49 protein-coding genes, 1 tRNA gene and 1 pseudogene (2 of these 51 only partly in view) are annotated in these 57,394 nt (G+C 70.4%); 28 read left to right on the top strand and 23 right to left on the bottom strand.

The genetic code is table 11. The features are described from left to right. From topA to V1460_RS34485, 5 genes are all read left to right on the top strand, one after another. A protein-coding gene (gene topA, locus V1460_RS34505) for a type I DNA topoisomerase (RefSeq protein WP_338677517.1) crosses the window boundary here: on the top strand, positions 1 to 96 show its 3' portion. Its footprint begins 2,769 nt before the window's first position; 96 of the gene's 2,865 nt are visible here — the last part of the coding sequence; its start codon lies beyond the left edge, outside the window; the stop codon is at positions 94 to 96. A 211-nt stretch (positions 97 to 307) separates the two neighbouring features. Next, entirely contained in the window at positions 308 to 3,481 is a 3,174-nt protein-coding gene (gene tmk, locus V1460_RS34500) for a dTMP kinase (protein ID WP_338677516.1), read from the top strand. 117 nt (positions 3,482 to 3,598) lie between these two features. Further along, positions 3,599 to 4,804, top strand: a complete 1,206-nt coding sequence (locus V1460_RS34495) for a DNA polymerase III subunit delta' (protein WP_338677515.1) — start codon at positions 3,599 to 3,601, stop codon at positions 4,802 to 4,804. Positions 4,805 to 4,870: 66 nt separating this feature from the next. Next, positions 4,871 to 6,430, top strand: coding sequence for an alpha/beta hydrolase (locus V1460_RS34490; protein WP_338677513.1), 1,560 nt, complete (start codon positions 4,871 to 4,873; stop codon positions 6,428 to 6,430). Positions 6,431 to 6,528: 98 nt separating this feature from the next. Then, positions 6,529 to 6,605: transfer RNA gene (locus tag V1460_RS34485), tRNA-Thr, on the top strand. Between the two features lie 44 nt (positions 6,606 to 6,649). Here the strand turns inward: V1460_RS34485 and V1460_RS34480 are convergent. From V1460_RS34480 to V1460_RS34415, 14 genes are all read right to left on the bottom strand, one after another. Then, positions 6,650 to 8,059: a tyrosine-type recombinase/integrase gene (locus V1460_RS34480; protein ID WP_338678342.1), complete on the bottom strand. Its 1,410-nt coding sequence runs from the start codon at positions 8,057 to 8,059 to the stop codon at positions 6,650 to 6,652. A gap of 63 nt (positions 8,060 to 8,122) precedes the next feature. Next, positions 8,123 to 8,326: a helix-turn-helix domain-containing protein gene (locus tag V1460_RS34475; protein WP_338677512.1), complete on the bottom strand. Its 204-nt coding sequence runs from the start codon at positions 8,324 to 8,326 to the stop codon at positions 8,123 to 8,125. A gap of 461 nt (positions 8,327 to 8,787) precedes the next feature. After that, positions 8,788 to 10,263: an ATP-binding protein gene (locus V1460_RS34470; RefSeq protein WP_338677511.1), complete on the bottom strand. Its 1,476-nt coding sequence runs from the start codon at positions 10,261 to 10,263 to the stop codon at positions 8,788 to 8,790. 2 nt (positions 10,264 to 10,265) lie between these two features. Then, the gene (locus tag V1460_RS34465; protein WP_338677510.1) at positions 10,266 to 11,126 is read right to left on the bottom strand and encodes a bifunctional DNA primase/polymerase; all 861 of its coding nucleotides are present in this window, start codon (positions 11,124 to 11,126) and stop codon (positions 10,266 to 10,268) included. Between the two features lie 85 nt (positions 11,127 to 11,211). Next, a complete protein-coding gene (locus V1460_RS34460; protein ID WP_338677509.1) occupies positions 11,212 to 11,727 on the bottom strand; it encodes a hypothetical protein in 516 nt (171 codons plus the stop codon). A 12-nt stretch (positions 11,728 to 11,739) separates the two neighbouring features. Continuing rightward, entirely contained in the window at positions 11,740 to 12,243 is a 504-nt protein-coding gene (locus V1460_RS34455) for a hypothetical protein (protein ID WP_338677508.1), read from the bottom strand. A gap of 20 nt (positions 12,244 to 12,263) precedes the next feature. Then, complete coding sequence (locus tag V1460_RS34450) at positions 12,264 to 12,455, bottom strand: hypothetical protein (protein WP_338677507.1); 192 nt, start codon at positions 12,453 to 12,455, stop codon at positions 12,264 to 12,266. 212 nt (positions 12,456 to 12,667) lie between these two features. Beyond that, positions 12,668 to 14,782 (bottom strand): FtsK/SpoIIIE domain-containing protein, encoded by a 2,115-nt coding sequence (locus V1460_RS34445; RefSeq protein WP_338677506.1) that lies wholly within the window; start codon positions 14,780 to 14,782, stop codon positions 12,668 to 12,670. Position 14,783: 1 nt separating this feature from the next. Next, positions 14,784 to 16,382 (bottom strand): hypothetical protein, encoded by a 1,599-nt coding sequence (locus V1460_RS34440; protein WP_338677505.1) that lies wholly within the window; start codon positions 16,380 to 16,382, stop codon positions 14,784 to 14,786. A gap of 78 nt (positions 16,383 to 16,460) precedes the next feature. Beyond that, entirely contained in the window at positions 16,461 to 16,799 is a 339-nt protein-coding gene (locus tag V1460_RS34435; protein ID WP_338677504.1) for an RRQRL motif-containing zinc-binding protein, read from the bottom strand. Next, complete coding sequence (locus V1460_RS34430; protein ID WP_338677503.1) at positions 16,799 to 17,035, bottom strand: hypothetical protein; 237 nt, start codon at positions 17,033 to 17,035, stop codon at positions 16,799 to 16,801. Before V1460_RS34430 ends, V1460_RS34435 begins: the two co-directional genes overlap by 1 nt. After that, on the bottom strand, positions 17,032 to 18,048 hold the full coding sequence (locus tag V1460_RS34425) for a DUF2637 domain-containing protein (protein WP_338677502.1): 1,017 nt from the start codon (positions 18,046 to 18,048) through the stop codon (positions 17,032 to 17,034). Before V1460_RS34425 ends, V1460_RS34430 begins: the two co-directional genes overlap by 4 nt. Next, the gene (locus V1460_RS34420; RefSeq protein WP_338677501.1) at positions 18,048 to 18,383 is read right to left on the bottom strand and encodes a hypothetical protein; all 336 of its coding nucleotides are present in this window, start codon (positions 18,381 to 18,383) and stop codon (positions 18,048 to 18,050) included. The genes V1460_RS34425 and V1460_RS34420 overlap by 1 nt, the downstream gene beginning before the upstream one ends. Continuing rightward, positions 18,380 to 18,637 (bottom strand): DUF6284 family protein, encoded by a 258-nt coding sequence (locus tag V1460_RS34415; protein WP_338677500.1) that lies wholly within the window; start codon positions 18,635 to 18,637, stop codon positions 18,380 to 18,382. The genes V1460_RS34420 and V1460_RS34415 overlap by 4 nt, the downstream gene beginning before the upstream one ends. Positions 18,638 to 19,170: 533 nt before the next feature. Between V1460_RS34415 and V1460_RS34410 the strand changes: the two genes are divergently transcribed. The 9 genes and pseudogenes from V1460_RS34410 to V1460_RS34370 all read left to right on the top strand — a co-directional run bounded on the left by V1460_RS34410 (position 19,171) and on the right by V1460_RS34370 (position 32,124). Then, positions 19,171 to 19,554 carry a GntR family transcriptional regulator gene (locus V1460_RS34410; RefSeq protein WP_338677499.1) on the top strand — a complete coding sequence of 128 codons (384 nt, stop codon included), beginning with the start codon at positions 19,171 to 19,173 and terminating at the stop codon, positions 19,552 to 19,554. 152 nt (positions 19,555 to 19,706) lie between these two features. Further along, the gene (locus tag V1460_RS34405; RefSeq protein ID WP_338677498.1) at positions 19,707 to 20,492 is read left to right on the top strand and encodes an aminotransferase class IV family protein; all 786 of its coding nucleotides are present in this window, start codon (positions 19,707 to 19,709) and stop codon (positions 20,490 to 20,492) included. Between the two features lie 50 nt (positions 20,493 to 20,542). Further along, the gene (locus tag V1460_RS34400) at positions 20,543 to 21,481 is read left to right on the top strand and encodes an SUMF1/EgtB/PvdO family nonheme iron enzyme (RefSeq protein WP_338677497.1); all 939 of its coding nucleotides are present in this window, start codon (positions 20,543 to 20,545) and stop codon (positions 21,479 to 21,481) included. Between the two features lie 460 nt (positions 21,482 to 21,941). Continuing rightward, complete coding sequence (locus V1460_RS34395; protein ID WP_338677496.1) at positions 21,942 to 23,498, top strand: TIGR02677 family protein; 1,557 nt, start codon at positions 21,942 to 21,944, stop codon at positions 23,496 to 23,498. Then, positions 23,495 to 24,940, top strand: a complete 1,446-nt coding sequence (locus tag V1460_RS34390) for a TIGR02678 family protein (RefSeq protein ID WP_338677495.1) — start codon at positions 23,495 to 23,497, stop codon at positions 24,938 to 24,940. Before V1460_RS34395 ends, V1460_RS34390 begins: the two co-directional genes overlap by 4 nt. Next, positions 24,937 to 29,046, top strand: coding sequence for a TIGR02680 family protein (locus tag V1460_RS34385; RefSeq protein WP_338677494.1), 4,110 nt, complete (start codon positions 24,937 to 24,939; stop codon positions 29,044 to 29,046). Before V1460_RS34390 ends, V1460_RS34385 begins: the two co-directional genes overlap by 4 nt. Beyond that, positions 29,036 to 30,310 carry a TIGR02679 family protein gene (locus V1460_RS34380; RefSeq protein WP_338677493.1) on the top strand — a complete coding sequence of 425 codons (1,275 nt, stop codon included), beginning with the start codon at positions 29,036 to 29,038 and terminating at the stop codon, positions 30,308 to 30,310. Before V1460_RS34385 ends, V1460_RS34380 begins: the two co-directional genes overlap by 11 nt. A 97-nt stretch (positions 30,311 to 30,407) precedes the next feature. After that, a pseudogene (locus tag V1460_RS34375) lies at positions 30,408 to 31,001 on the top strand (Uma2 family endonuclease). Between the two features lie 412 nt (positions 31,002 to 31,413). Beyond that, a complete protein-coding gene (locus V1460_RS34370) occupies positions 31,414 to 32,124 on the top strand; it encodes a hypothetical protein (protein ID WP_338677492.1) in 711 nt (236 codons plus the stop codon). Positions 32,125 to 32,686: 562 nt separating this feature from the next. Here the strand turns inward: V1460_RS34370 and V1460_RS34365 are convergent. Then, positions 32,687 to 34,387 (bottom strand): bifunctional 3'-5' exonuclease/DNA polymerase, encoded by a 1,701-nt coding sequence (locus V1460_RS34365; protein WP_338677491.1) that lies wholly within the window; start codon positions 34,385 to 34,387, stop codon positions 32,687 to 32,689. A gap of 144 nt (positions 34,388 to 34,531) precedes the next feature. After that, a complete protein-coding gene (locus V1460_RS34360) occupies positions 34,532 to 35,092 on the bottom strand; it encodes a sugar O-acetyltransferase (protein ID WP_338677490.1) in 561 nt (186 codons plus the stop codon). A 566-nt stretch (positions 35,093 to 35,658) separates the two neighbouring features. Between V1460_RS34360 and V1460_RS34355 the strand changes: the two genes are divergently transcribed. After that, a complete protein-coding gene (locus V1460_RS34355) occupies positions 35,659 to 36,873 on the top strand; it encodes a DUF2786 domain-containing protein (RefSeq protein ID WP_338678341.1) in 1,215 nt (404 codons plus the stop codon). Between the two features lie 18 nt (positions 36,874 to 36,891). Here the strand turns inward: V1460_RS34355 and V1460_RS34350 are convergent, their stop codons facing one another. Then, complete coding sequence (locus tag V1460_RS34350; protein WP_338677489.1) at positions 36,892 to 37,413, bottom strand: hypothetical protein; 522 nt, start codon at positions 37,411 to 37,413, stop codon at positions 36,892 to 36,894. A gap of 672 nt (positions 37,414 to 38,085) precedes the next feature. On the opposite strand from V1460_RS34350, the gene V1460_RS34345 reads away from it, so the two are divergent. Then, positions 38,086 to 38,394, top strand: coding sequence for a DUF397 domain-containing protein (locus tag V1460_RS34345; RefSeq protein ID WP_338677488.1), 309 nt, complete (start codon positions 38,086 to 38,088; stop codon positions 38,392 to 38,394). 51 nt (positions 38,395 to 38,445) lie between these two features. On the opposite strand, the gene V1460_RS34340 is transcribed toward V1460_RS34345, so the two are convergent. Continuing rightward, on the bottom strand, positions 38,446 to 38,991 hold the full coding sequence (locus tag V1460_RS34340; protein WP_338677487.1) for an ATP-binding protein: 546 nt from the start codon (positions 38,989 to 38,991) through the stop codon (positions 38,446 to 38,448). Between the two features lie 382 nt (positions 38,992 to 39,373). Here V1460_RS34340 and V1460_RS34335 point away from each other — a divergent pair, with 382 nt between their 5' ends. From V1460_RS34335 to V1460_RS34315, 5 genes are all read left to right on the top strand, one after another. Further along, on the top strand, positions 39,374 to 40,207 hold the full coding sequence (locus tag V1460_RS34335; protein ID WP_338677486.1) for a helix-turn-helix transcriptional regulator: 834 nt from the start codon (positions 39,374 to 39,376) through the stop codon (positions 40,205 to 40,207). A gap of 81 nt (positions 40,208 to 40,288) precedes the next feature. Further along, positions 40,289 to 41,746, top strand: a complete 1,458-nt coding sequence (locus tag V1460_RS34330) for an aldehyde dehydrogenase family protein (RefSeq protein WP_338677485.1) — start codon at positions 40,289 to 40,291, stop codon at positions 41,744 to 41,746. Between the two features lie 112 nt (positions 41,747 to 41,858). Beyond that, positions 41,859 to 42,407 (top strand): DinB family protein, encoded by a 549-nt coding sequence (locus tag V1460_RS34325; RefSeq protein WP_338677484.1) that lies wholly within the window; start codon positions 41,859 to 41,861, stop codon positions 42,405 to 42,407. A gap of 49 nt (positions 42,408 to 42,456) precedes the next feature. Next, positions 42,457 to 42,690, top strand: coding sequence for a hypothetical protein (locus V1460_RS34320; RefSeq protein WP_338677483.1), 234 nt, complete (start codon positions 42,457 to 42,459; stop codon positions 42,688 to 42,690). 97 nt (positions 42,691 to 42,787) lie between these two features. Then, positions 42,788 to 43,429 (top strand): PadR family transcriptional regulator, encoded by a 642-nt coding sequence (locus tag V1460_RS34315; protein WP_338678340.1) that lies wholly within the window; start codon positions 42,788 to 42,790, stop codon positions 43,427 to 43,429. 60 nt (positions 43,430 to 43,489) lie between these two features. On the opposite strand, the gene V1460_RS34310 is transcribed toward V1460_RS34315, so the two are convergent. Together V1460_RS34310 and V1460_RS34305 are read right to left on the bottom strand one after the other, a co-directional pair. Next, positions 43,490 to 44,917: a glutamate decarboxylase gene (locus V1460_RS34310; protein WP_338677482.1), complete on the bottom strand. Its 1,428-nt coding sequence runs from the start codon at positions 44,915 to 44,917 to the stop codon at positions 43,490 to 43,492. Positions 44,918 to 44,950: 33 nt separating this feature from the next. Further along, a complete protein-coding gene (locus V1460_RS34305) occupies positions 44,951 to 46,180 on the bottom strand; it encodes an ion channel protein (protein ID WP_407077652.1) in 1,230 nt (409 codons plus the stop codon). 169 nt (positions 46,181 to 46,349) lie between these two features. On the opposite strand from V1460_RS34305, the gene V1460_RS34300 reads away from it, so the two are divergent. Then, positions 46,350 to 47,111, top strand: a complete 762-nt coding sequence (locus V1460_RS34300) for a MerR family transcriptional regulator (RefSeq protein WP_338678339.1) — start codon at positions 46,350 to 46,352, stop codon at positions 47,109 to 47,111. 95 nt (positions 47,112 to 47,206) lie between these two features. On the opposite strand, the gene V1460_RS34295 is transcribed toward V1460_RS34300, so the two are convergent. After that, positions 47,207 to 47,575, bottom strand: a complete 369-nt coding sequence (locus V1460_RS34295; protein WP_338677480.1) for a YbjQ family protein — start codon at positions 47,573 to 47,575, stop codon at positions 47,207 to 47,209. 164 nt (positions 47,576 to 47,739) lie between these two features. Between V1460_RS34295 and V1460_RS34290 the strand changes: the two genes are divergently transcribed. Then, positions 47,740 to 48,450: a VTT domain-containing protein gene (locus tag V1460_RS34290; RefSeq protein ID WP_338677479.1), complete on the top strand. Its 711-nt coding sequence runs from the start codon at positions 47,740 to 47,742 to the stop codon at positions 48,448 to 48,450. Between the two features lie 97 nt (positions 48,451 to 48,547). On the opposite strand, the gene V1460_RS34285 is transcribed toward V1460_RS34290, so the two are convergent. After that, positions 48,548 to 50,200, bottom strand: a complete 1,653-nt coding sequence (locus V1460_RS34285; protein ID WP_338677478.1) for a threonine/serine exporter family protein — start codon at positions 50,198 to 50,200, stop codon at positions 48,548 to 48,550. 121 nt (positions 50,201 to 50,321) lie between these two features. Continuing rightward, entirely contained in the window at positions 50,322 to 50,816 is a 495-nt protein-coding gene (locus V1460_RS34280; protein ID WP_017949744.1) for an inorganic diphosphatase, read from the bottom strand. A gap of 242 nt (positions 50,817 to 51,058) precedes the next feature. Here V1460_RS34280 and dacB point away from each other — a divergent pair, with 242 nt between their 5' ends. From dacB to ftsH, 5 genes are all read left to right on the top strand, one after another. Next, positions 51,059 to 52,474, top strand: a complete 1,416-nt coding sequence (gene dacB, locus V1460_RS34275) for a D-alanyl-D-alanine carboxypeptidase/D-alanyl-D-alanine-endopeptidase (protein WP_407077651.1) — start codon at positions 51,059 to 51,061, stop codon at positions 52,472 to 52,474. A gap of 216 nt (positions 52,475 to 52,690) precedes the next feature. Further along, a complete protein-coding gene (locus V1460_RS34270; protein ID WP_338677477.1) occupies positions 52,691 to 53,824 on the top strand; it encodes a zinc-dependent metalloprotease in 1,134 nt (377 codons plus the stop codon). Positions 53,825 to 53,980: 156 nt separating this feature from the next. After that, entirely contained in the window at positions 53,981 to 55,081 is a 1,101-nt protein-coding gene (tilS, locus tag V1460_RS34265) for a tRNA lysidine(34) synthetase TilS (protein ID WP_338677476.1), read from the top strand. 76 nt (positions 55,082 to 55,157) lie between these two features. Next, positions 55,158 to 55,697 carry a hypoxanthine phosphoribosyltransferase gene (hpt, locus tag V1460_RS34260; protein ID WP_338678337.1) on the top strand — a complete coding sequence of 180 codons (540 nt, stop codon included), beginning with the start codon at positions 55,158 to 55,160 and terminating at the stop codon, positions 55,695 to 55,697. 204 nt (positions 55,698 to 55,901) lie between these two features. Further along, a protein-coding gene (ftsH, locus tag V1460_RS34255) for an ATP-dependent zinc metalloprotease FtsH (protein ID WP_338677475.1) crosses the window boundary here: on the top strand, positions 55,902 to 57,394 show its 5' portion. Its footprint extends 541 nt past the window's final position; the window shows 1,493 of its 2,034 coding nt (coding positions 1–1,493); its start codon is at positions 55,902 to 55,904; its stop codon lies beyond the right edge, outside the window.

Here is a 57,394-nt window from a genome sequence, read left to right as displayed (position 1 = left end):
ACGACGGCTGCGGCGGCCAAGAAGACCACGGCGAAGAAGGCCACAGTCAAGAAGACTGCGGCGAAGTCGGCGACGGCGCCCGCCGCGGACGAGTAGCACCGGGCGCACACGCGACCGGACGCGCCACAGCCGGACCGGACTCGCCGCGGGGTCACCTCATCGACCAGCGATTGAGGTGGCCCCTCGGCGTGCGTCGCGCATACCCGCCTCCGTCCGCGCGCCCACCGTCCACGCTCTCCATTCGCCCTCCGCGCGTTTGTTCGGACGTGGCCATCGGTGAGTCGGCCGCTCCGGATAGGCTGGGCGGATGACGCGAGCCGAGCAGCAGGCGGCCCAGAACGCCGCCACCGACCCAGGAGCAGCAACGGCAGACGACCAGCGGGCACCCGGTATGGATGCCCTTGCCGCGGATTCACGAGAACGCGCCGTCCGATCACTGCTGCGGGTCCCCGCCATGCGGCGGCTGTGGGGCGCGCAGCTCATCGGCGGCATCGGCGACGCGCTCGCGCTGCTGGTGCTGATCCTGCTGGCGCTTCAGGCCGCGGTCACTGCGGGGGCCTTCGGCGGTGGCTACCGCGGCGCGGCATTCGCGGTCGCGGCCGTGTTCGGTGCCCGTGTGCTGGCCACGCTCCTGTTCGGTGCCGTGCTGCTGGGGCCGCTCACCGCGCTCACCGCACCCAGCGGCCCCTTGGACCGCCGCTGGACGATGATCGGTGCCGACGGGGTGCGTACCGCCCTGCTGGTGATCGCCCCGCTGTGGATCGACTGGACCGCGGACTCCGCCCTCGCCTACGTACTCGCCACGGTCTTCGTCATCGGCGTCGCCGAGCGCTTCTGGACCGTCGCGCGGGAGAGCGCGGCACCCGCCCTGCTGCCCGCGCCGCCCCTGGAAGGCGCGGCCGTACGTCCCCTTCCGGACCATCAGGAAGCACTGCGCCGGCTCTCTCTGCGCACCTCCTTCGTGGTGATCCCCGCTGGTGCCGCGGTACTGCTGGTCGCCACCCTGGTCGGCAATCTGCTGGGCTCCGGGATCGCGTGGTTCTCGCTGCACCAGGCCGCACTGGGCTCGTATGTCGCCGCTGGCCTGTTCGCCGCCTGCATGTCCGTGCTGTACGCCGTCGAGCTGCCCGACACATCGACCCCGCGCCCCCGTTCCCCGCTGGAGGGACTGCGCCGCCCGTCCACCGGCGGCGCGCGCGACAAGGGCCGTACGGGTGCCGTGCCGCTGCTCGTCCTGGCCTGCGCCGCGGTCGCCGGTGCCATCGCGTCCGCCGCGGCGGTCGCCGCACTGCACGCCCGTGACCTCGGCGGCGGTCCCGTCGCCTTCGCCCTGCTCGTCCTCGCCCTGACCGGGGGCACCGGGCTGGGGATCAGGCGAGCCCAGAGCGTGCTCCCCGCACTGTCGCGCCGTCGGCTCCTCGCGCTGGCGATCGCCGTCACCGGTCTCGCCCTGCTGGCGCTCGGCCTCGTGCCGGACACCGCGACCTCGCTGCTCATCGCCGTAGTGGCGGGCTTCGCGGCCGGAGTCGCCGCGCACATCGGGCACGCCCTGATCGACCTGGAGACCGAACAGCACCGCCAGGCCCGGATCACCGAGCACCTCCAGGCAGTCGTCCGCGTCGCGATCGGCCTGGCCGCGGTCGCCGCCCCGCTGCTCGCGGCGGCGATCGGCCCGCACCGCCTCGCCAACGGCGACTTCGTCTTCGCCCACGGCGGCGCCGCCTTCACGCTGATGCTGGTGGGCGCGTTGCTGCTGCCGGTGGCGGCGATCGTGCTCGCCAAGACGGATGACCGATCCGGTGTACCGCTGCGGCGCGATCTGGCGGACGCCGTACGCCGTGGCGCCGACCCGGCACAGGCACCCGCCGAGACGGGCTTCTTCATCGCCATGGAAGGCGGTGACGGTGCGGGCAAGTCCACTCAGGTGGATGCCCTCGCCGACTGGATCCGGGCCAAGGGCCATGAGGTCGTCGTCACCCGCGAACCGGGTGCCACACCCATCGGCAAGCGCCTGCGTTCGATCCTGCTCGATGTGTCGTCGGCCGGTCTCTCGCACCGAGCGGAAGCCCTGCTGTACGCGGCGGACCGCGCCGAACACGTCGACACGGTGGTCCGCCCGGCGCTGGAACGTGGTGCGATCGTCATCTCGGACCGCTACATCGACTCGTCCGTCGCCTACCAGGGCGCGGGCCGTGACCTCTCGCCGACGGAGATCGCCCGTATCTCCCGCTGGGCAACAGACGGCCTCGTCCCTCATCTGACCGTGCTGCTCGACGTGTCCCCGGAGACCGCACGCGAGCGCTTCACCGAGGCGCCGGACCGGCTGGAGTCGGAGCCGGCCGAGTTCCACCAGCGGGTTCGCGCCGGGTTCCTCACCCTGGCCGCCGCCGACCCGGGCCGCTATCTGGTCGTGGACGCCGGTCAGGAGCCGGAGGCCGTGACCACGGTGGTACGGCACCGGCTCGACCGGATGCTGCCGCTCTCCGAGGCCGAGGTGCGGGCCAAGGAGGAGGCGCGCAAGGCCGCCGAGGAGGAGGCCCGCCGCAAGGCCGAGGAGGAAGCGGCTCGCAAGGCCGAGGAGGAGCGCCTCGCGCGTGAGCGGGAGGAGCAGCTGGCCAGGCTGCGGGCGGAGGAAGAGGAGCGCAAGCGCCGCGAACTGGAGGAAGCTCGCCAGCGCGAAGCCGAGCGTCAGGCGGAGGAAGCGCGTCAGCGCGCCGAGGAGGCTCGTCTTCTGGCCGAGGAGGAGCGCCGCCGGCGGGAGGCCGAGGAGAAGGCCCAGCGCGAGGAAGAAGAGCGCAGGCGCCGGCAGGCCGAGGAAGAGGCCCGACTGCGTGCGGAGGCGGACGAGCGCCGCCGGGAGCGGCAACGCAAGGCGGAGGAGGCTCTGCTGCGAGCCGAGGACGCTCGCAGGGCGGCTGAGGCGGCATCCGCCGCCGCGGCGGCAGCGGCGGTCCAGGCAGCTCAGCAGCAGCCCGCGGCCGGCGACATGGCGCAGACGGTGGAGACGTCCCGCCCGCGCATCGACATGACGAAGCCCGACACGGCGGAGACGGACCGTGCGACGGAGCCGGACCGTGCGACGGAGACGGACCGCGCGACGGAGGCGGACGCGAAGACCACCGTCCTGCCCCGAGTCCCTGACGCCGCGCAGTCGGATGCCGAGACCACTGTCCTGCCCCAGGTCCCTGACGCCGCACCGGACCGGGCGGCCGACGAGACGGCAGTGCTGCCTCCGGTACGGGACAGGGATTTGGCGGACCGGGTGCCGCGTGGCATCTTCCGGGACGAGCCGCCGGCCGGTGGCGAGGACCGGACGCGCGAGCTGCCGCAGGTCGACGAGCAGGGGCGGCCACGGCCACGCTCGGACTGGGCGGAGGAGACTCCGCTCGATGACCTGCCGACGCTGGCGGACGAGCTGCTGGGCCCGCGTGGCGACGACGGCGACACCGAGGGCGGTGGCCGCTCCCGCCGCAGGCGGTAGCGGCTGCTCCCGCCTGCTGCGGGAGTTGTCCACAGGCCTGCGTGGCTGTCCGACCCACGCCCCACAATGGGAACCCAAGCAAGCACGGGAAGCGCCCGGAAAGGCGGTGACGGCCGCATGACCGTATGGGACGACCTGGTCGGCCAGGAGCGCGTCCAGGAGCAGTTGGCGGCGGCGGCCAGGGATGCCGACGTCGCCGTCACGGCGCACGCGGCGGGTGAAGACCCGCCCGAGGCATCCAAGATGACCCATGCCTGGCTGTTCACGGGCCCGCCGGGCTCGGGCCGTGACACCGCCGCACGTGCCTTCGCCGCGGCGCTCCAGTGCACCAGTCCGGACCGTGCGCTTGGCGGGGCGCCCGGCTGCGGGTTCTGCGACGGCTGCCACACCAGCCTGGTCGGCACGCATGCGGACGTGGAGGTGGTCCGCACCGATCTGCTCTCCATCGGTGTGAAGGAGACCAGGGATCTGGTGCGCCGCGCCCAGCTGTCGCCCGCGGTCGGCCGCTGGCAGGTCATCGTGCTGGAGGACGCCGACCGTCTCACCGAAGGCGCGGGCAACGTGCTGCTGAAGGCCGTCGAGGAGCCGGCTCCCCGCACGGTGTGGCTGCTGTGCGCACCGTCTGTGGAGGACGTGCTGCCCACGATCCGCTCCCGCTGCCGCCATCTCACGCTGCGCACCCCGTCCGTCGCGGCCGTGGCGGACGTCCTGATGCGACGGGACGGCATCGAGCCCGAGGCGGCCGCCGCCGCCGCCCGAGCCACCCAGGGGCACATCGACCGGGCGCGCCGACTCGCCACGGACGAGCGTGCCCGTGCACGCCGGGCCGGTGTCCTCAAGGTGCCGCTGCGCGTCGAGGACATCGGTGGCTGTCTCAAGGCCGCCCAGGAACTGGTGGACTCGGCGGCCGAGGACGCCAAGCAGCTCGCCGAGGAGGTCGACACCAAGGAGGCCGAAGACCTCAAGGTGGCACTGGGCGCCGCTGCGGGCGGACGTATGCCGCGCGGCACGGCAGGTGCGATGAAGGAGCTCGAGGACCGGCAGAAGCGCCGCAGGACGCGTACCCAGCGCGACAGCCTCGATCTCGCGCTCACCGATCTGACCGGCTTCTACCGCGATGTGCTCGCAATCCAACTCGGCTCCGGGCTCGCGCTCGCGAACGACGACGTGCGGGACTCGCTTGACCTGGTCGCACAGAGCTCAAGTCCGGAGCGGACCCTGCGCCGTATAGAGGCGGTCCTCGCCTGCCGTGAGGCACTCGACGCGAATGTGGCGCCGCTCCTGGCCCTCGAGGCGATGACGGTGGCCCTCCGCGCTGGTTGAGGCGCCACAATCACCCAAACGGGCGTGAACAGGTACTAACCCTCGATCGGCGGCTAGGCTCCCAGGATGGACATCAGGCAGCGCGCCCGCTTCCGCACCCCCCGCATCCCCTTCCTCGCTTGCGCCGCGGCGGTAGGGATGCTGCTCTCGGGCTGCAGTGGCAGCGTCCTCCCCGCAGGGACATCCGAGACGTCCGGGAGTCCGGCGGCGGCCCCGGCAGCCGATCTTGAGCCGTACTACGGGCAGCGGCTCGGCTGGCGGGAGTGCGGTGTCCCGCGTTTTGAGTGCGCCACGCTGAAGGCCCCACTGGACTACGCCGACCCGGACGGGCAGTCCGTCAAGCTCGCCGTGGCCCGGGTGAAGGCCACAGGGCCGGGTAAGCGGATCGGATCGCTGCTGGTCAACCCGGGTGGGCCAGGCGGATCGGCTGTCGACTACCTCCAGGGGTACGCCGGCATCGGCTACCCGGCACCGGTGCGCGCCCGCTACGACATCGTGGCCATCGACCCGCGCGGTGTCGGCCGCAGCGCACCTGTCGAGTGCCTCGACGACAAGCAGATGGACGCCTACACACAGACCGACCAGACCCCTGACGACCAGACCGAGATCACCACCCTGCGCACTCAGTACGAGAGCTTCGCGGCCGGCTGCCAGAAGAAGAGCGCGGCAGTCCTGCCGCATGTCTCCACCGTCGAGACGGCACGTGACATGGACATGCTGCGCGCCGTGCTCGGCGACGAGCAGCTGTCCTATGTCGGCGCCTCATACGGCACGTTTCTCGGTGCCACCTACGCCGAGCTCTTCCCGAAGCGGGTCGGCCGGCTCGTCCTGGACGGAGCGATGGATCCCTCGCTCTCCGCCCGCGAGCTGAACCGCGACCAGACCGCGGGCTTCGAGACCGCCTTCCAGTCCTTTGCCGCGGACTGCGTGCAGCACTCCGACTGTCCCCTCGGCACCACATCCGCCAAGGGCGCCGCAGCCAACCTCAAGGCCTTCTTCACCAAGGTCGACGCCAAGCCGCTGCCGACCGGCGACAGCCGCCAACTCACGGAGTCCCTGGCCACCACCGGCGTGATCGCCGCCATGTACGACGAAGCCGCCTGGCCCCAGCTCCGCGCCGCCCTCCGTCAGGCGACCAACGGCGACGGGGCGGGCCTGCTGGCCCTGGCCGACTCCTACTACGAACGCGATCCCGACGGCAGCTACGCCAACCTGATGTATGCCAACGCCGCCGTGAACTGCCTCGACTCGCCACCCGCGTTCGCTTCACCGTCCGACGTCTCGGCAGCGGTCGCCGACTTCGAGACCGCCTCCCCGGTCTTCGGCGAGGGCTTCGCCTGGGCATCCCTGAACTGCGCCTACTGGCCCATCCAGGCCAGCGGCAGCCCCCACCCCATCGACGCCGAGGGTGCCGCCCCCATCCTGGTCGTCGGCACCACCCGGGACCCCGCCACCCCCTACAAATGGGCCAAGGCCCTCGCGAGCCAGCTCTCCTCCGGAAAGCTCCTCACCTATGACGGCGACGGCCACACCGCCTACGGCCGTGGCAGCGACTGCGTCGACACCGCCGTCAACACCTACCTCCTGGAGGGAACCCCGCCTCCTGCGAACAAGCGCTGCCGGTGACCACGGGCTCTGGTCAGGGGCACTCTGATTAACCCTGTAGACTTAGCGCCGCTGCTGATGCCAGTCTGCTCCACACGGGACAGGCCTGTCGGCAGCTTGCCGCCTTAGCTCAGATGGCCAGAGCAACGCACTCGTAATGCGTAGGTCTCGGGTTCGAATCCCGAAGGCGGCTCCACCAAACCCCAGGTCAGAACGTGCTCTGACCTGGGGTTTTCTCGTTCAGCGGATGCGGCGACGGCGTTGGGAGCGAGCCGCGCGGGTGCTGGGGGTCTCAGTTCTGGTCTCAGTGGGGCCGGAAACCGGATCCGGGGCGGGGCCCGGGGGAGTGGGGGCGAAGAACTCGCCCATCCGCCGCATCGCGTCCTTCGACAGGTGTGATCGCCCTTTCACGTAGCGGCGGGTCTGGCTGATCTGGGTGTGCCGCAGAATCTCCATGATGGTGGTCATGTCGACCCCCAGTTCGTTCAGGATCGTCCCCGCTGTGTGGCGGCTTCCGTCGTACAGGCGGCGGTCGTCAATACCGGCTTCGGCGAGCAGCTCCTTGAACTCCTCGTAGTCCTGCCGGGGGTCGATCGGGCGCCCGTCCGGCCGCGAGAACACGACCTGGTGTTCCTCCCACAGCACTCCGGCCGCGGTCCGCATCGCCTCCTGCCGGGCCTTGTGGTCGGCCAGAAGCGGGATGAAGACGGGCGGGATCGGGACAGCGTTCCGGCTCTTCTTGGTCTTGGGGCGGGTGAAAGCGAGACCGCCGCCTTTGCGCTCCGGGCAGGCGCTCGCATGCCGTGTGCAGTTCTTGGCGCAAGGCTTCGGGCAGCCACGCTTATAGCCCTTGTGCGCGGTGCAGTTTGGCGGGCACGGATCGAAGCGGTGGAGACGTGCCCCGCACGCGTGCGGAGCGTTGCAGCCGTGCCGCCACGTGAGGCGCTGTAGTTGCCACTCGGGGCGGAACAGCTCCGCTTTCAGGTCGACGTACGGCCAGCGCAGACCGAGCGTCTCGCCCTGTCGGAAACCCATGCCGACACCGACGATCCAGCGCATGAAGGTGGGGCGCTTCGCGGCGGCTTCGAGGAAGGCTTTGGCCTCTTCCTGGGTGAACGGGTTCGCCTCGGTCTCGTCGACGCTCGGCGGGTCTACGAGCGTGGCGACGTTCTCACTGACCATACGGCGGCGGTGCGCAATCTTCAGCGCGCGGGACAGGATGCGGTGCACCTTCACGACGTGCGAGGGGGCGTGGCCGGCGTCCAGCATGGCGCGGTACATCCGCTCCAAATGCTCCGGCTGCAACTTGTCGATCCGGTGTTGTCCGATGCCTGGGATGATGTCGTTGCGCGTCTTCGACCAGTAGTCATCGAGCGAGCGCGGCTTGAGCTTCAGGCTCGCGACGTCGGTGAGGTAGGTCTCCATCCACTTCGCGACGGTCGGCGCGCGGCCCGCCTTGGTCGCGCGACCTTCATCACGCTGCCGTTCCAACTCCTTGACCTTGCACTTGATTTCGGGCTCGGACTTGGCACGACGGTGGCGTCGGTCGGGACTGCCATCGTTCTTCACGCCCATCGTGACGCGGCCGTGCCACCAGCCGTCGGCGCCGAAGTAGATGGATGACTCGTTGTTGGGCTTGCGGGGACTCATGTGCTCCTCCATGCGAAAGGCGCCCCGAGCGGGATGCTCGGGGCGCCTCAGGGCCTGCTCGGGTCAGTTGGGCAGAGGGTTGAGGTTCGCTACGTAGGCTTCGAGGTCAGCACGTCGAATTCGGCGTGTGCGACCCAACTTGATGTACTGCAGGGCACCTTCGGCCATCAGCTCGTAGACGGTGGAGCGGCCGATGGCGAGAGCTTCGGCAGCCTCTTCCGGCTTGTACAGCAGTCGGTCGACGGGGGCAGCAATGGCGGTGCTCATCAAGTCCTCCTGTGTGAGGGCTTCCTAGGGCCTACCGGAGTCCGCGTGTGTCCGAGGTTCGGATTTCTGCGTCACGGCGTCACGTGCGTCATTTGGGCCTTTGACCTGTGTGTTTGCGTGACGTGGGGTGGGTGGGGTGCGTCACCGGTGCGTCACGGCTTCGTCGTCTGTGACACGAGGGCGTGACGCAGGTGACGCACGATGACGCAGACATCCGGGTTCTGCGTCACGCCTGTTCTGGCAGTTCAGGGGCCGTTTTCCGTCGGCTGTGACGCAGGTGACGCAGCTTTCCTCTACTTAGGAAAAGAGAGGGGGTGGTGTCTGTTGTTGTGCGCGGCTCAGGCGTGAAGAAGGAGCCGCTACGCGGCACGTTCTTCGGCAGGGTGCTGCGCACCGAACAGCAAGAGGAGCACGCGTCGCCCCCCGGGTGCTCCTCTTGCTGTTGTGCGGTGACCTTGCGGTCAGAACGCGGCTCCCTGTTGCGGGCCGGGTGCCGGGGCGGGTTCGGTGAGTTCGATGTAGCGGGCCTCGCGGGTGCGTCCCCAGTCGACGTTCAGTCCGCGGGCGGCGAGGGTGGGTTGAAGGCGCTTGAGGCGGTCGGAGAGGACCTTTCCGGTAGTCGGCCAGCCCTTGGGGAGCGGGCGGCAGTCCTCGCCGCTGTAGAGCCGGGTGAGGAGGTGCAGCCACTCGGCGGAGGTCATCCGTTGTTGCTCCCCGGGTTGCATGTCGGCCGCGTACTGCAGCACGGTCTGCGCGAGGAGGTCGCCCTCGATCACGTCGTCGTTGAGGTCGTCGAGTCCGGCGCGGTAGGCGGGCAGGGCCCCGAGACCCATCGCGGTGTCGAGTTGCGCGCACAGGTGGGCGAAGTCCGCCATGCGTAGATCCGTCGGCGTCTCCGCCGAAGCGGCGCGGACCTTGACGGTCAGGTCCAGCAGCGACCCGAGTACGACGGGCAGGACTTGCGCGTACTCCGTCCACAGCTCCGCTTCGGTGCGCCGCACCTTGGGCCGTTCCAGGCGCAGGGGCAGGAGGCGTTCGGCGAGGTCGGGCCGGATGACGCCCACGTCGATACCGGTCAGCAGGAGCGGGCGGCGGTAGCGGGCGCGGAAGACGTCGCCGTCGGTGAACAGGGCCCGTTTGACGGACTCGGCGCCTGTGACGATGCAGCACATGGCGTCGGACAGGTCCGGGGTCATGTGGGAGAGGTTGTCCAGCGCGGTGACCCATCCCGCGGCGACGGCCGCGATCAGGTTTTCCTCGTCCTTGGGGGCGCGGCGAAGGTCGCTGCTCATGCCCTCGATGATGCGGATGAGCATCCGGCCGGCGGTCGACTTTCCCGCGCCCTGTGGTCCGGTGAGGAAGGGGGCGGGTACGGGTACGGAGGGTTCCAGGCAGCCGACCAGCCAGGCCATCGCGAGGCATTCGGTTTCGGCGTTGACGAAGTTGCACAGGTGGAACAGCAGGTCGATGCCCTTGCCGTCGGTGTTCTTCTCCGGCAGGGGCAGTTCGCCGGTGAGCTGGGTGCGCCGCCAGCACACTTCCTGCGGGTCGGGGACGCGGATGTCCCATCCGGTGGGGTGGATGCGTACCGACTGGCCGTCGTTGCGGCCCAGGTCCAGCCAGGTCGCGCCGTCGAAGCCGGGGGCGACGCGGATGTGTACGTTCTGGGTGGTCTCGTTGAGTGCGAGTGCTTCGATCAAGTCCAGCGCCTCCTTGAGGGCGGTGCCGTTGAACACGCCGACCCCGTCTTTGAACAGGCCGACCATGAGTTCCTGGCGGTGGCTCCCGGAGGTTCCCTGGGAGCGGATGGGGCGGGCGACGGGGTGGCCGTTCTTCTGCGCGTAGACGGTGCCGTCGGCGGTGCGGAAGTAGCGGAACCGCTCCTGTGCGTAGTCGGCGATGACTTCGCGGGCCGGGGTCTTGTCGTCCTCGGACATGGCTACAGTCCCAACCTCGTGCGGGCGTTGTTCCACGCGTCGGCGCAGTGCCGCGGGGTTTCGCCCTTGGCCTGCGCGGCGGCGAACAGCCGCGCGGTGTGGTCCTCGGTGAGGCAGCCGCACCGGCCGTGCGTGGAGAGCACGGCCAGGAACGTGGCGTACACGGCCGCGTGGATGCCGCTGGACGCCCCGTTGATGCGCTGCTCGGCCATGGCGATGCCGCGTTCCAGGAAGGCGGGCGTGCGGTGGCGGCACTCACCGCTGGCGGCTGGCGCGGGCACAGTGGCGGCTGCCGGTCGGACTGCGCGGCGCTCCTTCACGGCCAGCGCGCGAACGGCGTCCGGCAGGGTGGTCGTGGTGCCGGTGCCGGTGCCGGGTCCGAGCCAGCGGGCGTAGGCCATTGTGGACTTGATGTCGACGCCGGGTCGCACGCCGTTGGCGGACTGCATGGCGCCCTGGTAGAGCCAGTGCTGACCGCGGGTGGTGGGCACGGTCTGCGTGGGGGGCAAGTGCTCGCGGGCCCACGCGATGGCGTCGGCGTTGTCGAGGTCGACGACGGTGAGCCCGGCGCCGCCTGGGTGGTAGGCGACCGCGCTCGCGGTGAGCCAGGCCCGGCGCCACGGGCCGGAACCGATGATGTCAGGGTCGGTGGTTGCGGCGGCCCATGCGTGGCACGGCCGGGGGCAGGCACATGGCCCGGGGGTCTTCATGTTCGGCCGACCGCCGCAGGCGTTGTCCGCGCAGCGGCGGCAGTTACCGAAGGGGACTTTCCCCTCTCGTAGCGGCATGGCGGGCACGCCGGAGGCTGCCAGGGTCAATGCGGTACGCAGGTGTTCTCCCCGTGAGGGGGGCTGTTGGGTCATGCTGGATGTCTCCAGTTCCTTGGTGGGTTCTGGCTGGCAAGGGCGGCCCCGGTTCTTGGCGGAGTGGGGGCCGCCCTTGGCGTAGTTAGTACTGGTCGCGGGCCTCGCAGAAGTCGCAGTCGCAGTCGTCGTCGTGCGGGCAGTCGCAGCCGCAGGGGTGTCCGGCGCCGACGCAGTAGCACTGGCACATGCCCTCACCGCACGGCTCCTCCTCCGGGCCGTTCTCGGGGCCGCTGTAGGTGAGCGGGCTGACGGCGCTGTGCGCGAGATCCAGGCACTGGGCGAGACCCTGGGCCTGTTCCATGCCGGTGATCAGGAAGTCCTGGGTGGCGGCGACGTGCCGAGCCGGGTCCTGGCCGTCGGCAGACCCCAGGTGGCCGAGGGCGCTCAGGACGTCGAGCGCCGTGCCGATCTGCTCGATGGCCTGCGGGAGCCGCTGGGCCAGGACCTTCAGCGCCGCGATGGCGTCGTACGCCTCCCCCGGGTACGTCAATCCCGGAGCCCCAGAACGGGGAAGGGTGCGGTGGTTGAACTCGCGGATGGCTTCGGCCGCCTCGCGGGTGAGCTGGGCGGGTTCGACCGTGGTGGTCTCGGTGGTCATGCTGTCTCCTGGTCAGTTGTGCAGGTGGGTGTGGGAGCGGGCGAACGTGCCTCGGGTGTGGGTGGTGACGTGGGTGTTCTTGGTGACCGGCCCGGTGTAGACCGCCTTGGAGACGCTGCGCTTGGCGCGGGCGAACGCGGCACCAATGGACAAGGCCGCGAAGGCGATGCCGGAGAGGAGGACGCCCATGCAGGCGACGCCGGTGACGCTCATGGAGGCGAATCCCTTCAGCACGAGCCAGACGCCGCAGCCGATGCCGGTGGTGCCGGCGCCGATGCCGATGGAGGCGATGGCGGTTCCGGCGGCCCATGCGGGCACGATCCGGTGGTCGTTCTGCCAGACCGGCGGCATGTCGCCGACGCTCGGGGGCTCGGTGGTGTCGCGGTAGGACGTCGGGATGGGCGCCGGGGGCGGGGTGGGGCGGTAGATGTCGTTGATGATGCGGCGGGCTTCGGCGTTGGCCTCGGCGTCGCTCATGCGCGGCCACCAGTCGGCCGGGGTGTCGGTCTCGCTCACGGCCGTGCCTCCTTTCGGGGTTAGGTGATGTTGGATGCGGCGTTGATGAGGGCCTGTATGGCGGAGCGGATGGCGGTGGAGGCTCCGGTGTCGGCGGTGAAGAAACCGAAGAGGAACACCGCGAGCGCGGCGGCGGGGCCGACGTAGCGGGAGCGGATGAGGACGAAGGTGATGAGCCCGAAGAGGGCGACGGCGGACAGGGTGACGATCACGAGCGGGCCTCCCGGAAACGATTGGCGGGCAGCTCCCGGAGTGGGTGCTGCCCGCCGATGGCTTGTCGTCTGACTTGTCGTGCGGCTTGTCGCTTGTCTTGTCGCCTTGCTTGTCTTGTCGCTTGTCGCCTCGCAGGTCACAAGCCGTTTCCGACCCCCACAGCACCCCGAGGGCGGGTGTTCGTGTGGGGGTGGGTGACAAGCGACAAGGGCTACTCGCCCGGGGGCGGTTCGGGGGTGTGGTCGCGGTGGACGTAGCGGGCTTTGGTGCCCTGTCCGATCCGCACGGCGGTGCCGTCGTCGGCCCACGTCTTGAGCCAGCCCACGACCGTCTGCCGAGTCGTGCCGAACTCGTCCGTGAGCGCGCGGGCGATCGCGGATGCCCCGGTGCCGTCCGGCCCGGCCGCGAGGAGCACGGCGAGCGCGGCCCGCTGCGCAGGGCTGTCCTGCTCTGGCTCTTTGCGCAGCGCCGACAGGTTCAACCCCGCGGACGCGGGCCAGGCGTCCGGGTCGGGGGCGGTGGCGAACTGGGCGTCGATCTCCTCACGGAACCGGCGCAACAGATCATCGTCCCCACCCGCCTTCCCGGCGCGGTCGGTGCGGTGGGCGGACAGGTTCAACCCTCCCCCGGCACCGGGCGCGGACTGCTCGGTGCCGGTCGCTTCCGGGGTGAGGTCGCGCATCCACGTGGTCCGCTCCGCGTCCCACCGCCGCGCGTAGTCCGCACCGGCCGCGTTCACCGACACCGCGTCCAGACGCGGACGCCGGTCGCTGGTGGCGATGGTGATGTCGCGGATCTGGGACGGCTTGATCCGCCAGGCCTTGAACAGCGCCCCGGGGGATTCGGGGGTGCCCATGAACCCGGCGCCCTTGAACGGCGCCTGATCCACCCGCAGCCCACGGCGGCCGGGGAACATCTTCGACAGGTCCATGCCCTCGGTCTCGCCACCGGTCAGGGCGACCCTCACCTTTGCCTCGCGGCGGATCATCAAATTGCCCAGCACGCTGCCGGTCGCTCCGAGGGCGGTGATGATCGTGCGTCCGCCCATGGAGCGGTGCATGCGGATGAACTCCAAGATGCGCTTGGCGAGTTCCTTCATCCGCCGATCGGTGGACACCAGGATCTCCGCGCCCTCGTCGATGACCAGCATGATCTGCGGAATCTTCGCGCTCACCGGCAACAGGTCGGTGTCGTGCTTGGCCATCAGCTCCTGGTAGCCGCGCTTGCGGGCCAGGCCGATGGCGATCGCCGCATCGAGCAGCTTCAGCGCCTCCTCGTACGTACCGGCGAGCCAGTCCACGCCGGGCCGCACCGGATTGCCGTCGCCTTGTTTCAGCTCGCCTGCGAGGGCGGGGCGTACCCAGGGCAGACCGGCCGATCCGGCGTTCAGGTCGATCACCCAGGTGAGGACGTCTTCGGCGCGGGCGAGTCCGGCGAGGATCGTGTGGAGCATGTTCGTCTTGCCCGATCCGGTCGGCCCGACGACCAGCGCGCACTGCTCGCGCAGGTAGGCGAGCACGTCATCGCCGTTGGTGCGGAATCCCCAGGGGATGCCGGTCAGGATCGACAGCGGCGTGTAATCCTCCGGGTAGGTGCGCGCCTCGGCGAGGACGTTGCGGGTGGTGACGTCCACGATGGCCCGGCCCTGGTGGGCGCCGGGGCCGACCGCGGCGGTGCAGCCGTGCGGCAGCTTCGCGTCGGCGGACAGGGCCGCGGAGTGCTGGGCGATGCGGTCGTAGGTGGTGCCGCCCTGCGGTTCGAGGTCGAGGGAGTAGCCGTTGCCGGTCTCCCACATCTCCACCGCCAGCACGCGCACGGTGATGGTGCAGATCCGGCGGATCCGCTCCACCCACTCCGCGGCGATCTGGCGCCGCTCCGCGCTCATCTCTTGGGCGATCTGGCGCCGCTCGGCGGCCAGTGCCTCTTCCTCGCGGGCCTCTTCGTAGAGGGCGACGGAGCGGGCGCCGGCACCCATGCCGACGCCGATCGTGGCCAGCGAACCGAGCGCGGCCCAGGACAGGGGGCCGGTGGTCATGGCCCATGTGGTCCACCCTGCGCCGACCAGCCAGGATGCGGCCTTGAAGGCGAGGGTGCGGCCCGCGTTGCGGACCTTCAGCCCGGCCACGGTATGGCCGAGGGCGCCAGCCGCGCCGACCGCCATGGCCCACAAGGGGGGCATGCCGGTGGCGGCGCCGGTGGTGGCGATGGCCAGGGCTCCGGTGGTCGCGGACAGAGCGCCGGTCACGGGTCCGTGACCAGCGCTCCAGTCCAGCACCGGGCCACTGTCCGCCTGCTTCCTCTTCTTTGCGGCAGTGGTGGCAGTCATGTCAGACGTTCCAGCCCTTCTCGGCCTCGGGGCCGTTGCGGGGGTCCTCGTGACGGGCGATGTCCTGCTCATGGGCCTGGCGGAACAGCGGCCCCATGTCCTCCGCGACCGCGACCGCGGACATCAGGGCGCCGAAGATGTCGTTGAAGCCGTCCGCGACCTCCTTCTCCAGCGGGAACTCGGAGTCGGCGCGCTCGGCGAGGGTCTTCATCACGTTCGCCACCGACGTGAGCGCGGCCGGGAGCCCCTCGACCATGGTCAGGATCTCCATGGCGTCCTCGGGGTCGTAGGACTGGGCGGCCTGCTCCATCTCGGCGGCGTGCTCTTCGAACTGGAACCCGGACACGTGCTCTCCTTCACTACTGGTCGACGTGTGATCGGTGTGGTTCGGGACGGGTCCGGCCGGGCGCTCCACCCGGTCCCCCAGCCCGTCCGTGACGTCCTTGGCGGCCTCCTGCTCTGCCGCGTCCTCTGCGGCGGCCTGTTCCTCGCGGATCGCCGTATCGCGCTCGGCACGCTCCTCGCGGGCCGCGCCGGTCAGCCGCCGGAACAGGCGCCGGCCGGGGTGGACCAGCCAGGCCAAGCCCAACTTCCGGCCCAACGGGCTCGCCAGGAACCCGAGGAGACCGAGCGGCAGCGCAAGCAGCGCGGCCAAAGCGCGGCGCCCGTGGAAACGGGCAGCGGAACAGCGCAGCGCCTTCCGCGCGGCCTGTCGGGCAGGCGCCTTCCGCACGCTCGAACGCCCGTCGGCTACCTTCCGCGCGGTGGCCCCATCTCGGCGCGCTCGCTGCTTGGCAATGGCCGCCTGCTTCACCGCACGCGATTTGCGCCCCGCGCCCCCGAGCATCCGGCCCGCCACACCAGCCGACCGACCCCGCCCCTTGCCGGCACCGGGCTTGTTCGCGCCGGGCTTCGGGGTGTTGCGGCGAGCATCAGCTATGACGCGCCGGGCCGCGGACGTCTGCTCCCGCTTCTGCGCACGGGAGCCCCCGGCCTTCTTCTGCGCCTTACGCAGTGCCTTGACCTGCCCCGCCTTGGACAGCACACCCGCCGCACCACCGAGACCGCCGCTCTTGAGCCCGGCGGGCTTATTCAGGGACACCGGAGCGCGGTGCTTGCCCGCCCCGGAGCGGCCCTGACCAGCCCCGCCGCGCCCCGAACCGGAGCCCGGTCCGTGCCGCTTCTGACCGGACACCTTGCCCGGTCCGCCAGCGGTACGAGCACCGGCTGAACCGGTCTTCCGCCCAGCCGTGCTGAGTCCGGCGGAGCGGTGGCGTGCGGCGTGCTGGCGGGCCGCGGTACGCGCGGCGGCCCGGCGCGCGGCCTGCCTCGGACGCGGGTTGCGACTGCGGTAAGAGGCGAGGGAGCCGAACACGACCATGCCGGTGGCGGCGACCGCCGCGGCGATCGGCCCGCCGGTTAGACCGGCCGCGGCGATCGTGGAGACGGTCGCGTTCGCACCCGACAGGGCCAGCGGCGCGACCGGCCAACCCCCGGGCGTGTGCTCCACGCCCGATTCGGGCGGCGTCTTCGTGGGCGGTTCGGGTGGCGGGGTCGGGGCCGCCGGGGCGGCTACCGGTTCTGTGCTGACTTCGGTCATGCTGAGGGCACTCCCTTCGGGAGTAATAGAGGGGCCCGACCAGTGCTGTGGAGGCGTGTGGTCGGGCCCTGCAGATGTTCAGGCAGCGCACTGTTCCTCAAGGTGGATGCAGGTTCCGCACATGCCGTGCGAGAGCGGGATGCGGTAGCCGACGTCCAGGCGGCAGTTCGGGCAGATCTGCTGGGCGGCGTTCGCCTTGCCGAGTGCCGCCCACTTCGCCGCGGTCATCGGCCGCACGGGCAGGGCACGGTCGACGCGGTAGAGGTAGGCGACCAGCGGGCCCCGGCGCCGCCGGGGACGTTCGAGCTGTGCGGCGACGCCTTGGCCACCCGGGCGTAGTCCGAGGGCGCGGAGTTGGCGGCGGGTGGCGTAGCCGTCCGGGGCGAGCCGCCAGCGATAGACCGGCAGGCTGGCCATCAGGTCAGCTGGTGGTAGGCGGCCCGGCACCGGCTGGCGTGGTCGTTCGCTGTGGTGCGGATACTCCACAACCAGTCCCGTACAGGACGCTCGGAGTGTTCACCGCAGCCGTGGCAGTCCCAGCGGGTCTGGCCACGCTGATCGCCGGTGACATCGATCGCCGCACCGACCTGGTTGTGCAGCCGGATCAGCAGCCCGGCAGGCTCGACCGGGGTGGTGTTCGGGGAGAGCTTCACGACTGGACTCCTTCCAGCACCGGCACACCGGCCGTCGTGGCGTGGTTATCGCGCAGTTCCTGGTAGCGGGTGGAGACCCAGCCCACCGACCAGCCACACAGCTCAGCAGCCGTCCGCACGGGCAGACCCTCGCCGAACGCCGCTCCCACGACCTGGCGGGCGCGGCCTTCGGCGAGCTTCTCGTTCACCGGACCACCGGACAGCAGCGCGGCGCGTTCACGGCGTTCACGCTCCGCCCGCTCCTGCTCCTGCCGGCGCGCCTGCGCCTCACGCTCCAGCCGCTCCGCCTCACGCCGCTGTTCAGCAGCGTGTTCCAGGCGTTCACGCTCCTGCTGCTGCTGTTCACGCTCGTGTTCACGGCGTTCACGAGCCTCCCGCTCCACCCGGGCCACCTCGTCCGCACGGGCGGTCTCCTCGCGGCGCCGGGCATCCTCACGCTCAGCCTGTTCACGGACGAGCGCGGCTTCGTGTTCACGCTGTTCACGCGCCAGCATCGCCGTGTGCTCCCGCTCCTCCCGCGCCTCGGCACGGGCCCGCTCGGCACGGTCTCGGGCCGCCTGCTCCCGCCGCTCCCGCTCCGCCTGCTGCTTGGCATCCAGCGCGACCAGGGCGGCGGCGATGGCGCGGCGGTAGGCGAGTCCGGTCTCAGCGGTGACGATCAGCAGCAGTGGCGCGACCGAGTGAACCGCCACTCCCACCAGGTCCTTTTTCAGTGCGGAGTCGGCCACGTTCAGCGCCCACGTCATGAGCCCGGTCATCCACCGCAGCACGACCGGCCACCGCCCGCCGTGCCCGCCCAGTCGAGCAAGGACGTCATCGAGCTTGACCACGATGACCACCGCCGCATCCACCACCAGCGGCAGGATCGGAGCCGTCCACGCCCACTCGTCCGGAGTGTGCCGGGCCGCCAGCGGAGTCACGGTGAGGATCGAGTAGAGCATCGCCCCCGCCACGATCGTCCACGTCCCCACCGACAGCGCACGTTCCGCTGAACGGATCTGAACACTGTTCATCACGACGCCCCCACCCCCGCCAAAGTGCCGTCCGCGACCGCGAGGGTGGTGTAGCCGACGAGCCGCACCCGCGCCCCGCCGAAGTTCCCGTGAACGTTCAGAGCTCCGGTCGTCCCGTCACGGTGAACGCGGTGAACAACATCGCCCGGATCGATCGACAAGGCCTCGCGCCACACCTCGAAGTCGGCGACACCGCAGTGGAACGACAGCTCCAGCAGATCCGGGTAGATCGGCGACACCGCCACCGTGGGCGCGGGCAGATGCCCGAACTCCATGGAGAGCAGCCGCAGCGCCACCAGAGGCGCCGACAGGTCCGCGAGGATCTGCGCGCTCACGCCGCCTCCCCGCAAACGCCGCGGTTGGCCAGCGCCGCGCGGGCGGCCAGCACCCGGCGCCGGGCACGACGGACCCGCCGGGCGTCCAGCTCGGACGGGACGCGGTCCAGGGTGACGATGTACGCGTCCAACAACTCGACCTCCGCCACGATCAGCGGCATCTCCCGCTCGATCGCATCCAGCTCCGCGGCCGTGGGCTCGCAGTCGATCCGCTCGGCGGTAACAACCGCCTGAACAGCAACGATGTGCTTCATGAGTCGTGTCTCCCTAGCAGGTGGACGGCTCGAAGCGGTCCCGGTGGTAGGACACCGGGGCCGCGCGCCGTTGGGTGGGTCGGTCGTGGGCTACGAGCGACCACGGCGACCCGACACCGGTCTGCCGGAACGGCGGTGGGATGTCGGGCACCGTGAGCGCTGGTACAGGTTCGGATCTCCTGTTTCGCACGACGCTGCTCGACCCGGAGAGTTCCGAAATCCCGGATGTCGTCGCAGTTTCAAGGTGTGCCGCGCGGTTCTTAGAGCCGATGGCGTTCCCGGTCAGGGGTGTGGGCCCGGTTGTGACACGGGCCGTTTCTCGGTCGGCTGGTCTCCACTCGCCTCAGCCGGAGTCGTCGCGGCCGTCGTATCTGCGGTGGATCACGCTGTCGAGTTGTTGTGCAGGTCAAAAGACCTTTGCTGGAGCGACCTAGGTCGCTTGTCGTTGTCGAGAAAGCTACCTAGGTCGCTTTGGGTCGTCAAGTGCTCTCGCGACCTGATTGCAAACGACCTAGGTCAAGTACGCTTTCGGGGTGGACTCACAGCCGAAGAGGAAGCCCAACGCCCGCGAAATCGCATCCAGGGTCAGAGACGAGATCGCCGCAGGGACGTTCGGCCCAGGGGACCGCCTCCCTGGCGCTCGGGCCTACGCCAAGAAGCTTGGTGTGGCCCTGATGACCGTGCAGAACGCCTACGCGCAACTCCAGGAAGAGGGGTTGGTCGAAGGCGTGTCGGGGAGCGGCACCTACGTCCGCGACCCTGCCCCCGGAGAGCAGGGGCCCCGCGAGGCAGCGCGGCGCTTGACCGAGCTGCAAGCCGAGGTCGCGCGCGTCTCGGCCGAACTTTCCGGCCTTGTCGAGCGCGTCAAGCAGCTTGAGTCCGTCGTGGGCTCCCCCAAGGGGGAGTCCGGCGCCTAGCGTCTCTCGCGGTGTGTTCGTCGCCATGCCCTAAGCGTGTTCCGGCGGGAGCTCTGCGAGTACGTACTCCCGCTGCCCCTGCACCGAACTAATCCGAACTTTGGTTGCGTGGCGGGGTGTTGGCGGGCCTCGGTGACTGCGAGACTGGCCGCATGGCTGAACTGAACGGAAAGCCCGTCACCCTGGACGAACTCCAAGCTCTCGCCCTCACCAACTATGGGCACTTCACGTCCATGCGCATGGAGGACGGCACGATCCGCGGCCTGTCGCTCCACCTGGATCGTTTGGTGCGGGACTGCCGAATCGTCTTCGGTGTCGAGTTGGACCGTGGCCGGACGCTGGACTACATCCGTAAGGCAGTTGAGGGTGTCACCCGTGTCGCGGGCATCCGCGTCACGATCTATGACCCGGCGATTGACATGGGGCGTCCGAGTGACGCGAAAGACCCTCACGTTCTGGTGAACTTGCGACCGGCCGGCGCCTTGTCTCCGCCGCCGCTCACCGCCAAGTCCTTCACCTTCACCCGCGACAGCGCGGCTGTGAAGCACATCGGCCTTCACTCGCAGCTCCGCATTCGGCGTGACGCACAACTCGCCGGGTTCGACGACGCGGTGTTTGTCGAACCGGACGGCCGTATCTCCGAGGGCGGCACGTGGAATCTCGGTTTCGTCGACCAGGGCGGGACGGTCATTTGGCCGGACGCCCCCGTGCTGCCCGGTACGACGATGCTCCTCCTCCAGAGCCTTGACGCTCCCAAGCAGGTCACGGCCCCCGTCCAGCTTGCCGACGTCCCCAACATGGCCGCCGCGTTCGCCACGAACACGACGATCGGCGTGCGCTCCGTGAGCGCGCTGGACGATGTGCAGTTCCCCCAGGATCACCCCGTGCTCGCCGCACTGCGTGAGGGGTACGCCGGGATTCCCGGCGACCTCCTGTAGACGCGTGCCGCCGCCCCGCCAGGGGCGGCGATTCACGACAGAGGTAGCCCATGCCACTCGTTACGAAATGGACCGGACGTGAAGTTAAGGCGCTGCGTGAAGCCGTACGCATGAGCCTCATGGAGTTCTCCGAGAAGCTCGGGGTATCCGATCGCATCGTCTCTCGGTGGGAGGCAGACAGCGAGCAAGCTTCCCTGCGCATGGTGAACCAAGCCGCCTTGGACACCCTGCTCGCCAACGCCAGCCCGGACGCTCAGGGGCGCTTCGTCGCCATCCTGGCGGCGGATGACATCCCTACCCAAGCGGTCATCGAGCCTGATGAAGAGCAAACGCTCAGCGGTGAGTACATGAAGCACCCCGGTGACGGAAAACTCATGGCGCACGTACCGGAAGGGATCTTCCTGTCCGGCGAGGACGACGAACCGGTGTGGGTGGACGATTTCCACATCGACACCTTCCCGACCACCAACGCCGACTACGCGCGGTTCTGCGCGGCGACTCGACACCCTGTGCCTGAGCACTGGGAGAACGGCCGCTGCCCGCGCGAGCTGTACGACCACCCCGTCGTGCACGTGACATGGCGCGACGCGAGCGCGTACGCGACATGGGCAGGGAAGGCGCTGCCCGCAGCCGAACAGTGGGAGAAGGCAGCGCGGGGAACCTCCGGCCGCTCCTTTCCGTGGGGCGACCAGAAGACCGCCGCCAAGTGCAACGTCCGAGAGACCGGAGTGGAGCGTACGACGTCCGTCTCTCGGTACCACAGCGGCGTTTCGCCCTACGGGGTCTACGACATGGTGGGCAACGTGTGGGAATGGCTCGCGACACCGACCACGCCGGGGCGGTACGAACTCCGCGGCAGCGCCTTCACGAGCCCTCTGTTCCGGGGAGTGCCTGCCGTGTCCAACGACGCCAGCGACATGATGCACGACGATGACACAGGGTTCCGCTGTGCGGCGTCGCCTGAACAGATGCTGCCTCGCCAGAGGTGACGGCGTGGGTCTCAGTTGTGGTCTCAACTCACGCTGAATCCGTGGACGTCCATGAACGTACGGGGCGGGCCGTCAGGGTCGCTGAGCTGTGCAGACAGGTGGTGTCCGGACGCTCATGGACCGCCCCGGACCAAGATCGGACAACTCGTAATGCGTAGGTCTCGGGTTCGAATCCCGAAGGCGGCTCAGGTAAACCCCAGGTCACATTGCCCGTGACCTGGGGTTTTTAGTGCGCGTTGCTTTACGGTTGGGCGGAGGTTCGGGCTTGCGGCCGCGTGCGTGAGCATGCGTGAGCGCCGGATGCCGGAAGTGTGCCGGGATCTCCGAGCGCGGAGTGTACCTGTGCTCATGGATGCGCCGAGCAGATTTTCCACTGCGAGTCTCCAGGCGGCAGAATGAGGTCGGGTGGGTCCTGCCACTACCAGTTCTGGCCTGTCGTATGAGGAAGTTGCTGACGCGTGTGAGTGAGGATTCCCCGGTTGCGCCCCCAGGCCCGGCGTCTGTGGAGGGTGGGGACGAGGACGCCTTCGGGATCGATGCCTTCACCCTTGACGACCGGCTGCGGCTCTTCCACTTCGCGGCTGCCGAGAAGCGGCACGATTATCTGTGGCTGCTTCGGGCCTTCGAGCGAGGGCGGGCCAACTACCAGGTGCTCTTGCACGCTTCCGACGTGGCTGATCTCCTGGGGAGGCTGGTCGCGGACCATCCGGGGGCGGCCGTGGGCGACGTGCAGCCGCTGCTGGACGCGCTCGCCGAGTGGCGGGTCCTGGACCGCAGTTACGACGGGACGCGGGCGGCGAACCTGGCGGAGTACCGCAACCGGCACTACGTGTACCAGTTCACTCAGGCCGGCTACCGGGCCTACCGGGCGGTGGAGGACGTGCTCGGTGCCTCCCTGGAGGACGCACAGCTCTCCCGGCTCGTCTTTCCCGACCTCCTCGCCGACCTGACCGCACTCGCCGAGGCGAACGCGGCGGGCGACGCCGAGGAGGTCTACCGCAAGCTGGGCCGTCTGGACTCCGTGCTGAACGAGATGGCGCAGCGGGCCGCCCGCTTCTACCTGATGCTCGGCGACCTCGCGCGGACCAACGATGCCAGGCCCGAGGTGTTCCTCGCGCACAAGGACGCGCTGCTCGCACACATGCGGGAGTTCACCGCCGAGCTCGGACGCTACGCCCCGCTGCTCGCCGAGGCGGTGGAGAAGGTCGCGGCCAGTGGCGTGGACCGGATGGTCGAGTACGCCGCGGAGGCCGACGAGCGGCTCTTCCGGAATCCGGCTGCCCGTCTCGACGACTGGCGGCAGCGGTGGGGTGGCGTCGTGCACTGGTTCGGAGAGCGTGAACACAGTGAGGCGGAGCGGCTGCAGGACGCCACGGTCACAGCGATCCGCTCGGTCCTCGCGCTGCTGAGGCGGGTCACCGAAGCGCGGCGCGGCGGAGTGAGCCGGGAGAGCCAGCTGCGCCACCTTGCCCAGTGGTTCACCTCCTGTACGACCGACGACGACGCGCATGCCCTGTTCCAGGCGGTGTTCGGGCTCGGTGCCCCCCGGCACATAGCCGTCCCCTATCCGGACCCCGAGCTGATTCCCGGGCGTACCTCGTGGTGGGAGGCCGAGCCGGTGGAGCTGGCCCGCACCCTGGTGCAGTCCGGCCGCACCCCTGCCCTCAAGGGGCCGGGACGGATCGAGCGCAACGACGCGGAGCGCGCCGAGCTGCGGGCCGCGCAGCTCAAGGACCAGGCCGAGCGCCGGGGCGCGGCGCTGTCTCTGGCCGGCGCGGGCGCGTACGGCAGGGTCCTGGACGAGGCCGAGACCCGGGCGCTGCTGTCCCTGATGGACGTGGCACTGGCCGCGCGGGTGCCGGTCACCGGGGGTGTCGCGGGCCCGCTGGCTTCCGGCTCGGCGCACGGGGTACGGCTGACTCTTGTCCCGACGGGGCCCGGCGAGGAGTTCACCACGGTCCGCACCGTGCGGGGCGACCTGCACCTGGACGGACTGCGGCTGGAGGTCACCGGATGAGTACTCGCGTCGCCGAGAACGTGTCGGCTCTGGAACTGGCCGACTACCAGAAGGCCGTACGCCTCATGCTGCGGCATCCGCTGATCACGGCCGTGTACCCGGACGTCGGCGCGCTGCCGACCGTGCGGCGCTGGGCCGAGCAGTTGCGTACCGATCTGATGGAGGTACTCGGCTACCGGCTGATCACCACCGGCGACACCGCCCGCCTCCAACGTGCCCAGGACCAACTGGACCCCACCCGGCCGGCGCTCAGCCGGTCCGGTCGCCCCTTCGACCGGCGCCGGTACGCCTACCTCGCCCTCACCCTGGCCGCGCTGGGCCGGCAGGGGGCTCAGGTCGCGCTCGGGGAGCTCGCCGACACCGTCGCCGCCGACGCCGCCAGAATCGACGGGCTCGGCCTGGACACCGGCCGCAAGTACGACCGGGACGCCTTCGTCGACGCCGTCAGCTGGCTCACCGAACGAGGTGCGCTGCACCTGGCCGACGGCTCTGCCGCCTCCTGGGCCACAGACCCGGAGCGGGCCGAGGCCCTGTACGACATCGACCGGGAGGTGCTCACCGCCGTCCACCAGCCCAGCCGCGTCCTCCAGCACGTGACCTCGGTGACCGAGCTCCTCGACTCGGCGGGTGCGAGGAGTCTGTCCGAGGGACGCCGGGCCCAGCGCCTTTCCGCGTCCCGGCGGGCGAGGCGCCTGGTCCTAGAGCATCCGGTCGCCTACTACGCCGACGCCGACCCGGAGCTGACCGGTCAGCTGCGCAGCCCTACGCTCGCCGAGGATCTCACCCGCCTCACCGGCCTCGGCGTTGAGCGGCGCGCGGAGGGCGTCGCCCTGGTCGACACCTCGGGCCGCCTCTCCGATACGCGGTTCCCCGGCGGCGGCACCGTCGCCCAGGCCGCTCTGCTGCTCGGCGCACGGATCAGCGAGGCCGCGGCGCGGACCGGGCGGCACGCGCCCGAGCTGCTGCCGATGCAGAGTGCCGCCGAGCGCCTCGCGGACCGGGCGGGCCGGATCGACGTGGCTCTCCCTGCGCGGGGTGTGTTCGAACAAGCCGCGCAGGAGTGGGGTGACACGGAGGCGGCGGCGGAGGGGAAGAACGAGGCGCCGGTTGCTCCGGAGGTCCGCCATCCTTTCGTCACCGACTCCTGGCTGCGCACCCAGATGAGGGAGATCATCAAGCGGTACGGTGCCGGGTTCGCCGCCGACCTGCGCGGCGACCCTGACCGGCTTCTCGGCCAGGCCGTGGACCTGCTGGCCGCGATGTCGCTCGTCGCAAGGGTGGCGGGTGGCGTGCTCGCGCTACCCCTGCTGGCCCGCTACCGCGGGGTGACGGCCGAGGTGAAACCGCGACCCCGCATGCGTAGCACCACCGGGGCCGTGGCGGTCGCCGCAAGCCCCGAAGCCCTGTTCGCCGCAGACGATGTGAAGGACCCCGCCCCGTGAGCGCCCCGCCCGTCGACCTCCAGCCCCGGTTCGCGCCCACCCGCGCGGGGATCATCAACCTGTGGGACTACCGCGACGAGGAGTTCTCGTTCGCCGGCGGCTGGCTGGTCCTGCGTGGTCCCAACGGGTCCGGCAAGACCAAGGCCCTCGAAGTGCTGTTCCCGTTCGTCCTGGACGGGCGGATCGACCCCAAGCGGCTCAACCCGTTCGCCGCCGAAGACCGCACGATGAAGTCCAACCTGCTCTTCCGGGGGCAGGAAGGCGCGCTCGGCTACGTATGGATCGAGTTCACCCACCGCACCACCGGGCAGGCCGTCACCTGCGGGATAGGCCTGCACGCCCAGCGGCACCGGGACACCCCCGCCCGCTGGCACTTCGTCGCCGACGGGCGCATCGGCGAGGACTTCTCCCTGCTCACCGACGACGACAGGCCGCTGACGAAGAAGCAACTGGCAGCCGGACTCGCCCCGCTGGGCGCCGATGTGATCGCCTCGGCCACGGACTACCGCACCGCCGTCGACCGGCGCCTGTTCGGCCTCGGCCGGGAGCGCTACGAACAACTCCTCACCCTCATCCTCACGCTGCGCCGCCCGCAGCTCGCCAAGAACCTCGACCCGGCCAAGCTCTCCGACACCCTCGCCGACGGCCTGCGCCCGCTGGACGAGGAGCTGATCGGTGAGGCCGCCCGCTCCTTCGACGACATGGAGTCCGTGCAGCGCACGCTGGAGGGACTGATCGCCGCGGACGACGCCACCCGCTCGTTTCTCGCCGCGTACTCGACATATCTGCGGGTCAACTCCCGTGTCGCCGCCGACCGGCTCAGCGCCCGGAGGGCCGAGGCCGGCGAGAGGGAACGCGTCCACGGGACGTCTGGGGTGGAGCTCGACGAGGCCCGGGAGCAGCGTGCTGCGGCCGGGGCGCGGGCCGACGAGGCCGAGTCCGCGCTTGCCGCGCTGCGCGCCCGCCTGGAGCAGCTGCGTTCCTCGGCCGCCTACCAGGCGGTGGAGCAACTCGCCGACCTGGAACGCCTGGTGCGCACCTGTGAACAGACCGCCGGGCAGACGGCGGCCGAGCGCGAACGTCGCACCGTCGCCACCGGCCGGGCGCGAGCCGAGACCGAACGTGCCGGGCAGTTGGCCGCCGAACGCGCCACCGCCGTCAGCGCCTCGGCCGCCGCCCTCGCCGACCACGCTCATCGTGCCGGTATCCCCTGGAGCGCCGCCGACGCGGTTCCCTCCGCTCTCGCCGAACGCGCTTCCGCCCTTGCGGCAGCCCGCCACGAGGGCGTACGGGTGGTGCGGGTCGCCGCAGCAAACCTGCGGGACGCCGAACGCGGACGGGACGCGGCCCGCGCCGGGCAGGAGCGCGCGCAGCAGGCGTCCCGGGCCGCCGAGACGGAGGAGGAAAGGTCCCAGGACGAGCTGGGTGCCGCCCACGCGCGGGCGCGGGAGGAACTCACGCGGTGGCAGGGCCAGTACGGGCTGCTGCTGCCCGAAGGCGCCGCCGAACCGCTCGCGCGGGCCCTCGATGCCGCCGCCGACCCGGACGGCCCGGAAGCCGGCGCCCCCGCACTTTCCGACCTGTTCACCGAGGCCACCGCCCCTGCTGTCCAGGGCCTGCGCGACCGGCTCGCCGGCCTGCGCGGCGAGCGTGGCGCGCTGGAGACCCGCCGGGCCGAGACCGAGGCCGAACGCGCTCGGATCGCCGCCGAACACGACGACGCGCCACCCGCCGCGCGCGGCCGCACCGCCGACCGGGACAGCCGGGAAGACGCGTCGCCCCTGTGGCAGCTGGTCGATTTCGCCGACGGCCTCGGCGACACGGAACGCGCGGGAGTGGAGGCGGCCCTGGAGGCCGCCGGCCTGCTCGACGCGCTTGTCACCGCCGATGAGCCCCCTACCGGTGGCGGGGACGGATACCTGCGCGCCACCGCCCCCGTCGACGGTCCCAGCCTCGCTGACCTCCTGCGCCCCGAGACCGGCACGGCCGTCCCGGCCGACCGGATCACCGCCGTACTCAGGTCGGTCGCCGTCACCGACACGGCGGGCGCGGCCACCGCCGTCTGCCCCGACGGCCGGTACGCCGTCGGAATCCTCGTCGGCTCCCACGGCAAACCGCACGCCGAGTACGTCGGCGCCACCGCCCGGATGCGCCGCCGCGCCGCACGCATCGCCGCCTGCGATGCCCTCCTGTCAGAACTCACCGTCCAGCTGGAGGAGGTGGCGCGGGGGTCCTCCGGCTGTGAGGACAGCCTCCAGGAGTACGAGACCGCCCGCGGAGCCCTGCCCCGCACCGCCGCCCTTGCTCCGCACCTGCGTGCCCTGGACCGCGCCGTTGCCGCCCTGCGCGCCACGCGTATGGCCGCCGATGTCGCCCAGTCCGTCTACGACGAGTCTCAGGCCGCCTGCGCGGTCGCGAGCCGAGCCCTGCACCGTGCCGAGTCCGAGCACGGCATCACCGTGCGGGACGCCGACGGCACCGAGTCCGCCACCCGTGCCTTCGAACGTGAGGCGGGTGAGCTGGCCACCCGGCGTCGGGAGCACACCCGGCAGACCGAGGCGGCCACCGCTGCCGCGGACCGGCTCACCGCCGCCGTCGAGGACGAGGAGCGCGCTGCCGAGGCCGAGCGTGCGGCCCGGCGCCGCCACGCGGAGGAGGCTGCCGGGCTCCAGGCACTGCGCGAGGCCGTCGGCGCCGAGGCGCAGCAGGTCATGGCGCGCGTCGAGGAGACGGAGAGCAGTCTGGAGGCCGCTGCCCGGGAGACCGACACCGCCCGGGTCGCCAGGGATGAGGCGATCGGCCGCCTGGCCGCCGCCGAGGCTCGTCGCGCCGCCGCCGCCGAGGCGTTGGAGGTCGCCGTCGCCGAGGAGAAGGACACCGCCCGCGGCCTCGCTCCTTACGCGGTCCGTGAACTCCTCGATCTCCTGCGCTGTCCGCCGGAGCTGGCCTGGCCCGCTCAGGAGGCGGACTGGGCAGGGGAACGTCTGCCGCCGGCCGCCGCCGCCGTCCACGAGGCGATCCTGACGGCCACCCGCGAACTCGCGCCCACCGAGTCCAGTGTCAAGCAGTCGGTCACCCGCCTCACCACGGCTTTGGAGGACCTGCACGCCCATCTCGCCGCCGCCGGGCAGGACTATCAGCCCGCCTGGGACAGCTCCAGCGGCGTGATCACCGTCACCGTCGCCGACGAACAGGGCCCGCTGCCCATTGCCTCGTTCGCCGAGAAGATCGCCTCCCACCGCCGTGACCAGGCCGAACTCCTCTCCGACTCCGAGCAGCGCATTCTCGAGGACGCTCTGCTCACGCGTCTGGCCCAGCAGATCCACGACCGCACGGTCGACGCCCGCGATCTGATCCGCCGTATGAACACCGACATGCGTGAGCGGCGCATGTCCTCGGGTACGACGGTCGGCGTCGGCTGGCTGCTCGCCGACGGCCTCGACGACGAACAGCGCGCCGTCTGCGCCCTTCTGGACGCGGACGCCGCCCGCCTCGGGCCCGAGGAGCTGGCCCGGATGCGCACCCACTTCGCGGCGCAGATCAAGAACGCCCGAGCCAGGCAGCGCGAGACCCCCTACCGGCAGCTGCTCGCGGAGGTCCTGGACTACCGGCGCTGGCGCCAGTTCGCCTTCCAGCTGGTACGTCCCGGCGGAGACGAGGAACGCCTCACCCGGGCCAGGCACAGCCGCCTCTCCGGCGGCGAGCAGTCTGTCTCCCTGCACCTGCCGCTGTTCGCCGCCGCTCACGCCATGCTCAACTCCGCGCACCCCGACGCTCCGCGTCTGCTCGCCCTCGACGAGGCGTTCGCCGGCGTCGACGACACCGGCCGCGGCGAGCTCATGTCGTTGGCCGCCCAGTTCGACCTGGACCTGTTCATGACCGGGTACGACCTGTGGGCGGTGCACGGCGCGGTCCGTGCGGCGGCCCATTACGATCTCGCGCACTCCGCCGTCGACCACACCGTCTCCGCGCTGCTGCTCCTGTGGGACGGCGAGCGGCTGCACGCCGACGACTCCGGCACCCTGGGGGTCCTGCTCGGCTCACCGGGCACTCGCTCCGCACGCCGTCGGGACCGCGAGGAACAGGAGTTCCGGCTTGCCGATTGATGGGGCGTCCTCGCCGTCGTACACCGCGCTCCACGAAGAGGGCTGGCGGCGGCTGCTCGCCGCCGCTCGCCGCCGCCTGGAGCGCACCGGCGGCACTCTGAGCGGCGACATCGGCCTCACCACCCCCACCGAGGCCGAACGCCGCACCGTCATTGGCGTCACAGGGCGCTACCGGCCCGAAGCCGCCAGACGCGTCACCGTCCCCCTCGCCGACCTCGATGCGTACCTTCGCGGACGTTACGGAACCGGTCTGCTCACGACCCTGGGCCGGCTGTACGGACCCCTGCGCGACCGGCCGGCCGAGCGTGCCGATGAGGTGTCCGCCCGCGAGGTGGTACTCACCGCCGCTCACGGCTCACCCCTCGCCGCGCTGGACTGGTACCCGGCCTGGCTGGCGCAGATCGCCGCCGACGGAACCCTCACCCGTCTCCTGCGGCGCGGCGACGCGGCCCTGCTGCAGGCGGCCGTCCGCGTCCTGGAGGAACTCCCCGCAGTACGCGGCGGAGAGGGCCGGAGCCCCCTGCCCCTGCCGGTCCTCGCCGAGCGGGCCACCGGAGACACCAAGGCCCTGCTGCCGGGCGGCCCGCTCGAACAGCTCGTCCTGAGGGCCCTGGCCCAGCGCGGCGCGGCCAACGGCGGGCCGTCGGTCCCCGTGCCTCGCGACCGGGCCGGGCGTCGCACTCTGTGGGAGAGTGCCGGAGCCGTCGCGGACGACCTCGCCAGCCAGGTCCTCGTCCTGAACATCGGTGCCCGAGGCGACGGCGTGGTGAGCGACTGGCTGCGCGACGCCACCGGCTGCGGGATGCCCTTCCGCCTCACCCTCCACCAGTTGGCATCCGCCGATGTGGTTCCCGCCGCCCGCGAGATCCACGTCTGCGAGAACCCTGCCGTGCTGCGCGCGGCCGCCGCGGAGCTCGCAGACCGGGCCACTGCCCTGGTCTGCACCGAAGGCATCCCGTCCGCGGCCTGCCACAGGCTCCTCGACGCCGCCGCCCGGTCCGGCACTCGTCTGCACTGGCGTGCCGACTTCGACTGGACCGGCCTGCGCATCACCGCCGCCGCGGTGGAGCGCCATGGCGCCCGGCCCTGGCGCATGAGCACCGCAGACTACCGAGAAGCCCTGGCGGGAGGCGAGACGACGCCGCTGACCGGGCCGCCTGTGGCCAGCCCTTGGGACCCTGACCTTGCTCCCGCCCTGCGTGCATCGGGCCAGGCGGTCATGGAGGAACGGCTGCTGACCGCACTCCTGTCGGACCTCTGCTGACGTGCGTGGGCCGGCGTCCAGTGGGCCGCGGGCTCAGGGACAGTACGCTGAGCCCAGCGGGATCGGGCCCGCTCGCATGGTGTCCGGGAGGTGCGCCATGACTGCCGAGATGACAGCCCCTGCGTGGATGCACGAGCAGATCACGGCGGAGCAGTACGACTCCTGGTCCGAGGAGCAGTGCGCGGGGATCGAGATCGTGGACGGGATGGTCGTCGTGAGTCCCAGTGCGTCCAAGCGCCACAACCGGATCGCCCGGATCCTGGCGAATGCCTAGGAGGCGGCCGCGGGGCCCGACTGGAACGCCGACACCGACTTCGATGTCCGTCTCCAGGACGTCCCGCTCACGAATCGGCGCCCGGACGTCGTTGTGTACCGCGCGGACACGATCGACGTGTACCGCGCGGACACGATCGACATCACGCCCACCCGTCCGGAGCACGTGCTGTTGGCCGTGGAGGTCGTCTCGCCGGGATCGGAGACCACCGATCGGGTCGTGAAGACGGACCAGTACGCAAAGTCCGGCATCGCCTTCTACTGGCGGGTCGAGCAGGCCGTGACCGGCGTCCCGCTGGTGTACACCTATGTTCTCGACCCGGCGTCCGGGGCCTACCGAAACGGGGACGTATTCACTGGTGTCGTCAAGGTTTCGGCGCCCTTCCCGTTGGAGGTCGACCTTGGCCGGATCTGCTGAGCCCCGCGGGGGCGTTCACCGCGCCCGGCCCGCTGCATGCCCGGCCCCATCGCGCTACCGGCCGCGCCGGTCCCGTCCAGGAGCAGCCTGCCGAGGAGCGCGCCGAGCGCGTTGGCACTCGGCGAACCGGGCTTCCGTGCCGCGGCCGGTCGTCTGGGTGCGGAGTTCGCCGCACTTCCCTCGCCGAACGCTCTGGTGCCGCGTCTGGGGGAACCCACCAGCCGTTTCTCTCAAGAGAGTTGAGCTCTGACGAGCAGGAAAGAGCTCTTTCGGTGATGAGGGCAACGAGTAGAATCGACGTAATAATCACCGGACCTGATCGTTCGGGTCCGGTCGCGGGCAGTTCTGCGGGAGCGAACATCGAGCAGCCGGTGATGTCCTCCACTCAAAGTAACGGATGGATTGATTCACCTTGACGGAAGAGCGGAACGCGCACCAGGGCGAGTTCAGTGCGTTGGGACAGTCGACTGCGGAGTTCGTGCTGGTCGGTTCCGCATTCCTGGCCGTGGGCGCTGGAGTCGGCTGGCTCGCCAAGACTCTGGCCAAGTGGATCGTCACACTGCCATGGGCGCCGTTGCAGGGTCCGGCGGAACTGCTGACCGAGTTGCCTGAGCCGGCTCTCACCATCGCGGTGGTCTGCGCGGGCGCCCTGTTGGGCATCGGAATCGTGGTGTACGGACGTTTCGAGGACCTCTCTGCCGAGATTTCCAACGCCGAGATCGTCCTGAAGCGCAAGGGCCAGACCACTGAGATCGTCGGATCCCACGTGGCGATGGTGTTCCTGGACGGCAAGCAGTTCGTGGTCCTCGGTCGTGATGGCGGCGAACTCGTCCGTGAGAAGTGCGACTTCAAGATGGAACGGGTGGCCGAAGCCGTGAGGTCGCACGGATACACCTGGGTCGATCGGGACCCGCACAAGGGTGACTACCGGCCATGGGTTCCGGAGACGCCCGGCCTGCCGGAGGGCGCCAACGCGCTGCTGAAGGCGCGCTCGCTGGCGTTGAAGAAGAAGGATTCTGACGACGAACTGCGCGAGCTGAGGGTGGAATTGGCCCGGATGGGTGTGGTCGTGCGCGACGAGAGGGAGCGCCAGTACTGGCGGCTGACCGGCGCCACGCGCTGACGGCCTGATCTCACCGCTTTCCTGGCCGGAATGTGGGGCCCGCCGGAACTTTCCGATGGGCCCTTCGTGGTTGGAAGGGGGATGGCGTCCCGCCGGGTGGTGCAGCCGATCAACGGACCGGAACTCGCAGGTCACGCCGGGCGCTTCGACCGGCTGGGGCACTCCCGGCGTCTGACCGGGTGCTTTCGCGTGATGCGCTGACGGGGGAGATCGTCGCGAGCCAGGTACCGGAGGGCGGAGCGTGTGATCGCTTGCACCACCTCGCGGGACGCGACCGGAAGGGGGGCCCGGCGACGCGGCGGGGGCCTTCACCCGCACCGATCGGGCGGAGAGGCTGCTCGGCTGGCGCACCCGCAAGAGCCTCGCCGAAGCCCTCTCGGACGCGCTCGCCTGGGCCGAGGTGTGGCCACGTCCTGAGACCGCGCCACCGATCGGGGCTTCCGCGACCCGGCACCCGGGCTGAGCGGCGTGGGGTGCGCGGTCTTTCCGAAGACCTTCGCTCATGCCGCGACAAGGCAGAGCCGCGACCGGGCCACCCAGCCCTGGCCCGCACCAGGCCGCGTCACTTCGCGTCCGAGTACCGCTCGACCACAGCCGTCGTGAAGGGGAACCGCACCGGCGTCTCCCCGAACGCGATACGCCCGGCCAGGTCCCCGGCTGCCTGGATCGCCCGGACCACTTCGTCCGCCTCATCGGCCGGGCAGTGCACGATGACCTCGTCGTGTTGGAAGAAGACCAGCTCGGCGCGCATCCCCGCAGTGGCTCTGCGCAGTGCGGCGAGCATCAGCAGCGCCCAGTCGGCAGCGCTGCCCTGCACCACGAAATTCCGCGTGAAACGGCCGCGTGCCCGGGCGTTGGTGGACGCGTATCCCGGGACGAACTCGCCGGGTGCGGGCCCCCCATCGGCGGCGCCGCCCTCCTGCGGGATGCCCGCCTCGTCGGCGTCGCCGTGGCCGACCGCCCGGGGACTTGTACGGCCCAGCCAGGTGCGCACCAGTCTGCCCTCTTCGCCCGCGCGGGCAGCGTCGTCCACATACGCCACCGCGAGCGGGAAGCGGCGGCGCAGCGCGGCGAGGTTCTTCAGGCCGTCGCCGCTGGTCTGGCCGTAGATCGCGCCCAGCAGCGCGAGCTTCGCATGGCCGCGGTCGCCGGAGAACGCCCGGTCGGACAGCCGGGTGTACAGATCGTCCGGATGGCCCGCGACTTCCATCAGCCCCGGATCACCCGAGATCGCGGCCAGCACCCGCGGTTCCATTTGATCGGCGTCCGCGACGATCAGACGCCAGCCCTCGTCAGCGACGACCGCCCGCCGTATCACCTTGGGAATCTGCAGGGCACCGCCGCCGTTGGTCGTCCACCGGCCCGAGACCGTGCCACCGGGCAGATACTCGGGCCGGAAGCGGCCGTCCCGCACCCAGTCCTGGAGCCAGCTCCAGCCGTGCGCCGTCCAGATCCGGTACAGCTTCTTGTAAGCGATCAGTGGTTCGACCGCAGGATGGTCGAGCTCCTCCAACTCCCAGCGCCGGGTGGATCGGACTCTGATCCCGGCCTGGGCGAAGGCCTTGACCACATCCGCAGGCAGATCGGGGCGGACCCGTCGCCCGAAGGCCGCCGACACCTGGTCCGCCAGCTCCGCCAGCCGGCGCGGCTCCCCACCGCCCGCGTACCGCTCGCCCAGCAGCTCGCGCAGCAACTCCCGGTGCACATCGGCCCGCCAGGGCAGCCCTGCCCGGTGCATCTCCGCGGCCACCAGCATCCCCGCCGACTCGGCCGCGGTCAGCAGCCGCATCCGCCCGGGGTGCTCGGCGGCCTCGTGTCTTCGCTGCTGCTCCGCGTAGACCTCGAGCAGCCCGTCGAAGGGGACCGACACCGGTTGGGGTTCGAACAGCGAGGACTGCGAGCCCGGTACGGCGGCTCGCAGCGGCGGATCGGGGGGCACGGGTGCGTGCCGCAACCGGGCCCAGGCCGCTGCGGCGGACCGGGGCTCACCGAGCCGCCCCTCGTGTCCCAGCAACAGTGATTCCGCGTCCTCGATGTCGTAACACCGCTCGATTCGGACACCGGAGGCGAGCAGCCGGGGATAGATCTCGGCGGTGGAGCGCCACACCCATCGCCCTTGCCGGCCGACTTCGGGGCGCGATCCGACCGCCGCCACGAGGTCGGGCTCCGCCAGCACCGGGCCCACGGGCAGCCCGTCCCGGCCGAGGGGCGCGAGCAGGGCTCCGCCGCCTTCGGCGGGTGCGAGCGCCCAGCGGTCGGTCATGGGTGCGAGTCTGGCAGCCGCCACTGACATCGCCGCTCGCGCGGCGATACCGCCGATGTGGCGACCACCTCGCGCGCGATGCCACGGTGAGCGGGGCACCCTGGCGGTTCCGGCCGGTGGTGGGTGGGACGGGTCCCGCTGCCCTCAGCCGACGAGCCTGCGTACCACCCGTGCCGGGTTCCCCACCGCCAGTACCCCGGCCGGGAGGTCCCGGGTGACCACGGCCCCTGCCCCCACCACCGTGTCCTCGCCGATCGACACCCCCGGGCAGACGATGACTCCGCCGCCCAGCCACACGTTGTCGCCGATCGTGATCGGCGCGGCCCGCTCCCATCCCGCACGCCGCCGCTCCGGATCCATCTCATGGATGGGCGTGAGCAGCTGGACGTTCGGCCCGATCTGCACATGCGCCCCGACGGTGATGGGCGCGGTGTCCAGGAAGACCGCGCCGAAGTTGACGAATGTGCCGGTGCCGATGCTGATGTGGCTGCCGAAGTCGCACTGGAACGGCGGCCGGATACGCACGTCCGCGCCGACGGAACCGAGGAGTTCGGCCAGGATCCCGGCCCGGTCGGCGGACGCGGCGCCGCCGTTCGCGTTGTAGGCAGCGCACAGGACGAAGCGGCGCTCGGTGTCCGCGGCGAGTTCGGGATCGTCGGGGAGGTACCACTCACCGGCCAGCATGCGGTCCTTGTTCTCGCCCATGGACTCACCCTAAGGGCTGTCCCGTAGTCCCCGGCGGGCGCGCGGCGACAGCTACGGCACTCCCCCTGGCTTCGCCGGGAGGTGCCCCCACGCTGCGTTGTCGAATCGCCCGAATACACCCGGTATGCGGGCGACCCTCCGCCTTGCGTTGCGTCCCCTCGGCCCCAGGGGCCGGGGGAGACCCCATACGCCTCGGCCCCAGGGGCCGGGGGAGACCCCATACGCCTCGGCCCCAGGGGCCGGGGGAGACCCCATACGCCTCGGCCCCAGGGGCCGGGGGAGACCCCATACGCCTCGGCCCCAGGGGCCGGGGGAGACCCCATACGCCTCGGCCCCAGGGGCCGGGGGAGACCCCATACGCCTCGGCCCCAGGGGCCGGGGGAGACCCCATACCCTGACGCCGCGCTCTGATCCACCGCGGATTACGGGACAGCCCTTAGGCGCCGGTCGTCGGGTGCCGGCCGATGGCGCTGTTCGACAGTTCGATATCCACAGGCTGTGGATGGCTGGGGGGATCACCCCGCCGCGCTCGCGTAGGCTCATGAGATGTGAGCGGTGTGAACGGCGTGGACGATGCGGTGGAACAGGCGCTCGGCGGCGCGCTGTACGCCGATGGCGACGATGCGCTCGACACGGGCGCGTCGCTGCTGGCCGCCGCGCCCCCCGCCGCCGACGCCGAAGTGGTCAGGCGCGGTGCGGAGTTCGTACGCCGCACCTGGGAGCGCGGTTGGCAGCCGGCCGATCTCGCACGGTTCACGCGCCGTGAGCTCACGGACACCCATGCCGGGCTGGTCGCCGAACTGATCACGAGTGAGACACGACGGTACGGGCAGGATCTGCCGCCCCGCTGGGCCGCTCAGCTCGCCGCGTTGCGCGCCGAAACCGCCGGTGGGGCGCGCCACGGGGACAGGTTCTCGCGCATGGTCGCCGTGCTGGAGCTCTACCGGTTGCTGGTCCGGCTCCCGGCGCTGGAACCGGCGGGGCCGGTCCCCGGCGCCTCCTTCCCCCGCATGCCGCCGACCGGCGACGAGCCCCGGATGCTGGTCAGGGTCCGCGGGCTGCTCGCCAAGGCCGAGGCCACCGGCTTCCCGGAGGAAGCGGAGGCGCTCACCGCGAAGGCCCAGGAGCTGATGGTGCGCTACAGCATCGACGAGGCGCTGCTCAGGGCCCGTACCCACCGCACCGATCTGCCCGGTGCCTGCCGTATCGGGGTGGACGCGCCGTATGAGCAGGCCAAGGCGATTCTGCTGGACGCCGTGGCGAGGGCGAACCGCTGCCGCGCCGTCTGGAACAGCGCCATCGGCTTCTCCACCGTGGTCGGTTTCGAGCCCGACCTGGACGCGGTCGAGCTGCTCTTCACCTCGCTGCTGGTGCAGGGCACCACGGCGATGACGCGTTCGGAGGCCGCCCAGCGTGCGGGTGGCCGCAAACGCACCAAGACCTTCCGGCAGTCCTTCCTGCTGGCCTACGCGGACCGGCTGGGCAGTCGGCTCGCCGAGACCGCGGCCGCTGCCGAAATGCGGGCCGGGGAGGGCGCGGGGGCGGTTGGGGAAGCCGGGGGAGCTGGCTCGGCCGAGCCGCTGTTCCCGGTGCTCGCGGCCCGTGAGGTGGCGGTCGCGGCGCATGCCGAGCGGCTCTTCCCGACGACCGTCAGTACGCGGGTGCGCGGTGCGACCGACGCCGACGGCTGGCACCAGGGCAGGACGGCCGCCGATGACGCACGTATGCCGTGGTCGCGGAATCGGTCGCCGTCATCACCCCAGGGCCGACTGCCCGGTTGACCGCTCGCCCCTGACGGGCTACTGCGGAACCGCGGACGCCACGGCCGTCGGCAGCCCCTTCGGCAGGTCCGTGGGAATACTCGTGGGAAGGCCTGAGGGGAGCCCGCTGGCGTCCGTCTTGGTGAGTGAGTCCTTGGTGCCGCTCTCCCATGAGACCACCACGGTCCCGGCGTCATGGGACTCGACCGTGCCCGTCGTGCGCTTGGTGTCGCCGTCCCCGCACTTGAGGGTCAGCGTGGGCTTCTCCGCGCCGCTCTTGGCAACTCCGGTACAGACGCGCGGACCGGCGATCAGTGAGACCTTGTCGTCCTGGAACGAGAGGGCGACCATCTCGCTGCCCATGGCGGACCATGTGCCCTGGAGCCCCGTGAGGTCGGCGGCGGGTGACGACTCACCCGAGCCGCCGCCTGTGGCGGCGCTCGGGGCCGCGGAGGTGGCCTTGCCGCCCTTGTCCGCGGCGTCGCCGCTGCCGCAGCCGGTCAGCATGAGGGCGGCGGCGAGGCCGGTGGCGGCAATTCCCTGACGTACGGGCTTGTTCACGATCGCGTCCCCCTCGTTGTGTGCAAGACCACAGCAAGCTACCAGTCGGCCGGATCGGGTGGTTCTGCGTCGTTCGTGGCACTCGCGTACCCGGGATGCGCCGATGGATTCGGGCGGGCGTCCGGAATGCGGACAACCGTTCGGCGCACCAGTGCCGGGTTGCGACTCCGCTCGACCCGGTACGGCACCGGCTCGTATCCGAGTGAGTAAAGTCGGGCCTTCGTACGTATGAGGACCGATGGAAGGTTCGTGCATCCGTCCGGCATCCGTACGGCGTCAGCCCGACGGCGCGTCGTGGACAGTGGGCGTCCACCGCCAGGGAGCCACCCGGCGCCCCTCCGGCACGGCTGTTCGCAGGGCGGGCAAAGCGGAAGCACAGGTCCTCGAACGGGAGCGGATGTTCCGACTCCGCCGGATGTGTCCCGATCGGTGAGCTACCAGGGGCGGTGCGAATGCCCGGAACCTGGATCCGAAAGGGCGGGACGCGCGTCTTTCAGCCAGCGGGTTCACCTGAGCGCCCCGCACTGCGATCCGGTCGCGGGTCCTCCGTTTCGGGGGAGCGCGTAATGGGGGCATGCCCCGTGCACGTGCATCTGCTCATGCATCTGCATATGAACACAGCTATGATCCAGGACAGTTGACATCTGCACCTTTGCAACTCGGGAGCGTCCTGTGCAGCACGTGTACAACGGCATGGCGGCGACAGAGATTCACGGGGTCGTCTGGCAGAAGAGCCGTCACAGCAACTCGCAGGGCGCGTGCGTGGAGTTCGCGAAACTCCCGGGCGGCGATGTGGCGATGCGCAACTCACGCTTCCCGGACGGGCCGGCACTCGTCTACACCCCGGCCGAGATCGAGGCGCTGCTGCTGGGTGTGAAGGACGGAGAGTTCGACCACCTGGTAGGAGGCCGGAATGCGGGCCGGTGCGCCGGCGGCCTCGACGGTCGATTCGACGAGTACCTGGACACTCAACCCGCGTAGATTCCAGGGCGTCCGAGCCGGGCCCCGCGTCGGGACATCCGGGTGCGGGGGTCAGTCGGTCGTGCGCTCGTTGCCGTCGGCAGGCCTTCCGGGTCCCCCGCAGCCCGTGCCGTCCGTCGCCGGGAGCCTGAACAGCGCCCATACGACCTTCCCGGTCACCGGACCAGCCAGCGGCTGCCAGCCCCAGCTGTCGCTGAAGGAATCCACGAGGAAGAGTCCCCGGCCGCATTCGGCCGAGTCCTCCGCCTCGGACGCCACCGGACTCTCCTGGCTGGGGTCGCGTACCGCGCACACCAACCGCCCTGTCCAACGCATCAGATGCAGCCGCACCGGCTGCTCCTGGCCTCGTGGAGCGTCCACGGGCAGGGCATGCCGCAGGGCGTTGGTGACGAGTTCGGAGACCACCAGGGCGACATCGTCGAAGCGCTCGCTGAGGCCCCATGCGGCGAGCGTCCTGCTTGTGAACGTCCGTGCGCCACGCACCGCTTCATAGCGGGGCGGCAGAGTGCAGGAGGCCGAACTGGAGGCGTCTGAGGCGTCGATCGGTGGAGGGCCCTGCCGTAACGGCTCGAGCATGGTCGATCCATTCGTCCCCATGCGAGGCACTCCCGGGAATCGCGGCTGTGGCGCTACAACACGAACGAACACGAACGAACACGAACGAGTACGCAGGTGCGCGAGCTCCATGGTTCCCAATGCGGTAGGCAGATGCAAGGGCAGATGCACGTGCACGCGCCCGTCCTGTCCTGCCCCGTGCCGGTTCACTCCGCTTTCTTCTTGTGGGCTTCCGCGCGCCGTTCCCCAAAGGCTTCCCATTTCCGTAATCGATCGAGTACGGGGTGGAGCGTTTGATGGCAGAATCCGGGACTCGGGGCGCGGGGGGCTCCGCGACACAGCAGCGTTGGGAGGGTTGGTAGACGTGACGCCAGGGGAGTCCTGGGGGTACCCCCAGTCCGAAGGCTCCGGGGGTGGGTCGGTCGTGCGCCGCATCCTGCTGGGCTCACAGTTGAGACGGCTCAGGGAGTCGCGCGGCATCACGCGCGAGGCGGCCGGCTACTCCATCCGCGCATCCGAATCCAAGATCAGCCGTATGGAGTTGGGACGGGTGAGCTTCAAGGCCAGGGATGTCGAGGATCTCCTCACTCTCTACGGAGTCACTGACGACACCGAGCGCGATTCGCTGCTCGCCCTCGCCCGTGAAGCCAACGTGGCCGGCTGGTGGCACAGTTACGGTTCGGTGCTGCCCGGCTGGTTCCAGACGTACATCGGTCTTGAGGGAGCGGCATCCCTGATCCGTATCTACGAAGTCCAGTTCGTGCACGGACTTCTGCAGACCGAGGCCTACGCGCACGCGGTCGTCTCGCGCGGTATGCCGGACGCGCCCGTCGTCGAGATCGACAAGCGGGTGGCGCTGCGTCTTGAGCGTCAGAAGATCCTGGTCTCCGAGCGCGCCCCTGGCCTGCACGTCGTGCTGGACGAAGCGGCCCTGCGGCGCCCCTATGGCGATCGGGGCGTGATGCGGGGGCAGTTGAGGCATCTGATCGAGGTGTCTGAGCAGTCGAACGTCACCGTCCAGGTGATGCCGTTCAGCTTTGGCGGCCACGCGGGAGAGTCCGGGACGTTCACCATGCTGCGTTTCCCCGAGTCCGATCTCTCGGACCTCGTCTATCTGGAGCAGCTGACAAGCGCGCTGTATCTGGACAAGCGGGAGGAAGTCGCCCAGTACGAGCGGGTGATGGGTCGGTTGCACGAGGAGTCGCCGGGGCCCGACGAGAGTCGTGACCTGCTGCGCGGACTACTTCAACTCATTTAAAACGACAGTACGATGAAAGGCCGACAGGCCGAAAGTTCTGATCTGCCGACGCCCACAGCGCCCATAGAAGTAAGGGATCGCATGTCCTTCTTCACCGACCTGGCCCACCAGTACATCGACGGCGAGTGGCGGACCGGCAGCGGCTCGTGGGACATCATCGACTTCAATCCGTACAACGGGGAGAAGCTCGCGGCGATCACCGTGGCCACCGTCGCCGAGGTCGACCAGGCCTACCGGGCGGCCGAGCGCGCCCAGCGGCCCTGGGCCGAGACCAACCCCTACACCCGCCGACTGGTATTCGAGCGGGCCCTGCGCATCGTCGAGGAGCGCTCGGACCGGATAGCCGACGCGATCGCCGAGGAACTCGGCGGTACCAGGCTCAAAGCGGCGTTCGAGATCCACCTCGCCAAGGAGTACCTGCGCGAGGCGATCCGGCTCGCGGTGCGCCCTGAGGGCCGGGTGCTCCCGTCCCAGACCGACGGCAAGGAGAACCGCGTCTACCGGCTGCCCGTCGGCGTCGTCGGGGTGATCACCCCGTACAACTTCCCGTTCCTGGTGACCCTCAAGTCGGTCGCACCCGCACTCGCGCTCGGCAACGCGGTGGTCATCAAGCCCAACCAGCACACCCCGGTGGTCGGCGGCGGCCTGATCGCCAGGATCTTCGAGGACGCGGGGCTGCCGCGGGGACTGCTCAACGTCCTGGTCACGGACATCGCCGAGGTAGGCGACGCGCTGATAGAGCACCCCGTGCCGAAGGTGATCTCGTTCGCGGGATCCGATCGGGTGGGCCGCCATGTCGGAGCGGTAGCGGGCCGCAACTTCAAGCGCTGTGTCCTGGAGCTGAGCGGCAACAGCGCGCTGGTCGTCCTAGACGACGCCGATCTGGACCACGCCGTGGACGCGGCCGTCTTCAGCCGCTTCCTCTACCAGGGCCAGGTGTGCACGGCCGCCAACCGCATTCTCGTCGACCGTTCGGTGGAGGCCGCGTTCACCGAGAAGTTCGTCGCGAAGGTGGCGGCGCTGCGCACCGGCGACCCCAGAGACCCGGAGACCCAGATCGGACCGGTCATCGACAGCCTCCAGGCCGAGTCCCTGGCCGGTCTGGTGGACCAGGCGGTGGCGGACGGCGCCACGGCGCTGGTGCGGGGACGGGTGCGAGGCACGCTGGTGGAGCCGACCGTGCTCGCGGGCCTGCCCGAGCAGTCACCGCTGCTGCGCCAGGAGATCTTCGGACCGGTGGCGCTGCTGGCGCCGTTCCACGGTGAGGAGGAAGCCGTACGGATGGTGAACGACAGCCCGTACGGCCTGAGCGGAGCGGTGCACACGCGTGATGTGGGTCGGGGTGTGCGCTTCGCCCATCGGATCGAGACCGGGATGTTCCACGTCAACGACTCCACGGTCCAGGACGAGCCCCTGGTCGCCTTCGGCGGCGAGAAGCTGTCCGGGCTCGGACGGCTCGGCGGCGATGCCACGGTGGAGGCGTTCACCACTCAGAAGTGGATCTCCGTGCAGCACGGCCGTACGAGGTTTCCCCTCTGAGGACCAATACGCGTGTCCCCTGCACGTCGAGGACAGAAGCTGACCGCAAGGGTCCGTAGCTTGGTGGGTGTCAGGCAGAGCAAGGCACAGGCACCACCGAGAGGCGCACACCATGGTCACTCATGTACCCGCGGAGACACACGGCGACGAGCGCGGCGCGCTCCTGAACTTCGTCGAGGCACAGCGCGGAGCGGTCCGCCGGTCCGTCATCGGCCTGACCGAGGAGCAGGCGGCAGGCAGGCCGAGTGCCAGCGAGCTGTCCCTGTCCGGGCTGCTGAAGCATGTCGCCGAGTGCGAGCTGAGCTGGCTGCGGATGGCACAGGAGCAGCCCAACGAGCGTCAGCGCGACGAGAAGACCTGGGCCGACGGCTTCCGGCTCACCGAGGGCGAATCGATTCCCGAGATGCTGGCCTTCTGGGACATGGTGGCCAAGGAGACGGAGGAGTTCATCCGCTCCGTGCCCAGCCTGGACGACACCTTCCCGCTGCCGCCGGCGCCGTGGTTCCCGAAGGACGGCCGGGTCTCGATGCGCTGGATGATGCTGCACCTCATCGAGGAGATCGCCCGGCACGCGGGCCACGCGGACATCGTGCGGGAGTCGCTGGACGGCAGGAGTTCCTTCGAGCTGGTGGCGGCGGAGCGCGGCGGGAGCTGGGGGTAGCCGCGCCGCTCGACGTGTGGGAGGCGCGCCTCTGCCACACGCTGTAGGCATGAGCAACGATGCGCATGAGGCGTTCCGCCCCACTCCCGTCGTCGTCCTCCCCGTGGCCGCAGGCGATCCGCCGTTCCGGATCGTGGAGATCCACGGGGAGGTCGCGGGGAGCGCCCACGACATGCTGGATGTCATCAGGCTGGCCCATGGCGCCGGGCTGGCCCGTATCGACCTCGACGATCCCGCGGACGTGCGGTGGGTCGGGGGCGGCAAGTACAAATGGGTCCCCTGAGGCAGGCGCTCCGTGCGAGGGCACCCTGAAGGTGTGCGCCCGGACCGCTCTACCCTGGTCGAAGTCGAGTGGGTGGGCAGGAAGGGTGCGGGTGCTGATGTCGGCGATCCGGCTGCTGGTGCTCGGGGCCGTGCGGCAGCACGGGCGGGCGCACGGCTATCAGGTCCGCAACGACCTGGAGTACTGGGGCGCTCACGAATGGTCCAACGCCAAACCAGGGTCCATCTACCACGCGCTCAAGCAGATGGCGAAGCAGGGCCTGCTGCTCGTCCATGAGATCGCGCCGTCCACGGCGGGCGGTCCGCCGCGCACCGAGTACGAGATCACGGAGCCGGGCACGGTCGAGTACTTCGCACTGCTGCGTGAGGCGCTGACGGCCCACGACCAGAAGCCGGACATGCTCGCCGCGGCGCTGGGCTTCATCGTGGACCTGGAGCGGCGCGAAGCGGTCGCGCTGCTCAGGGAGCGGGTACGCGGTATCGAGGAGTGGCGTGCTTCGGTGACCGGTTACTACCTGCCCCCCGAGGGCCCCGGCGGACTCGGGCACATCGGCGAGATCATGAACATGTGGCTCCATTCCGCTGATGCCGGTGCCCGCTGGACGCGCGGTCTGATCGAGCGGATCGAGGGCGGGGCGTACTGCTTCGCCGGAGAGGGCGAGCCCTTTGTTGGCGTGCTCGCGGAGGGGCAGCGGAACCCGTACGCGACAGGAACCCCGCACGCGGGCGACCACTCTTGATCCCAGCCCCGTACGCGGGCGACCACAGTCGGCCGCCGCCCCGCTCCGTGTGGGGCCGCTTCAGTGGTGGAAGCCGGTGGCAGCCGCCTTGTCCTTGCTCAGCGGTGCGCTCTGCTTCCGCAGCCCGGGCAGGATCCGCCCCAGGTCCTCCATCAGCAGAGCCGCCAGGTCCGCCGAGAAGCCGTTGCGGCAGACGAACCGCAGCACCGACAGATCCTCCCGGTTGGGCGGGAAGGTGTACGCGGGCACCAGCCAGCCGTGCTCGCGCAGCCGCCGCGCCACGTCGAACACGTCGTAGTTGGTGATGCCCGGCGCTGTGGCGACCGCGAACACCGGAAGCTGGTCTCCTTGGGTCAGCAGCCGGAAGTCACCGAGTGCCTCGATCTTGCGCGCGAGGGACTGCGCGACGTCCCGGGTGGTCTGCTGCACGGCCCGGAAGCCCTCTCGGCCCAGCCGCAGAAAGGTGTAGTACTGCGCCACCACCTGCGCCCCCGGCCGGGAGAAGTTCAATGCGAACGTCGGCATGTCGCCGCCCAGATAGTTGACCCGGAACACCAGTTCCTCCGGCAGGTCGTCAGGCGAGCGCCACAGTGCCCAGCCCACCCCGGGGTACACCAGCCCGTACTTGTGCCCGGACGTGTTGATGGACGCCACTCTCGGCAGCCGGAAGTCCCAGACCAGGTCCGGGTCCACGAAGGGAGCGAACATCGCCCCTGACGCCCCGTCGACGTGTACGGGGATGTCCAGACCCGTGCGCTCCTTCAGCGCGTCCAGTGCCTCGCAGACCTCCGCCACCGGCTCGTACGAGCCGTCGAAGGTGGAGCCGAGCACGGCGACGACACCGATGGTGTTCTCGTCGCACAGCTCGGCCGCGGCCTGCGGGTCGAGATGGAAGCGTTCGCCCTCCATCGGCACCAGCCGTGGCTCCACCTCCCAGAAATTGCAGAACTTGTCCCAGCAGACCTGCACATTGACGCCCATGACGAGATTGGGCTTGGCGCCGGGTCCCGGATAGCCGTCGGCGTTGCGCTTGGCCCACCGGCGCTTGAGGGCCATTCCGGCCAGCATGCAGGCCTCGCTCGAACCGGTGGTCGAACAACCGACCGTGGTCGAGGGATCGGGTGCGTGCCAGAGGTCGGCGAGCATCGCCACACAGCGCCGCTCGAGTTCGGCGGTCCGCGGGTACTCATCCTTGTCGATCATGTTCTTGTCGCGGCACTCCGACATGAGCTTCCCGGCCTCGGGCTCCATCCAGGTGGTGACGAAGGTGGCGAGGTTCAACCGGGAGTTGCCGTCCAGCATCAGCTCGTCGTGGACCAGTTGGTAGGCCGTCGTCGGCGGCATCGGGCCGTCCGGGAGTGAGTGCTTCGGCGGGGCCAGGGTCATCGACCCGGTCGGGTCGGCTTCCCCGTAGAAGGGGTTGAGCGAGAGCCTGCGTCGCTCCTCGCTCTCCTCGCGGCCCGTGCCGCCTTGGTGCAGTGGTGCCATGTCCATCGCCTTTCCGATGTCGACAGTCGATGTTCAACGCAGTGAGGAGCCGTGCTGGTCCAGTTGCATCTGAGGGCGCCCTGTCACCAGCAGCCAGGCGGGCAGCACGGCGACGCACAGCAGCGGGAACACATGGGGGTCGGCGGCGAGGAGGGCCGCGGTGAACAGGCTCAGCCAGCCCTGACGGGTGACGGCCAGCAGGATGCCCAGCACCGAGCAGACCACCCCGAGCGTCGGATGCACCGCAGGCACGAGTGCGCTGACGCCCAGACCGAGCGCGACCCCGATGAACACCGAGGGGAAGATCCGTCCGCCGCGGAAGCCGCAGGAGGCGGCGACGGTGAGCGCAGCCAGTTTGACGAACGTCATCACCGCGAACTGCCCGGCCGTCCAGCCGGACGGGTCGGAGGCCAGCACCTTCATCTCGGACAGGCCCTTGAAGAGCGTCAGGCTGCCGCCCAGCGTCCCCAGCAGTCCGAGCACCAGGCCGCCGGCGGCGACCATGGGCACCGGGTGCCGGAGCCGGCGGAAGGCCGCGTGGACGTGCGGGAACGCGTAGACCGCCGCCAGACCGACCACCGCGCCCAGACAGGACACCAGCAGCGCGGCCGGGATGTCGTGCCACCTCGTGCCCGCCAGCTTGGGCAGGTCGAGGTCGAAGGTGGGGTGGGCGATCAGCACGGTGGTCATGGCACCGGCGCCCCCGGCGATCAGCGGGGCGAACAGCTTGTCCCACAGCGCGCCGGGACCCGGCCGGGCCGCCAGGCTCTCGGTGAGGATCAGCGCGGCGGCGACGGGGGTACCGAACAGCGCACCGACGGTCCCGGCGGCGGCGAGCGCCGCCCATGTGTCGGCCGGAGTGCCTCGCATCGCCATGCCGCCGAGCCAGGCGGCCAGCGCGATGTTCGCCATCGTGATCGGGTTCTCGGGGCCGAGGCTGACTCCGCCGGCCAGTCCGAGCACGGCGGTGAGCAGCAGGCTGGGCACCACCAGAGGCGGCATGGGCGGATCGACGAGCCCCACCGTTGCCGGATCCGGGCCGGCGTGGCCCGGCACCTTCCACACGACGAGCCCGACCGCCAGTCCGGTGGCCGTGAGCACGACGATCATCCAGAGCGGCGAGTAGGACCCCACGCCGAGCGCGCCCGGCACCACCGTCCACAGGAGCTTCTTCAGCTCCTCCGAGACCTTCGTCAGCCCGAGCAGCAGCAGGCTCGAACCGACGCCGACGACCAGTGCGGGGATGATCAACGGCAGCAGCACACGGGCCGGGGTGGCCGGCACGGCCTGATCGGGCGTGGTCACGGGCTCACGATATCGGCGATATCGGCTTAAAACGGACTAACGCACTCAAGGTGGTGGCTTGCACCTGACGTGGCGTGAGGGGCCAGGCTTGGGCGTGTACCAGTTCGAGAGCGGGAAGCAGGACGCGATGAGCTATTCCGTGGGCAGGGTCGCCGGCCTCGCCGGGGTGACCGTAAGGACACTGCACCACTACGACGAGATCGGGCTGCTCTCACCGAGCGGTCGAAGCCACGCCGGTCACCGGCGCTACGACGACTCCGATCTCGACAGGCTCCAGCGGATCCTCTTCTACCGGGAGCTCGGCTTCCCGCTCGACCAGGTCGCGGCCCTGCTCGACGATCCGGATGTGGACCCGCAGGAGCATCTGCGGCGCCAGCACGAGCTGCTGACCACTCGGATCACCGAGCTCCAGAAGATGGCCGAGGCCGTCGAGCACGCCATGGAGGCGAGGAAGATGGGCATCACGCTCACACCGGAGGAGCGGTTCGAGGTCTTCGGCGACCAGGACCCCGAGCAGTACGCGGAGGAGGTGGAAGAGCGCTGGGGCGGCACCCCTGAGTACGCCGAGTCCCAGCGGCGGGCCGCCCGTTACGGCAAGGACGACTGGCAGCGGATGCAGGACGAGTCCGCGGACTGGGGCATGCGCTATGCCGCTCTCATGACGGACGGTGAGCCCGCGGACGGCGAACCCGCGATGGACCTCGCGGAGGAGCACCGCGGCCACATCACGACATGGTTCTACGAGTGCACATACGAGATCCACCGGTGCCTCGGGGACATGTACGTGGCGGATGCGCGTTTCACCGCGGTCTACGACGCGATCAGGCCGGGGCTGGCGGAGCACTTGCGGGACGCCATCCACGCGAACGCGGCGCGCGCGGCGTCCTGAATCCCCGGGGGTGAGAACGCCCCGGCGCCGGTGGCCCGGAGCTCGGGCGGTGGGCGCCGGGGTCGTTCACCCGTCGGTAGACCCGGGCCTGCCCCTCAAGACTGAGGAGCGATCACCACGGCCGTGCCGTAGGCGCACACCTCCGTGCCGACGTCGGCCGCTTCCGTGACGTCGAAACGGAACATCAGCACCGCGTTGGCCCCGCGCGCCCGCGCCTGCTCCACGAGGCGTTCCATCGCCTGGTTGCGCGTCTGCACGAGGGTCTTCGTGAGGCCCTTCAGCTCGCCGCCGATCATCGACTTGAGGCCCGCGCCGATCTGGCTGCCCAGATGCCGGGAGCGCACGGTCAGCCCGAAGACCTCGCCGATCACCTGCTGGACGGTGTGACCGGGGACGTCGTTCGTTGTGACAACCAGCACATCCGTGTGCGCGGTCTGCCCGCCGCCGTAATCATCGATGCCCATGGGGCACAGCTTCGCTGCCGCCCGCCCGTTCCGCATCCGCAGTGGGCCGCCGGAACCAGGCGTCACCCGGATGCGTTGGTAGCTTTGACTCAGCCGACCGGCGAGCCGGCTGAGGTGCCGCGTGCCGCCGAACCGCCTATCCACATCACAGGAGCCCGGACCTCGTGAACACTCTTGCGCTCGGACCGAGCTGGCTGGACCCCGATTATCTGATCACCACATTCGGTCTGATCGGCGTACTCGTCATCGTCTTTGCCGAGTCCGGCCTGCTCATCGGGTTCTTCCTGCCGGGCGACTCCCTGCTGTTCACCACGGGCCTGCTGGTCACCACCGGCAAGATCGACATGCCGCTGGGGGTGGTGTGCACCCTGATCGTGTTCGCCGCGATCATCGGAGACCAGGTCGGCTACCTGTTCGGACGCAAGGTCGGACCGGCCCTGTTCAAGCGTCCGGACTCCCGGCTGTTCAAGCAGGAGAACGTCGAGAAGGCGCACGACTTCTTCGAGAAGTACGGCCCGAAGTCGCTGGTCCTGGCCCGGTTCGTGCCCATCGTGCGGACGTTCACGCCGATCATCGCCGGTGTGAGCCGGATGAACTACCGCTCGTTCATCACGTTCAACATCGTCGGCGGTGTCCTCTGGGGTGCCGGTGTGACGCTGCTCGGTGCCGCGCTCGGCAAGGTCGACTTCGTTCACGAGCACATCGAGATGATCCTCATCGCGATCGTGCTGATCTCGGTGCTGCCGATCGCCGTCGAGATCCTGCGGGCCCGCTCCCAGGGCAGGAAGCAGGCCGCCGCGGCCTCCCCGACGGCGGGACTGGCGGGCGGTTCGGACGACCAGCCCACGCAGCGGGGTCGGCACGCCAAGCGCTGAGACCGCGGCCGGACAGAACCCAGGGGCCTGGGGCGTGTTGCGAAAGTAGCTCCGTCCAGCCCGCAGGGCGGGTCAGGAGGGACTTTCGCAACACGCCCTAGAAGCCGCGCGTCCGCTTGGCCGCGCGGCGGCGTCCCGCCGCTGCCGGGCTGCGCAGGAACAGCCGGGCGACCTCGCCACCGAGGTTCACCCCGATCGCGATCGCCAGGGCCAGCGCCGCCGCCCGGGCCAGTGAGACGAAGCCGGCGTCCATGTTGCTCTGCGCGATGTGCAGCACCCCGAAGTACGTGGCGCTACCGGGCAGCAGCGGACCGATCGCCGCCGTCACATACGGCAGCGACGACGTGTGCTGGAGCCGTGCGAGCAACTGCCCGAACAGGCCCACCAGACCCGCCGCCACCGCCGTCGCCATCACCGAAGAGCCCCCGGCCGTCAGCGCGATCGCCGCGTAGACCACCCACGCCACCCCGCCGTTGAGTGCCGCGATCAGCACCGTCGACCGGTCCTGCTGGAGCAGCACGGCGAAGGTCAGGCACAGCATCATCGACGCCAGGATCTGCACCACCGGCCGCTCGACCGTGCTCAGTGCCCCCTCCGGGTTGAGGTTCGCCTCGAACTGCACACCCACATACAGCATCGTGAGCACCCCGATGACGATCGCCACGAAGAAGTACGCGACCTCCAGCAGCCGGGCCGACGCGGTGATGTAGAAGCCGGTCAGCCCGTCCTGCACCGCCGCCACCAGGGCCCGCCCCGGGATCAGCGCGAACAGTCCACCGGTGATCACCGCGGACGGCTGGAGCCCGGCGTGCAGCGCGCTGAGCGCCACACCGATCGCCGCGGGCGGCATCGCCGCCACCGCGAACTGGTAGAACTCCGGCAGCCCGCGTCCCGCGCACAGCCATGCCAGCCGGTCGCCGAGCATCGCGCCTGCCGCCGCCGCCAGGAACACCAGCACACCACCGCCGACCAGCAGGGACGCGGACCCGGCCAGCACTCCGGCGGCGGTGGTCAGCAGCCAGCCGGGGTAGGGGTGGCGGTTGCGTCGGATCTCCGCCAGCCGCCGGTAGGCCTCGTCCAGCCTGATCTCGCTGTCCTCGGCGTTGATGTCCGCGACCAGCTGGTAGACCGCGGTCAGCCGGGTGTAATCCGGGACCCGTCGGCGTACCGTGCGGTTCGCCGTCACCGGATCGTCCACCAGCGAGGGCAGATACGTGAGCGAAAGCAGCGTGAAGGTGACGGTGGGTTCGCAGTGGTCGAGACCGTACGAGCTGGTGATGGCGAGCATCGCCGCCTCGACGTCCTCCGCGCCCTCGCCTCCGGCGAGCAGCAGCTCGCCGATACGCAAGGTCAGGTCGAGTACGCGCGGCACGGCGGGGCCCGAGTCGTCGTGCCGCTGCACCGACTCCGGGGCCGGGCGCTCGCTCACCGGGAGCCGGATCATCGTCCGCATACGGTCCTGCCACGGCGCGTCCTTGGACAGCTGCACCGCGGGGGTTCCGTAGGCGGGAGTGAAGACCGGGGGCGCGTCGCTCGCCCGGTACGTCGACGGAAGGGTGAAGGCCGAGCCCTCGGGGGCGGCCGGGGGCTCGGGTGCCATGCCCTCGGGGATGGCGAACTCGGAGGACGGATGGTCCTCTTCGGGAGGACCGAGCGGCGTGTCCACGCCCTTGGGCGGGGCGAACGCGCTACGCGCCTCGTCCGACTGCGGCTTGCGGTCCTCCGCAGTACCTCCCGGCTCCGCCACCACCGCTCCCGGTCTCCTCTCGCTCAGGCTGCGGTCAGTACGTCAGTACACCAGTGGGCCAGTATGCGACGGGCGGTGCACCCCCGTGGGAGTGCACCGCCCGTTGAGGCTGTCGGCGGACGCGTCAGTGCGCGCCGCCCTGCGCCTCAAGGCGCTTGAAGGAGGCCTCGATCTCCGCCTCGGCCTCGGCGCGGCCGACCCAGTTCGCGCCTTCGACGCTCTTGCCCGGCTCCAGGTCCTTGTAGACCTCGAAGAAGTGCTGGATCTCCAGGCGGTCGAACTCGGAGACGTGGTGGATGTCCCGCAGGTGCTCCACGCGCGGGTCGGAAGCGGGCACACACAGCAGCTTGTCGTCGCCGCCTGCCTCGTCCGTCATCCGGAACATACCGATGGCGCGGCACTTGATCAGACAGCCGGGGAAGGTCGGCTCGTCCAGGATGACCAGGGCGTCCAGCGGGTCGCCGTCCTCGCCGAGGGTGTTCTCGACGAAGCCGTAGTCGGCGGGGTAGCTGGTCGAGGTGAAGAGGCGGCGGTCCAGACGGATCCGGCCGGTCTCGTGGTCCACCTCGTACTTGTTCCGCGACCCCTTCGGGATCTCGATGGTGACGTCGAACTCCACGGGTGGCACTCCTCCATGATCAACATATGTATGTCGGTGATACTGCGACAGCCCGTGAGACCGGACGGCCCTGGCTCAGGCCGGAAGGGTCCGGTGCTGGACGGGGTGCCATGCTCGCGGCAAGACGCAGTGATTAAGTGTCCCCTACGCAGGTGTGTGATCGCGAAAGGGGCTGGTCCAAGGTGCCTGACCGCAGAACATGGCAGCTCGGGGCAAGTTCGGCGATCAAGCAGATCAAGCAGATCAAGCAGATCAGCCAAGTTTTGTGGACCGGACGAAGGACCGGGCAGCCGTGGCGGCTCGCGACGGGCGCGACCGTGGCCGGCCTCGCCGTCGCGGCCGTCGCGGTCTCCGCGGCGGGCCCCTGGGACTTCGGTCAGCGTACGGCCGAGCGGGACCGCGCGGTGGCGCTGGGCCGGACAGGTGGCGTACATCACCGGGCTGCGGCGCCTGATGAGCCAGGTGAGCCGGCGCCCGCGCCAAGTGCGCCCGGTGTGCTGTCCGCGCCGCGCGCCCCTGTCGCCGCCTCCGGCGCCATCGCCCCCGTACTCGAACCCCTGATGGGCGACCCCGGGCTCGGCCCGGTCCTCACCGCGTCCGTCGTGGACCTCACCACCGGCAAGCAGGTCTACGGGAAGAACGCGGGCAGCCCCATGGCCCCCGCCTCCACGATCAAGATCGCCACGGCGGTGGCCGCGCTCTCCGCGACCGGCCCCACCCACCGCATCCCGACCACCGTGGTCGCCGCCCCGGACCACCGGACCGTCACCCTGGTCGGCGGCGGCGACCCCACCCTCGACCAGGTCAGGCTCGGCGCGCTGGCCGACGGCACCGCGCGCGCCCTGCGCGAGCACGGGGTCAGCACGGTACGGGTGACCTACGAGACCTCCCTCTACCGGGGCCCGGTCCTGCATCCCATCGGGGCCAACGACAACATCGCGCCCGTCACCCCGCTGATGCTGGACGAGGGCCGGCTCGACGGCTCCACCAGGGGGCCGGCGGACCGCGCGGAAGACCCGGCGCAGGATGCGGCGGCCGCGTTCGTCTCGCTGCTCGGCAAGCGCGGAATCAACACCGAGACGGGCCCCGACCAGGGCAAGCGCCCGGCCAAGGCCGTCACGGTCGCCAGGACGCTCTCGCTGCCCATGTCCGCGCTGGTCGAGCGGATGCTGACCAACAGCGACAACGACATCGCGGAAGCGCTGGCCCGACAGACCGCCATCGCCGACGGCCGCCCGGCCAGCTTCGCGGGCGGACAGGCCGCCGTCACCGCCCGGCTCAAGCGGCTGAAGCTCCCCGTCGCCAACGTGCGGCTCGCCGACGGGAGTGGCCTGAACCGTGCCGACCGGGTCTCCGCCGCCCTGCTCACCGGACTGCTGGCCCGCGCCGCCGACCCCGCGCACCCCGAGCTGCGCTCCGTCCTCACCGGGCTGCCGGTCGCGGGCTTCACGGGCACCCTCACCGAGCGCTCCCAGGCCCGCACCGCCGGCCTGGTACGCGCCAAGACCGGCAGCCTCACGGGCGTCGACACCCTGGCGGGCACGGCTGTGTCCGCCGACGGGCGGCTGCTGGCCTTCGCCTTCATGGCCGGGGAGACGCCGTTCTACGGAGCCGGCCGTCCGGCCCTGGACCGGATGGCGTCCGCGCTGATCCCGTGAGCGGCCTGGGCGGTGAGACGGCCCGGGCGGTGACACGGCTCGGGCAGCGACCCGCGAGTGACGCGGGTGTCGTCCACGGGTGGCCGCGGGCCGTTCCGGCGGACCCCCGGCCACCCCGGGCACCATCCCCGAAGGGCCTGGGCACCCTCGCACGTCCGCCCGCTCAGGTGTGCGTGACCTGCTGGCAGCAGGCCGCCGACCACGTACGGTTGACGCATGACGAGCATCGGTGGTGCCGCTTCCCCTGGGATGGTCGACTGGAACCTCGCGGTCGCGACCGCGACCCGGCTCGTACGGCCGGGCCCCGACGTCAGCCGCGACGAGGCGCGCGCCGTCGTCGCCGAGCTGCGCCGGCACGCGAAGGCGTCCGAGGAGCACGTCCGTGCGTTCACCCGGATGATCCCCGACGGCCACGCGCCCGAGGACACCCCGGTCCTGGTCGTGGACCGGCCCGGCTGGGTGAAGGCGAACGTCGCGGGATTCCGTCAGCTGCTGGCACCTCTGCTGGACAAGCTCCAGGAGCGCAGGTCGGCCACCCCGGGCGGTGCCGTCTTCGGCGCGCTCGGCGGCAAGGTCACCGGTGTCGAGCTGGGCATGCTGCTGTCGTTCCTGGCCTCCCGGGTTCTCGGCCAGTACGAGACCTTCGCCCCGGTCAGCCGTGAGCTGCCCGGAGCACCCGGCAGCAACGGCAGGCTGCTGCTGGTCGCGCCGAACATCGTGCACGTCGAGCGCGAGATGGACGTCGCCCCGCACGACTTCAGGCTCTGGGTCTGCATTCATGAGGAGACCCATCGCACCCAGTTCACCGCCGTGCCCTGGTTGCGCGACCACCTGGAAGGCGAGATCCAGGCTTTCCTCGCCGAGACGGACGTCGACCCCACGGCGGTGCTCGAACGGCTGCGCGAAGCCGCCCAGGCGCTCGCCGGGGGCCGCCCCGAGGGCGAGGAGGACGAGGGCCGCTCCCTCGTGGAGCTCGTGCAGACCCCGCAGCAGCGCGAGATCCTCGGCAGGCTGACCGCCGTGATGTCCCTACTGGAGGGCCATGCCGACTTCGTGATGGACGGGGTCGGACCGCAGGTCGTGCCGTCCGTCGGCGAGATCCGCGAGAAGTTCCAGGCCCGTCGCGCCCGTGGTGCTTCCCGACTCGACGTCGCGCTGCGCAAGCTGCTCGGGCTCGACGCCAAACTGCGCCAGTACCGCGACGGCGAGCGGTTCGTGCGCGCCGTGGTCGGTGAGGTCGGGATGGACGGGTTCAACCGGGTATGGACCTCGCCCAACACCCTGCCCACCAAGGCGGAGATCGCCAAACCGGCGGACTGGGTCGCGAGGGTGCACTGTAAGGCAGACTGAGCCGTAATCACCCATCCGAGGGACCGTGGCCCATGGATAGGCGTGCAATGCTCGGGGAACGGCCCGGTTCTGTCACCATCGACGCACTCTGAGTGACGGACCTCCCGTCCCGACTCCGACCGAGGCACCCCCCAAACTTCACGAAGGGCATCGGACATGGGTCCCCATCCTGCGGTCGCGGCGATACGCCTGGCGGTTCGCCGCGTACTCCACGACGTACTCAACGAACTGAGCGAGCTTCCCCACGAACTCCCGCAAGGCGTTCCGCACGAGCGTCCGCGTGCCACGGTCGGCGGTGGCCGGCCAGGCGCTGCCGCAGGCCCTGCCGCACCACTGGCGACGGCAGAGCCGCCGCTGGTCCTGGTCGCCTGCTCAGGCGGCGCCGATTCCATGGCACTCGCGTCAGCCCTGGCCTTCGAGGCTCGCAAGCTGTCCGTGCGGGCCGGCGGAGTCACCGTGGACCACGGCCTCCAGGCCGGTTCCGGGCTGCGTGCCGCGGAGGTCGCGGCCCGGCTCGCCGAGCTGGGACTCGACCCCGTGGAGACCGTCGCGGTCACGGTCGGCCGCGACGGTGGGCCGGAAGCCGCCGCCAGGGACGCCCGCTACGCCGCCCTGGACGAGGCCGCCGACCGGCTCGGGGCCGCCGCCGTGCTGCTCGGGCACACCCGGGACGACCAGGCTGAGACGGTTCTGCTGGGCCTCGCCCGCGGCTCCGGCATCCGCTCGCTCTCCGGTATGGCCGCTGTGTCCCCGACCGGCCGCTACCGCCGCCCCTTCCTCCAGCTCGACCGGCAGACCGCCCGCAAGGCCTGCCTCGTACAGCAGCTCCCGGTGTGGGACGACCCGATGAACGCCGATCCGGCGTACACCCGTTCCCGGCTGCGCCACGAGGGCCTGCCCGCCCTGGAGAAGGCCCTGGGCAAGGGCGTGGTCGAAGCGCTGGCCCGCACCGCCCAGCTGTCCCGTGACGACGCGGACGCACTGGACGCCTGGGCCGCCGACGTCGACGCCTCCGTGCGGGACGAGGCCGGACTGCTGGACTGCGCGAAGCTCTACGCGCTGCCCCCCGCGGTGCGTCGCCGGGTGCTCAGGAGGGCGCTGGTGGCAGCCGGTTCACCTGCCGGTTCGCTGTTCGCCCGGCATGTCGAGGAGGTCGAACGGTTGATCACCGGCTGGCGCGGCCAGCGGGCCATCAACCTGCCCGGCCGCGTCGAGGCCCGTCGGCAGGGTGGCAGACTGGTCATCCGGCAGGGCTGAGCCGGTCCTGCCGACAGGGCCGGGCGATCGGGACGCCGGGCAGCGACAGAAAGCGACGCGGGTGAACGAGAAGGACATGGGCACCGATCTGAAATCGGTGCTCATCACCAAGGAAGAGATCGACGCGAAGCTGGCCGAGCTGGCCGCGAAGATCGACGCGGAGTACGCGGGCAAGGACCTGCTCCTCGTCGGGGTCCTCAAGGGCGCCGTGATGGTGATGGCGGACCTGGCGCGTGCGCTGTCCACCCCCGCCACGATGGACTGGATGGCGGTGTCCTCGTATGGCGCCGGCACCCAGTCCTCAGGAGTGGTCCGCATCCTCAAGGACCTGGACACCGACATCAAGGGCAAGCACGTCCTGATCGTCGAGGACATCATCGACTCCGGGCTGACCCTGTCCTGGCTGCTGTCCAACCTGGGCTCGCGCGAACCGGCCTCCCTCGAGGTCTGCACGCTGCTGCGCAAGCCCGACGCGGCCAAGGTCGCCATCGACGTGAAGTGGATCGGCTTCGACATCCCGAACGAGTTCGTCGTCGGCTACGGTCTCGACTACGCCGAGAAGTACCGCAACCTGCCGTTCGTGGGCACCCTCGCACCACACGTCTACGGCGGCTGACCGCGGTCGGCGGCGACCGCGGGTCACCGCGGGCGGCACGGGAACCCGTGCCGCCTTCCCGCCGTTGGAGCATGGGAAGGCGGTCACCGCTGACAAAGCTGGGGTACCGTCCGAAGAACAGTCTTTTCAGTTGAGTGTCATAGCAGCTCTCATAGCAGCATTTACCTACGGGCAGGAGGGACGGAGCGGCACCGCTCCGTATGGATGGACGTGAAGCGATACTTCCGTGGGCCGGTCATGTGGATCGTGCTGGCTGTCCTCGCCGTGGTCGTGCTGATGCAGATTGTCGACCAGTCGGGCGGCTACAAGTCGGTGGACACCGCCAAGGTCGTCCAGGCGATCAACAAGAACCAGGTCAAGCAGGCCAAGCTGACCACTGGCGATGAGCAGATCATCAAGATCGAGCTGACCGACGGCCAGAAGATCAACGGCAGCGACAAGGTCCAGGCGAACTACATCGGCGACCAGGGCGTCGAGCTGGCCCAGACCCTCCAGCAGAAGTACGACGCCGGCGAGATCAAGGACGGCTACTCCGTCTCGCCCGAACGGCAGAGCCCGATCCTGTCGGTGCTGTTCTCACTTTTGCCCTTCGTGCTGATCGTGGTCGTCTTCCTGTTCCTGATGAACCAGATGCAGGGCGGCGGCTCCCGGGTGATGAACTTCGGGAAGTCCAAGGCCAAGCTGATCACCAAGGACACCCCCAAGACCACCTTCTCCGACGTGGCCGGTTCCGACGAGGCCGTCGAGGAACTCCAGGAGATCAAGGAGTTCCTCCAGGAACCGGCGAAGTTCCAGGCCGTGGGCGCCAAGATCCCCAAGGGCGTGCTGCTGTACGGTCCGCCCGGCACGGGTAAGACCCTGCTCGCGCGCGCCGTCGCGGGTGAGGCGGGCGTCCCGTTCTACTCGATCTCCGGCTCCGACTTCGTGGAGATGTTCGTCGGTGTCGGTGCCTCCAGGGTGCGCGACCTGTTCGAGCAGGCGAAGGCCAACGCCCCGGCCATTGTCTTCGTGGACGAGATCGACGCCGTCGGCCGGCACCGCGGCGCGGGCCTCGGCGGCGGGCACGACGAGCGCGAGCAGACCCTGAACCAGCTCCTCGTGGAGATGGACGGCTTCGACGTGAAGGGTGGCGTCATCCTGATCGCCGCCACCAACCGGCCGGACATCCTCGACCCGGCGCTGCTGCGCCCGGGCCGCTTCGACCGGCAGATCGCCGTCGACCGCCCCGACATGCAGGGCCGTCTGGAGATCCTGAAGGTCCACCAGAAGGGCAAGCCGGTCGCCCAGGACGTCGACCTCTCGGCCGTCGCCCGCCGTACCCCCGGTTTCACCGGTGCCGATCTGTCGAACGTGCTCAACGAGGCCGCTCTGCTGACGGCCCGCAGCGACAAGAAGCTGATCGACAACCAGATGCTGGACGAGGCGATCGACCGCGTCGTGGCGGGCCCGCAGAAGCGGACCCGGATCATGTCCGACAAGGAGAAGAAGATCACCGCGTACCACGAGGGCGGACACGCCCTGGTCGCGGCGGCTTCCCCCAACTCCGACCCGGTCCACAAGATCACGATCCTGTCCCGCGGCCGGGCGCTCGGCTACACGATGGTGCTGCCGGACGAGGACAAGTACTCGACCACGCGCAACGAGATGCTCGACCAGCTGGCGTACATGCTCGGTGGCCGTGCGGCCGAGGAACTGGT

The organism is Streptomyces sp. SCSIO 30461 (assembly GCF_037023745.1).
Taxonomy (GTDB): domain Bacteria; phylum Actinomycetota; class Actinomycetes; order Streptomycetales; family Streptomycetaceae; genus Streptomyces.
This window is presented reverse-complemented; position numbering and strand designations above follow the sequence as displayed.

What these genes read in the sequence shown, in the direction of transcription:
- tmk (WP_338677516.1), top strand. Translation starts at nt 308, where the DNA reads ATGACGCGAGCCGAGCAGCAGGCGGCCCAGAACGCCGCCACCGACCCA.
- V1460_RS34495 (WP_338677515.1), top strand. Translation starts at nt 3,599, where the DNA reads ATGACCGTATGGGACGACCTGGTCGGCCAGGAGCGCGTCCAGGAGCAG.
- V1460_RS34490 (WP_338677513.1), top strand. Translation starts at nt 4,871, where the DNA reads ATGGACATCAGGCAGCGCGCCCGCTTCCGCACCCCCCGCATCCCCTTC.
- V1460_RS34480 (WP_338678342.1), bottom strand. Translation starts at nt 8,059, where the DNA reads ATGAGTCCCCGCAAGCCCAACAACGAGTCATCCATCTACTTCGGCGCC.
- V1460_RS34475 (WP_338677512.1), bottom strand. Translation starts at nt 8,326, where the DNA reads ATGAGCACCGCCATTGCTGCCCCCGTCGACCGACTGCTGTACAAGCCG.
- V1460_RS34470 (WP_338677511.1), bottom strand. Translation starts at nt 10,263, where the DNA reads ATGTCCGAGGACGACAAGACCCCGGCCCGCGAAGTCATCGCCGACTAC.
- V1460_RS34465 (WP_338677510.1), bottom strand. Translation starts at nt 11,126, where the DNA reads ATGACCCAACAGCCCCCCTCACGGGGAGAACACCTGCGTACCGCATTG.
- V1460_RS34460 (WP_338677509.1), bottom strand. Translation starts at nt 11,727, where the DNA reads ATGACCACCGAGACCACCACGGTCGAACCCGCCCAGCTCACCCGCGAG.
- V1460_RS34445 (WP_338677506.1), bottom strand. Translation starts at nt 14,782, where the DNA reads ATGACTGCCACCACTGCCGCAAAGAAGAGGAAGCAGGCGGACAGTGGC.
- V1460_RS34440 (WP_338677505.1), bottom strand. Translation starts at nt 16,382, where the DNA reads ATGACCGAAGTCAGCACAGAACCGGTAGCCGCCCCGGCGGCCCCGACC.
- V1460_RS34435 (WP_338677504.1), bottom strand. Translation starts at nt 16,799, where the DNA reads ATGGCCAGCCTGCCGGTCTATCGCTGGCGGCTCGCCCCGGACGGCTAC.
- V1460_RS34425 (WP_338677502.1), bottom strand. Translation starts at nt 18,048, where the DNA reads ATGAACAGTGTTCAGATCCGTTCAGCGGAACGTGCGCTGTCGGTGGGG.
- V1460_RS34415 (WP_338677500.1), bottom strand. Translation starts at nt 18,637, where the DNA reads ATGAAGCACATCGTTGCTGTTCAGGCGGTTGTTACCGCCGAGCGGATC.
- V1460_RS34405 (WP_338677498.1), top strand. Translation starts at nt 19,707, where the DNA reads ATGGCTGAACTGAACGGAAAGCCCGTCACCCTGGACGAACTCCAAGCT.
- V1460_RS34400 (WP_338677497.1), top strand. Translation starts at nt 20,543, where the DNA reads ATGCCACTCGTTACGAAATGGACCGGACGTGAAGTTAAGGCGCTGCGT.
- V1460_RS34390 (WP_338677495.1), top strand. Translation starts at nt 23,495, where the DNA reads ATGAGTACTCGCGTCGCCGAGAACGTGTCGGCTCTGGAACTGGCCGAC.
- V1460_RS34365 (WP_338677491.1), bottom strand. Translation starts at nt 34,387, where the DNA reads ATGACCGACCGCTGGGCGCTCGCACCCGCCGAAGGCGGCGGAGCCCTG.
- V1460_RS34360 (WP_338677490.1), bottom strand. Translation starts at nt 35,092, where the DNA reads ATGGGCGAGAACAAGGACCGCATGCTGGCCGGTGAGTGGTACCTCCCC.
- V1460_RS34340 (WP_338677487.1), bottom strand. Translation starts at nt 38,991, where the DNA reads ATGGGGACGAATGGATCGACCATGCTCGAGCCGTTACGGCAGGGCCCT.
- V1460_RS34330 (WP_338677485.1), top strand. Translation starts at nt 40,289, where the DNA reads ATGTCCTTCTTCACCGACCTGGCCCACCAGTACATCGACGGCGAGTGG.
- V1460_RS34325 (WP_338677484.1), top strand. Translation starts at nt 41,859, where the DNA reads ATGGTCACTCATGTACCCGCGGAGACACACGGCGACGAGCGCGGCGCG.
- V1460_RS34320 (WP_338677483.1), top strand. Translation starts at nt 42,457, where the DNA reads ATGAGCAACGATGCGCATGAGGCGTTCCGCCCCACTCCCGTCGTCGTC.
- V1460_RS34315 (WP_338678340.1), top strand. Translation starts at nt 42,788, where the DNA reads ATGTCGGCGATCCGGCTGCTGGTGCTCGGGGCCGTGCGGCAGCACGGG.
- V1460_RS34310 (WP_338677482.1), bottom strand. Translation starts at nt 44,917, where the DNA reads ATGGCACCACTGCACCAAGGCGGCACGGGCCGCGAGGAGAGCGAGGAG.
- V1460_RS34300 (WP_338678339.1), top strand. Translation starts at nt 46,350, where the DNA reads ATGAGCTATTCCGTGGGCAGGGTCGCCGGCCTCGCCGGGGTGACCGTA.
- V1460_RS34295 (WP_338677480.1), bottom strand. Translation starts at nt 47,575, where the DNA reads ATGGGCATCGATGATTACGGCGGCGGGCAGACCGCGCACACGGATGTG.
- V1460_RS34270 (WP_338677477.1), top strand. Translation starts at nt 52,691, where the DNA reads ATGACGAGCATCGGTGGTGCCGCTTCCCCTGGGATGGTCGACTGGAAC.
- tilS (WP_338677476.1), top strand. Translation starts at nt 53,981, where the DNA reads ATGGGTCCCCATCCTGCGGTCGCGGCGATACGCCTGGCGGTTCGCCGC.
- hpt (WP_338678337.1), top strand. Translation starts at nt 55,158, where the DNA reads ATGGGCACCGATCTGAAATCGGTGCTCATCACCAAGGAAGAGATCGAC.